The 41,838-nt window shown below is 31.2% G+C and carries 35 protein-coding genes; 20 read left to right on the forward strand and 15 right to left on the reverse strand.

Annotated elements, in window-relative coordinates; genetic code table 11:
- Window positions 1-99: 99 nt before the first annotated feature.
- A complete protein-coding gene (locus tag HXZ74_RS11580) occupies window positions 100-771 on the reverse strand; it encodes a hypothetical protein (RefSeq protein WP_286475532.1) in 672 nt (223 codons plus the stop codon).
- Window positions 772-835: 64 nt separating this feature from the next.
- Here HXZ74_RS11580 and HXZ74_RS11585 point away from each other — a divergent pair, with 64 nt between their 5' ends.
- From HXZ74_RS11585 to HXZ74_RS11595, 3 genes are all read left to right on the forward strand, one after another.
- Window positions 836-1,837 carry an energy transducer TonB gene (locus HXZ74_RS11585; RefSeq protein WP_114999849.1) on the forward strand — a complete coding sequence of 334 codons (1,002 nt, stop codon included), beginning with the start codon at window positions 836-838 and terminating at the stop codon, window positions 1,835-1,837.
- A gap of 178 nt (window positions 1,838-2,015) precedes the next feature.
- The gene (locus HXZ74_RS11590; protein ID WP_038333573.1) at window positions 2,016-2,210 is read left to right on the forward strand and encodes a hypothetical protein; all 195 of its coding nucleotides are present in this window, start codon (window positions 2,016-2,018) and stop codon (window positions 2,208-2,210) included.
- On the forward strand, window positions 2,194-3,135 hold the full coding sequence (locus tag HXZ74_RS11595; protein WP_114999847.1) for a PstS family phosphate ABC transporter substrate-binding protein: 942 nt from the start codon (window positions 2,194-2,196) through the stop codon (window positions 3,133-3,135). Before HXZ74_RS11590 ends, HXZ74_RS11595 begins: the two co-directional genes overlap by 17 nt.
- Window positions 3,136-3,357: 222 nt before the next feature.
- Here the strand turns inward: HXZ74_RS11595 and HXZ74_RS11600 are convergent, their stop codons facing one another.
- The 3 genes from HXZ74_RS11600 to HXZ74_RS11610 are packed head-to-tail and all read right to left on the reverse strand — an operon-like array spanning window position 3,358 to window position 7,848.
- Window positions 3,358-3,750 carry a hypothetical protein gene (locus tag HXZ74_RS11600; protein WP_280062486.1) on the reverse strand — a complete coding sequence of 131 codons (393 nt, stop codon included), beginning with the start codon at window positions 3,748-3,750 and terminating at the stop codon, window positions 3,358-3,360.
- A gap of 4 nt (window positions 3,751-3,754) precedes the next feature.
- Entirely contained in the window at window positions 3,755-4,714 is a 960-nt protein-coding gene (locus tag HXZ74_RS11605; RefSeq protein WP_286475533.1) for a PorP/SprF family type IX secretion system membrane protein, read from the reverse strand.
- Between the two features lie 17 nt (window positions 4,715-4,731).
- Window positions 4,732-7,848 (reverse strand): T9SS type B sorting domain-containing protein, encoded by a 3,117-nt coding sequence (locus HXZ74_RS11610; RefSeq protein ID WP_286475534.1) that lies wholly within the window; start codon window positions 7,846-7,848, stop codon window positions 4,732-4,734.
- A 116-nt stretch (window positions 7,849-7,964) separates the two neighbouring features.
- Here HXZ74_RS11610 and HXZ74_RS11615 point away from each other — a divergent pair, with 116 nt between their 5' ends.
- Window positions 7,965-9,551 carry a peptide chain release factor 3 gene (locus HXZ74_RS11615; protein WP_038333563.1) on the forward strand — a complete coding sequence of 529 codons (1,587 nt, stop codon included), beginning with the start codon at window positions 7,965-7,967 and terminating at the stop codon, window positions 9,549-9,551.
- Between the two features lie 54 nt (window positions 9,552-9,605).
- Window positions 9,606-10,433, forward strand: coding sequence for a DUF4197 domain-containing protein (locus HXZ74_RS11620; RefSeq protein ID WP_114999840.1), 828 nt, complete (start codon window positions 9,606-9,608; stop codon window positions 10,431-10,433).
- A 56-nt stretch (window positions 10,434-10,489) separates the two neighbouring features.
- On the opposite strand, the gene HXZ74_RS11625 is transcribed toward HXZ74_RS11620, so the two are convergent.
- From HXZ74_RS11625 to HXZ74_RS11655, 7 genes are all read right to left on the reverse strand, one after another.
- Entirely contained in the window at window positions 10,490-11,590 is a 1,101-nt protein-coding gene (locus tag HXZ74_RS11625) for a serine hydrolase domain-containing protein (protein WP_286475536.1), read from the reverse strand.
- A gap of 30 nt (window positions 11,591-11,620) precedes the next feature.
- Complete coding sequence (locus HXZ74_RS11630; protein ID WP_114999837.1) at window positions 11,621-12,253, reverse strand: hypothetical protein; 633 nt, start codon at window positions 12,251-12,253, stop codon at window positions 11,621-11,623.
- Between the two features lie 130 nt (window positions 12,254-12,383).
- Window positions 12,384-18,470 (reverse strand): alpha-2-macroglobulin family protein, encoded by a 6,087-nt coding sequence (locus HXZ74_RS11635; RefSeq protein ID WP_286475538.1) that lies wholly within the window; start codon window positions 18,468-18,470, stop codon window positions 12,384-12,386.
- A 151-nt stretch (window positions 18,471-18,621) separates the two neighbouring features.
- Entirely contained in the window at window positions 18,622-19,134 is a 513-nt protein-coding gene (locus HXZ74_RS11640; protein ID WP_038333549.1) for an IS1096 element passenger TnpR family protein, read from the reverse strand.
- A gap of 3 nt (window positions 19,135-19,137) precedes the next feature.
- Complete coding sequence (locus tag HXZ74_RS11645; RefSeq protein ID WP_114999833.1) at window positions 19,138-20,559, reverse strand: CCA tRNA nucleotidyltransferase; 1,422 nt, start codon at window positions 20,557-20,559, stop codon at window positions 19,138-19,140.
- Window positions 20,560-20,590: 31 nt separating this feature from the next.
- Window positions 20,591-21,148, reverse strand: coding sequence for an L-threonylcarbamoyladenylate synthase (locus HXZ74_RS11650; protein WP_407932365.1), 558 nt, complete (start codon window positions 21,146-21,148; stop codon window positions 20,591-20,593).
- A 56-nt stretch (window positions 21,149-21,204) separates the two neighbouring features.
- On the reverse strand, window positions 21,205-21,999 hold the full coding sequence (locus HXZ74_RS11655; protein WP_280062461.1) for a DUF5672 family protein: 795 nt from the start codon (window positions 21,997-21,999) through the stop codon (window positions 21,205-21,207).
- Window positions 22,000-22,094: 95 nt separating this feature from the next.
- Between HXZ74_RS11655 and HXZ74_RS11660 the strand changes: the two genes are divergently transcribed.
- Window positions 22,095-22,874 carry a lipopolysaccharide kinase InaA family protein gene (locus tag HXZ74_RS11660; protein ID WP_286475540.1) on the forward strand — a complete coding sequence of 260 codons (780 nt, stop codon included), beginning with the start codon at window positions 22,095-22,097 and terminating at the stop codon, window positions 22,872-22,874.
- A gap of 39 nt (window positions 22,875-22,913) precedes the next feature.
- Here the strand turns inward: HXZ74_RS11660 and HXZ74_RS11665 are convergent, their stop codons facing one another.
- The 4 genes from HXZ74_RS11665 to HXZ74_RS11680 all read right to left on the reverse strand — a co-directional run bounded on the left by HXZ74_RS11665 (window position 22,914) and on the right by HXZ74_RS11680 (window position 27,578).
- On the reverse strand, window positions 22,914-23,819 hold the full coding sequence (locus HXZ74_RS11665; protein WP_286475542.1) for a GYDIA family GHMP kinase: 906 nt from the start codon (window positions 23,817-23,819) through the stop codon (window positions 22,914-22,916).
- A 5-nt stretch (window positions 23,820-23,824) separates the two neighbouring features.
- On the reverse strand, window positions 23,825-24,703 hold the full coding sequence (gene fabD, locus HXZ74_RS11670) for an ACP S-malonyltransferase (protein WP_280062458.1): 879 nt from the start codon (window positions 24,701-24,703) through the stop codon (window positions 23,825-23,827).
- Between the two features lie 53 nt (window positions 24,704-24,756).
- A complete protein-coding gene (locus tag HXZ74_RS11675; protein WP_286475544.1) occupies window positions 24,757-26,658 on the reverse strand; it encodes a glycosyltransferase in 1,902 nt (633 codons plus the stop codon).
- A 104-nt stretch (window positions 26,659-26,762) separates the two neighbouring features.
- Complete coding sequence (locus HXZ74_RS11680) at window positions 26,763-27,578, reverse strand: 2,3,4,5-tetrahydropyridine-2,6-dicarboxylate N-succinyltransferase (RefSeq protein WP_286475546.1); 816 nt, start codon at window positions 27,576-27,578, stop codon at window positions 26,763-26,765.
- A 91-nt stretch (window positions 27,579-27,669) separates the two neighbouring features.
- Between HXZ74_RS11680 and ruvX the strand changes: the two genes are divergently transcribed.
- The 14 genes from ruvX to HXZ74_RS11750 all read left to right on the forward strand — a co-directional run bounded on the left by ruvX (window position 27,670) and on the right by HXZ74_RS11750 (window position 41,782).
- Complete coding sequence (gene ruvX / locus HXZ74_RS11685) at window positions 27,670-28,083, forward strand: Holliday junction resolvase RuvX (RefSeq protein WP_038333513.1); 414 nt, start codon at window positions 27,670-27,672, stop codon at window positions 28,081-28,083.
- Between the two features lie 44 nt (window positions 28,084-28,127).
- Window positions 28,128-28,703, forward strand: coding sequence for a peptide deformylase (gene def, locus HXZ74_RS11690; protein ID WP_286475547.1), 576 nt, complete (start codon window positions 28,128-28,130; stop codon window positions 28,701-28,703).
- 20 nt (window positions 28,704-28,723) lie between these two features.
- The gene (locus HXZ74_RS11695) at window positions 28,724-29,320 is read left to right on the forward strand and encodes a DUF5606 family protein (RefSeq protein WP_286475550.1); all 597 of its coding nucleotides are present in this window, start codon (window positions 28,724-28,726) and stop codon (window positions 29,318-29,320) included.
- 6 nt (window positions 29,321-29,326) lie between these two features.
- On the forward strand, window positions 29,327-30,091 hold the full coding sequence (gene mazG, locus HXZ74_RS11700; RefSeq protein WP_286475552.1) for a nucleoside triphosphate pyrophosphohydrolase: 765 nt from the start codon (window positions 29,327-29,329) through the stop codon (window positions 30,089-30,091).
- A 338-nt stretch (window positions 30,092-30,429) separates the two neighbouring features.
- Window positions 30,430-32,421, forward strand: a complete 1,992-nt coding sequence (gene uvrB / locus HXZ74_RS11705) for an excinuclease ABC subunit UvrB (RefSeq protein WP_280062455.1) — start codon at window positions 30,430-30,432, stop codon at window positions 32,419-32,421.
- 21 nt (window positions 32,422-32,442) lie between these two features.
- Complete coding sequence (locus HXZ74_RS11710) at window positions 32,443-33,261, forward strand: DUF4846 domain-containing protein (RefSeq protein WP_280062454.1); 819 nt, start codon at window positions 32,443-32,445, stop codon at window positions 33,259-33,261.
- Between the two features lie 85 nt (window positions 33,262-33,346).
- The gene (locus tag HXZ74_RS11715; protein ID WP_280062453.1) at window positions 33,347-34,507 is read left to right on the forward strand and encodes a cysteine desulfurase family protein; all 1,161 of its coding nucleotides are present in this window, start codon (window positions 33,347-33,349) and stop codon (window positions 34,505-34,507) included.
- Window positions 34,507-35,031, forward strand: a complete 525-nt coding sequence (locus HXZ74_RS11720; protein WP_286475553.1) for a CvpA family protein — start codon at window positions 34,507-34,509, stop codon at window positions 35,029-35,031. The genes HXZ74_RS11715 and HXZ74_RS11720 overlap by 1 nt, the downstream gene beginning before the upstream one ends.
- A gap of 112 nt (window positions 35,032-35,143) precedes the next feature.
- Window positions 35,144-35,629, forward strand: coding sequence for an ecotin family protein (locus HXZ74_RS11725; RefSeq protein WP_286475554.1), 486 nt, complete (start codon window positions 35,144-35,146; stop codon window positions 35,627-35,629).
- 112 nt (window positions 35,630-35,741) lie between these two features.
- Window positions 35,742-37,118 (forward strand): DNA recombination protein RmuC, encoded by a 1,377-nt coding sequence (locus tag HXZ74_RS11730; RefSeq protein ID WP_286475557.1) that lies wholly within the window; start codon window positions 35,742-35,744, stop codon window positions 37,116-37,118.
- Between the two features lie 31 nt (window positions 37,119-37,149).
- Window positions 37,150-38,088 (forward strand): hypothetical protein, encoded by a 939-nt coding sequence (locus HXZ74_RS11735; RefSeq protein WP_219034727.1) that lies wholly within the window; start codon window positions 37,150-37,152, stop codon window positions 38,086-38,088.
- 76 nt (window positions 38,089-38,164) lie between these two features.
- Window positions 38,165-39,145, forward strand: coding sequence for a hypothetical protein (locus HXZ74_RS11740; protein WP_286475559.1), 981 nt, complete (start codon window positions 38,165-38,167; stop codon window positions 39,143-39,145).
- Window positions 39,146-39,252: 107 nt separating this feature from the next.
- A complete protein-coding gene (lysS, locus tag HXZ74_RS11745; RefSeq protein ID WP_286475561.1) occupies window positions 39,253-40,953 on the forward strand; it encodes a lysine--tRNA ligase in 1,701 nt (566 codons plus the stop codon).
- A gap of 163 nt (window positions 40,954-41,116) precedes the next feature.
- On the forward strand, window positions 41,117-41,782 hold the full coding sequence (locus HXZ74_RS11750) for a hypothetical protein (RefSeq protein WP_286475562.1): 666 nt from the start codon (window positions 41,117-41,119) through the stop codon (window positions 41,780-41,782).
- Window positions 41,783-41,838 lie beyond the last annotated feature (56 nt).

Consider the following 41,838-nt stretch of genomic DNA (forward strand, 5'->3'; position numbering starts at 1 on the left):
TTAAGGAGCAAAGATAAACTTAATCAACGAAATGCACCAATTGTAACGAGAAGTTTATTTGAATTAATTGACAAGAATGACGAAAAACATATGGATGAACTAAAAAAGCTTCCCAATTTGTCGAAATGGCCAAGTGATTGTGCGACCTACTTTTCTTAAAATAGTTGGAGATTTATAATAACTTACAACAGTAGCTCCTAAAGTAACTTCACTTGCTTCGTTATTACTTATAATTTTTTGACAAACTTCGGGATTACTAAAAGTGAATGATTGAATTTTATCAACAGAATATTCTTTGTATTCAATTTCGTAATTTGACTGTCCTTTAGGAACTTTAAGTTCAAATTTCCCATCTTGATTTGTAACTGATATTTTGTTACTTTCTTTCAACTTAATTTCTGCATCCGAAATAGGGAATCCATTTGTATCATACAATAAACCTTGTACAACAATCGAGTCATTTTCGGTTTGTGCTTTTGTGATAGTTGAAAAACTTAAAAATCCAACTAAAGAAGAAAGCTGTAACCATCTTTTGGATTGATTAGAAATAGATTTTGAAGCTTCGTATGAATTAAACTGTTCTAAATTTCTGGTTTTAATTTTTACACAAGCGGTAGGATTATCATTCAGAAAAGTTTTTAATTCTTTGAATGAATAATGATCTAAATCGTGAACACATTTCGAACAAACATCACAAAACTTTTGTTGTGCATTTGCATCAGCCATTTCGTTCCAATTCTGATTGCATTTTTTATCAATTTGTAGCTGCATAAAAATCTACTTTTCAATAAAATTAAACTTTTTTCGAAAATTTTTCAAACCTCAACCAACCTTTTTGCAAAAAGATGAATCTATAAAGAAAAAAGATTCATTAACCTTAAATTATATTGATATGAGTAACAAAGCTTTTTTAGACATTCTTTTCGAAAATCGAAACAAAGAATATGGTGCTTATCAACTGAGACAAGTTGCAAGCCAAGATTTGATGAAATCTCTTTTTGTAGGGATTGGTATTGTTGCATTAATTACTGGTGGAACTATTTATGCAAATAATAGAACGATGAATGCTACAACAATTGATGAAAATAGTGTAATAGCTTGTCCGATTTATATTCCTGAAACTCCTCCAATAGAGAAAAAAGAAGAAGCAGTTCCTCCAAAAGAAGATCCACCAATGGAAGAAAAAACAATTCAATTGAAAACAGATCAGGCGAAACATATTATTCCGACTCCAACAGAGAGTCCAAAAGTTGAAGAAACTATAAAATCTGTTGATGAACTGAAAGGAAAAGATTTAGGCACTTTTGATAGAGATGGTGATAAATCGAATGGACAAGTTGGTGGAGGAAAAGAAAGTGACGAAGGAAATAAAGTAGGTAAACAAAATACCGACATTCCAGAAGGACCAAAAACACCAGATCCTGTAAAACCTGATGTTGCAATTACAGCGAAAAATGCTGCGGTAATGGCAATTTATCCTGGTTGTGAAAGCGAAAGCAAAAAAGGAAATGCTGCATTGACAAAATGTATGAGTGATAAAATCTCGAAAGAATTGGGTGGAGAATTAAGTGATTTTGCCGAAACTGCTTCTCGAAATAATATTGGTTCTGCGGTTGCGAAAATGCAATTTATTGTAAACAAAAATGGAGAAATTTCGCAAGTAAAACCATTAAGCGGAAGTAATCAAGATTTAGGAAAAGAGGCTAAATCTGCGTTGGAGCGTATCAATAAACAAATTCTAAGAAAAGGTAAAAAAATAACGCCTGCAAAATTAGAAGATGGTTCTGATGCAAATTTAATCTTTTCAATTCCTGTTAGATTTCAAACAAACGAATAATTAATAATACTTTTCTTTCTGAAACTATTGCATTCATTTTTTTTGAGTGTGATGGTTTCTATTGTTTAAGAAATTGAATATCTATTCCGAAAAAGTTCCTTTAAATGCATATTTGTCGTATAAAATTTAAGTTTTAAGTCAATCTTAACACAATAAAATTGTAACTTCGTCGCGAATTATGAATAAGAATATTGTTTACGGATTGATTGGTTTCGGTTATTTTTTGATCGGAATTTTTACTTGGAAATATCAGTTTTTCATCATCAAATTAGATGAAACAAAAGCGATGTTATTGGGTATTTTATTTATTGTTTATGGCGCTTTTCGTGTTTATCGCGGTATAAAATCTTATAAAAATGATCAAGAAAATTAGTTTACTTTCACTTTCGGCCTTTCTTATTTTTTTTACTTTTAGTTGTAAAGACAAGGAAAAACCAACAAAAGCAGAACAAAAAACTGCTGTAAAGCGAGCTTTGCACGAATACGGAGATTTGGCAATGACGGTTGATCCAAGTTTTAAGAATTTGGCGCAATCTTTGGCAGATATGTACATGGTTGATTATCCGGATGTGAAAATTACGATTAACGAAGAGATTGAAGAAAAAGCAATCAAAGATTTTTACGAAGGTAAAATTCCTGTTTTGATGGTAAGTAAGCCGCTTACAAAAGCACAACAACAACATTTATTCGACAAAACAACAACCAAATATATTTCGTCTGTAATTGCTTTGGATGCTACAGTTTTTATTACTTCTGTTGATAATCCAATCAATTCTATTACGGTAAATGATATTAAGGATAATTTGTACAAAAAAGATCCAAAAATAACGTTTGTTTACGATCATCCAAACTCAGCGAATTTCAATACAATAAATGATAAACTAAAATTATCTGTAGAAAATGGCGCAAAAGTAACAGCGATGGGTGATGCAGAAAAAGTGATTGATTTTGTGCAAAAAGATAAAACTGCAATCGGAATTATTGGATTGAATATTTTGAGTGACAAAGGAAATCCGAAAGTTGAAGAATATCTTAAAAAGGTAAAAGTATTACCTATTGCAGATGATAAAGGAAATTTGGTGTTACCAACTATTCCGAATTTGAAATATGGTGTTTATCCTTTTTATCGTCAAATTTATATTTTGAAAAATGAAGTTGGTTTCGGAATTGGAGCAGGTTTTACGAGGTTTGCAGGTTCGCAGCGTGGTCAAAAAATTGTAACGCGCGAAAGTCTTCAACCTTATTATATTTATAAACGTGAAGTTCAGATTAACAATTTAGAACAACCCTTACAATAAAACAAAAAACCTTCCGAATTGGAAGGTTTTTTTACTTTTTAACGGGGAAATCTTTATGATTTTCTTTTATCTTTTTAATCTTTTCGAAATTTGAATTAAAATTCCCATTAAACAACTTTTTTATTTCTTTTTGCTTAATCAACCAATCTTCTATCGGACTTCCTTTATTTATTTTAGTTGCATCAATTTCACTTAATAATTCTGTTGCTCTTTTATCTATTTCTATAATATTTTCAAAAGTATCAAAATTAATCGGCCCAAATCATTAGGCATTGTTACACAACCTAAAGTGTAAGAAACGACCATCGGATAATCTTTATAATGTTTATACAATTCCACAATTCGAATATCATCTCTGTAAACTAATTCTTCACTTGAATAAATTCTTAAAACATCATTAGAATTTTTTGCTAAATAGAACAAATCATCATTCGATAATTGATTTTTGATGTTCTCAAATTTTTGATAGACTTTGCTTTTACTTCCTCCTATCCCTACATGAGAAGATTCTGCATTCTCTTCAATTAATAAAGGTTTAATTAATCTTTGATTCTTCGAAGATAATTGCCCAAATGAAATAATAGGTAAGAAAAATAAAAGTAAAATACTATTCATAATATTAATCAAATCTTGCTCCCCAAGGATTTTGCAAATCGAACCCTAAACTAAATAACATTCCGTTCTTGCGACCATCAACTTGATAATCTGACAAACCAATATCGTATGAAATTCCAGCTTTTAAAGAACCAACTTTAAACTTTAGAATTGGAGAAACAAACAACGGATTGCTATTTTTAGAATCCATTCCTTGCTTGTACCCTACTCCAATATCCACACCTTGATTATTGTCTCCAAAACCAATATGCGACATCAAATTGATATCCAAATGACGCTCCGAATTCGAGTTCAAATTATACACCAAAGAAGGTTCTAACGCAATTCCCTCGGAAACGTTCCATTTATATCCAACATTGAAATAATACCAAGTTGGCAAAGGTTCTACATTGTTAATATAGTACACATTTTGGCTCAATGGAATATCCAAAACTGACACTCCTGCAGAGAAACCAGCATATTTGAAAGATAATCCCAAATTAGCAAAATAAGTAGAATATTTATCTTCTTGTAAAGCAGGATCGTTTGGATCTTCTGCAATAATTTTTGAGTAATCAAAACGTTGCGAAACATTAGAAGCTCCAACTCCAAACGAAAAAACATTGATTTCGTCTCCATCATAGCTTCTATCATCAATAGGAATGTGATAAGCCGCATTAATTCCGAAACCGGTCATTTTAACTGCCCCATTTCTATCGTTGAAAAATTGCATTCCCACTGCCAAACGATCTACAATAATTCCATGCGCGCTTACCGTTTGTGTACTTGGACTTTCGGGCAAATCGTCCCACTGATTGCGGTGCGTTCCTGTTATAGAAATCACATTCGGATCCTGCCCTGCGTACGAAGGATTAATCAACATTTTATCACTCACCAAATAGTGATTGTAAAAAGGTAACCCTTGTTGTGCTTCTACTTTCGAAAGTGAAAATAGTGTTAATATGAATAGTGTGATTTTTTTCATAAATATTTTTCAATCAATTAATTGATTTTTCTTTTAACTAATATACTACCAGAATATAAAACTTGCAAATCGTCTGATTGCTTCGAGAACTCTAACAAATACCAATACGTTCCATCTGCAACAGGTTTGCCATTCAGCGTTCCGTCCCATTTTATAATATCTGTTCCTTCTTGTGACAATATCTGTTTTCCGTAACGATCAAAAATAATCAATTTGTACGAATTTGATGTATCGTTAACTTTACCATCTTTTGTCATTGGTTGCCAAATATCATTAAAACCATCATTATTTGGCGTTACAACATTTGGTAAAGCAAGGTAAATAACATTTTTACGCTCCGAAACTCCGCAATTATTCAATCTTACTCTTACTCTAAAATTATTATTTTTGATATTATCTGGAATAATTAATTCATTCTTTGTTTGCCAATCTACGATTACTTTTCCATCAGAATCAAACAACGCATATTCTAACTTTCCATTTCCTTTTGCAGAAACAATAACACTCTTTTCATTGATGGTAATTTTGTTAATAGTTGCCGTTTCTGAGTTTGTCAATTTCAAAATAAATTCTTTCGGACAACCTGAATTAATATTTTTAATTGTAATCATATAATCACCAACTCCTAATTCATATTGATATGTTGAAACTTTGATAACATCATTTCCAACAACCGAAAAATCATATTGAGTAACGTCCAATCCTTTCTCTTTTGCTAATTGTTCAAAATCTAACTCATATTTTGTAGCAGAACAAATTTCTGCAGAAGTTGGAATAGCAAAGTCTGGTAATGCATTTTTTTGATAATAGAATTTTATTTTTTCTATTCCACAATAATTTGGATCTTCAAAAACAATCTCAACAAACCCATTATTAGAATTGAACATCGTATAAATTTCGTCAACTGTAGATTTCTCAACTAAAGTTGGATATTTTGATTTAATGTAATCTAAAATAGTTTGTATTTGATTTTTTGCATCCGCATCAGCTCCTTCACAATAAATAACAGAATGATCCTTTGTATACGTTTCTAAAGTAGCTACATTAACAACTAAATCTTGTTTTTTATTGATAATAATTTCTTTTTCTATAAAACACGAATTGTCTAATTTATTTTTGAAAAGAACTTTTACACTGGCTTTTCCACTTGCATCGAAAGTTAATGGTGTTGAATTAATATGCAAAATTTCATAATGATAATCAACAATAGAATTTGCCCCAAATAAATTGATCAAAACTTGTGCATCGATTGTAATTTTATCATCACAATCAGCTTTTAATTCATGCAAGGTGTTGTTTACATTAGGTTTTGTAATGACTTGTAATTTCAATGTCATTTCCTCTGACCAACAACGTTCTCCATTTATTTTCACTTGAAAAGTGATTGTCTTTGATTGATTATCTGTAAGAAATTCATCTGAAATTCCATTAAATGTAATATCTGTTCTGCCAAATTTCGATTTTAAATAAGCTTCGATTTCAGAAATTGTAAAAGTATGTCCTAAGCCAACTTCTGAACAAGAAGAATTTAAAGTCGGAATATTACTTACAGTTTGAAATGTCGATTCATCTAATTTAAATGTTAACTCAACATCTGTATCACAAATTGTATTTCCATTATCAACAGCCAATGCTTTTACAATGATTTTTCCTGTTTTATTTGTTTTGATGTAATTAAATAATTCTGATTCTAAAATTTCTGTTCCATCTTGTTTATAAAATCTCAGATTATATATTTTCCCTGGATTGATTATAAGAATGGCTTTATCCAAATCTGTTTGATTAAAATCTGCTAAACAAATTCCATTAATTGAATCATCCACAATCTTTGCTGGAGCAGTTTTAGTAACTACAAAATCAACCTCATCACTTTCGCAACCTCCTCCAGATTTAGATTTTATTTTAACTTTATACGTTAAAGTTGTCGTAATTGCAGTTGATTGTCCATCAGAAATCGGTAAACCGCCTAAGGTTACAATTAAATCAAAAGCATTTTTATCTTTTCCTAACTTAGAATAAATTCGATCAAAATTTATTTTATAAGAAGAATCACAAGTTGCATCAGAAATATCATCAGTCAAAATTGGTTTTCCCTGAACTAAAGGAATTGAAACTTCATTAGAATCGATTGGACAACCGCCTCCGTAATGAACTTTTATTTTCATCGAAGTGTTTAGACCAACTGCTAAATTTACATTTTGACCTGGTGTATAATTTGTTCCATTGATAACTATTGAAGAGATTGAATAATCTGTATTTACTACAGTAAAAAGCTTCTTCAATAAATCTGCTTCACTTGGAATAGTATAGCTTATTGTACACGCATATTCAGTTTCAATATTAGTTTTAAAATTAAATTGATGTTCTGGAATAAAAGCAATCGGAATTGTATAAATAAATTTTAAATTTCCAGCAGTATCCCTTACTTGTGCATATAGTGTAGTATCTGAACTTATATTTGCCCCAATCGGGACCTCTGTACTAAATGTATTATCTGTAAATAATTTAATATCATTAAAACCAGAATCACTTTGTATAGCATTATAAATTTGACTTGCTGAATAAGATTGACCAAAACATAAATTATTAAAGTTTGTAATCGTTCTCTCTTCAGCTACATTTACTTTTATATCAAAAGGTTCTGTATCACTTCCTCCATAAACAGCTATTACAACAATCTCACCTCTTTTCAAAAGTTCTGATCCTTCAAATGCTTTAGCATAACCATTAGCTCCCGAAAACGTTTCGCACAAATCAGGGTCACCTTCTTTCATTCCTTTTAATAACGACGCTCCTTGAACTGACCTATCTGCATTTATTGTTCCTCCATTATAAAAAATTGTTTCAGGTAATTTACCTTTTTGTATTTTCCAAACTAAAAATCTAAAATCTGGTTTTTTCGCTGTTAAATCAAATGCAAAAACCATATCAAAATTAGCTTCAAAAGAATAGAATTTATAAATTTTTCCAGAATTAAACCCACACTGTGAAGTAGTTGATGTAAATTCAGTTAAATGAGTTTCTAGTTTTTCTCCTTCAAAAGTAAAACCTCCAGTCAATGGATGAATTGTCGGATATTGCCCCCAAACAATCCCACTAATCATCAACAGTAAAAAGTAAAAAATCTTTTTCATACGTCTTTCGTCATCTATTTTAGAATAACGCAATTTACTTTAGAATATTCTATCAACCATAATGTTTCTAATTTTACTGAGATAAACTATCTTTGCAACCTGAAAATTTGATTAAGATGTCTTTAGAACAAGAAATAAATAAAAGAAAAACCTTTGGAATCATCGCCCATCCCGATGCTGGTAAAACAACTTTAACAGAGAAGTTATTACTTTTTGGAGGTGCAATTCAAGAAGCTGGAGCTGTAAAAAGTAACAAAATTAAAAAAGGAGCGACATCCGATTTCATGGAAATTGAACGTCAACGTGGGATTTCTGTTGCGACTTCGGTTTTGGCTTTCGAATACAAAGGAAAAAAAATCAATATCTTAGATACTCCTGGTCACAAGGATTTCGCCGAAGACACTTTCCGTACGCTAACTGCTGTAGATTCTGCGATTGTGGTAATCGACGTTGCAAAAGGGGTTGAGGAACAAACAATCAAATTGGTAGAAGTTTGTCGTATGCGCAAAATTCCGATGTTGGTTTTCATTAACAAAATGGACCGAGAAGGAAAGGATGCTTTCGATTTAATGGACGAAGTTGAACAAAAATTAGACTTACAGGTTACGCCTCTTTCTTGGCCAATTGGTATTGGTGCAACTTTCAAAGGAATTTATAATATTTGGGAGAAAAACATCAATATTTTTTCTGGAGATAATAAACAAAAAATTTCTGAAACAACGAAAGTTGAAGATTTATCAAGTCCAGATTTAGACACATTAATTGGAACAACTTATGCAGAAAATCTTCGTAATGAGATTGATTTGATTGATGGAGTTTATCCAGAATTTGATATGCAAGAATATATGGACGGAAATTTACAACCTGTATTTTTTGGTTCTGCTCTTAATAATTTTGGTGTTCGCGAGTTGTTAGACGCATTCGTTGATATCGCTCCAACGCCTCAATCTAAAGAAACAGATTTGAGAATTGTTGAACCTTATGAAAATAAATTTTCTGGCTTCGTGTTCAAAATTCACGCAAATATGGATCCAAAACACCGTGACCGTTTAGCGTTTATCAAAATCGTTTCTGGGAAATTTGAACGTAATACCAACTATTTCCATGTTCGTCAAGGTAAAAATATGAAATTCGCTGCGCCAAATGCTTTCTTTGCTGATAAAAAAGAAGTGGTTGACGAATCTTTTGCAGGTGATATTGTTGGTTTACACGATACAGGAAACTTTAGAATTGGTGATACATTGACGGAAGGTGAAAAATTCTCTTTCAAAGGAATTCCAGCTTTCTCGCCAGAACATTTCCGTTACATCAACAATGCTGATCCAATGAAAGCAAAACAATTGGAAAAAGGAATTGATCAATTAATGGACGAAGGTGTTGCGCAGTTATTTACATTAGAAATGAACAATCGTAAAGTTATCGGAACGGTTGGTGCACTACAATACGAAGTTATTCAATATCGTTTGGAGCACGAATATGGTGCAAAAGCGACTTACGAACCTTTCTCTGTTCACAAAGCGTGTTGGGTAGAAGTTGAAGATGAAAAATCAGAAGAATTCTTAGAATTCAAACGTGTTAAACAACGTTATTTAGCAAGAGATAAATTCAATCAATTGGTATTTTTAGCAGATTCTGCTTTTACAATTCAAATGACACAAGACAAATTTCCGTCAGTGAAATTGCATTTTGTAAGTGAGTTTTAAATTTTGGTCAGATAATTGAATTAAGGACTAAAATATTTTTTAGAAAAAATCTAAATGAAAAAGATCATATTAAGTTTAACATTGATTTCAGCATTTGCAGTAAATGCAAAAGCACAAGATTTACAATCAATTTTTGGAACATTAAAAAAAGAAGTCGAAAAAGTAAATACTCAACCGACAACACAAAATAATTCAACTGTAAAAGTTGTAAATAGTTCAACTGAATCTAAAACAATTTCTGCTGAATCCTTAACAAAGTTAAATGGTTTATCTAACGCAACTGTTGCCTCTGGATTAAAAGAAGCTTTGTCATTAGGATTAACGGACGGAATAAAATCATTGGGTCAAAAGAATGGTTTTTACAATAATTCAGTTGCGAAAATCTTGATGCCAGAAGAATTACAAAATGTAGAAAAAACTTTGCGTTCTTTGGGTATGGGAAGTTTGGCAGATAAAGGAATCAAACTATTGAATTCTGCTGCTGAAGATGCTGTTTCTGAAGCTGCTCCTATTTTTGTAAATGCAGTTACATCGATGACCATTACAGATGCGAAAGATATTCTAGTAGGAGGAAATAATTCGGCTACAAATTATTTAAAACTAAAAACAACATCTGATTTAACAAAGGCTTTTCAACCAAAAGTGGAAGCTTCTTTGGGAAAAGTTGGTGCGGATAAAGTTTGGAATAATTTGATTACAAAGTATAATACGTTAACTGGAAACCAAATTGATCCAAATCTGAATGCATATGTAACACAACAAACAATAAATGGTGTGTTTAACATGGTTGCAGAAAAAGAAGAAGGAATTCGTGGAAATAAAGCATTGCGTACAACATCATTGTTACAGCAGGTTTTTGGAGCACAAGACAGTAAAAAGTAAGATACTTCTATTTAATAAAAAAAAGACTCGCTACAAATTGTAGCGAGTCTTTTTGGTTAACTCTTCTTCAACAACAACTTCTGAAATTCTTTTCCAATAAAAGGATTGATGATATGCTGAAAGCCTTTTTGTAACGTAAAAACTGTAATTGTCGCATCTGATTCTGGCGAATAAATAACATCTGTTCCCCACCAACCACCGTGATAATAAGCGTTAAAACCTAAATCGATGTGATAAATTCCTAAACAATATTTAGATTGATCCGAAGGTAAAACATAGGTTGACATTGAATCCAAAATTTGTTTATTCTGAATAATTTTTCCTTCAAACAAATACTGAAAAAATAAAGCCGATTCTTTGGCTGTAGAAGCAATTCCTCCACCTCCGTACAAATCCCAAGATGGATTCAAATCATACGAATCCCACTTATATTTATCTGCGTATTGATGAGCAAGCGGAAGCGTTTGTTTCGGATATTTCTCCAAATCGATAAACCACGTTTGTGTCAAACCTAATTCTTTATACTTTAACAAATCTCGAATTGCTTTATAAAAAGGTTGATGTGTTTTTTGCTCAATAATTTCTGCTAAAAGCAAATAATTAATATCGCCATAACTAAACTTTTCTCCAACTTTTTGCGGACTTCCAATTTCCATTGCACGCTTGATTTGTTCCGCCTTCGTCCATTTATATTTCGGATGCTGATTGACTAATTCAAAATACGCATCATCTACATAATCTTGTATTCCAGAAGTATGTGACAACAAATTCTTGATTGTAATTGCATTCAAATCATAACCATCTTTTTCGAGCAATTGACGCGTCTTGTTAGACAATAAATTCTTGATTGACTGATTGATTGTAACTTGATCTTTTTCTACTAATCTCAAAATAGCAGCAGCCACATAAGGTTTGGTATTACTTGCGATTAAAACCGGTTGTTGATGATTTAAAACTTTATTCGTTTTAATATCCGAAACTCCTTTTGCATAACTCCACGAAATTTTTTGTTTTGGTGCTTCAACATGAACAATAATTCCGACAGCGTCTTTATTTTTCTCGTAAATCGAATCTATTTTAGATTGAAAAATGGTTTGCAGTTGCGAGACTCCAAAAAATGGAATGAATATAATACTGAGTAGAAGTGTTTTCTTCATATAATAAATTATTTATTTTGAAAATCGTTTTTATGAAATCCAAGTTCGCTTAATTTTTATAATTTTCCATTCATTATCAATTTTCTTAATCCAAATATCATAACCTTGACCACAAAGCTTTCCACATATAACACCGATTTGCAAAAAACCTTCTGTTTTAATATCATTAAAAAAGATTCTTCTGAAACTAATTTCTACATCAAGATTTTTAAGATCTTCATATTCATCCCAAGTCTTATAATCTTTAAAAGCCTTTTCTAAATTTGGTAATTCACTTGCTTTAATTAATGTATTATTTGCTTTGATATTAGAATTATTGATGTTAATCACAAAATTTGAACTATCAGATTTCACCCAATTTGTTCTAAAATTTTTAAATATATTTTCATCAAAATCATCTTTTCTATATCCACTTACAGTATCATAAATAGCAATCAATCTTTTTTGATTTCTAATTTTTAACATCTCATTATTGTAATCATCTTTCTCTTTTTCAGTAACATTTTCTTGAAATTCTATTGGCTCAATATTTACAACGCAACTATCTATAATTTCATGAAATATTTGTGAATAAACTTCATTCTGAAAATTATCTGTATTAGATTTTTGAGTACAATTTACTAAAGTGAATAGTAAAAATGTAATGAATAAAATTTTCTTCATTTCATGTTATTTGATTTTAAAGATAAATAAAAATTGATTAAATATTAGTGAGATCCTAAAACGGGCTCAGGAAGCAAAAAAAGAGCTAAGATTACTCTCAGCTCTTTTTAGATTTATTAATTTCAATTGATTATTTAATCTCAACACGAATTCCTTCGCTTTGCGCACTCAATTCTGGTGCATACATATTCTGCATTGATGTAATTCCGTTTGAGAAATTACCTGCATTATTCGCTTTCAAATCATATTCGAAAACGTAAGTTCCTTTTCTCATATAATCCGAAAAGAAGTTTGTAGCTGCATCGCGCGTACTTTCGTAATACCCAAATTCTCCTTTCCATTTGTAACCAGAAAGTACATTCACAGGCTCGAAACCACTTGCACGCATATCTTTAATATGTACAAATTGCATGTTACGATCAACCGAAATCTCTAATCGAACCGTTACAATATCACCAACTTTTATCGGTGTTGACGTTGTAATTTCTTTCAGAATTGGACCATTTGCAGAATTTGATTTTACAAATAATTTCTTATTAAATTTGATTCCCGTTTCGGCAGATTTTATTTTATCCAAATCTTCAAAATATTGCCAATACATTGCCCCCCAAGCAACACCTGGAGAAGTTTTTGAAACCTCAACTCTACCCATATCAGGTTTTATTTCTTCTTTGTTCCAAGAAGTTTTTACATAACCTGAACCAGCTTGAGCATTTTTATCTAAATCAAACTTTTGATTACCAATCTTCACTTCAATTCCTTTGTCTGCATCTATCCAAGATTTACCAAAATTCATTAAAGCATAAACCGCTTTTGTCGTTGCTTTTGTTGAATTCCACTGATTTGTTTGACGATTTTTCAATAACCAAACCTTCATTTCTTCTACTGATTTTTCATCTTTAGAAACTTCATCAAACGCTTCAATTAATAACGATTGTGTTTCTACAGGCGCTTGATACCAAAACCAACCCGGTTGATTTTCTTTCCAATACATACCCATTTCATCCGATTCTACTGCTTTTTCTTTGATTGAATTCACAACAATTTTAGCAGCAGATTGCATTTGAAAACGATTCATCACAATTGCAGCCATCGCTTTTTGTTGCAACGATAAATCCAATTTTGTATCATTCAAATTCTTTAACATCGCTGTTTTCATTTCTTCCAATTCTTTCGACATCGGATAATCTTCTAAGAAAAACGAACGCGCATATAAATAATGTAAACCGTCTGAATACACCACATCTTTGAATGATTTCTGATCTTTTTTGAACTCTTTGAAACGTTTTAAATTCTCATCATCAATAAACTGAATTGCTTTTTTGATTAATGGGTTCACATCTATTTCAAATGCTTTGAAATTCACATCCATTTTCTTCATATTTCCGAAACCAGAAACGATATGCGTTGTAATATATTCGTTTGGACGACCACCGTCAAACCAAGCAAAGCCACCGTTTGATTGTTGTTTATCCGACAATTTTTGGAAAGCCGATTTCATTTCCGTTTGCATTTGATTCAATTGGAATAAAACCGCAATTTGTTTCATTTGCTCTTCTTCGCTTTCCGCATTTTTCACCCAAGGCGTTTCTTCTAAAATGATATTTTTCAAATCTTGGTTCAATTGTAATTTCGATTTCAATTCACCTTTTTTGTTCCAATCATCAAAAACAGCTTTAATTTTTGGATTCGAATTAATCACTTTTTCCGAAATCATGTTTCCATATAAACGCGAGAACACTTGTTCAGCGCATTCGTAAGGATATTCGCGCAAATAAGGCAACGAGAAAATCGCATACCAAATCGGATTCGTTGTCATCTCGAACGTTAATTTGAAATTATCCAAAGAAGTCGATTTATTGTTGATCATATTCTCGAATTGGAACGATTTCTTTTGACCTTCTTTGACATAAATTGGTAAAGTTTCTGTCACCATCATGCGATTCGTCAAAATTGGTAAAGCAGATTCTTCTCCATCAGAAAAATCTCCAGCCGAAGCCACCACACGATAAACAACCGCTTGTACATTTTTCGGAACATCAATTATCCACGTCACTTGATCCGAACTTCCTTTTGCAACCGAGAAATTCTGAACTGCATTTTTCAAGTTAAATTGCGCATCAATTGGTTGATTGGTAAACGCATCAAACAACATCAACTTCGCAGAACCATTTAATACTTTATCTGATAAATTATTAATCTTAGATGAAACCGAAATTTGATCGCCTTCGCGTAAAAAACGTGGCATATTTGGCACAACCATCAAGTCTTTTTGAGTACGAACATTTTGCTCTAAATAACCTGTTTTAAGATCTGGCGTATGCGCAATCGCCATGAATTTCCATTCCGTTAAACTTTCTGGCGTTGTAAATTCAACAATTACATTTCCTTTTGCATCTGTTTTAAGATTTGGATAAAAGAACGCTGTTTCATTCAAGTTTGTACGTGCTTTTACATTATCTAAAGCTGCGTTTGCTCCTTTTTTAGTTGTAATTACCACTACTCCATTTGCTCCTCTTGCGCCGTATAAAGCTGTTGCTTCTCCTCCTTTCAATATATTCATAGACTGAATATCATCTGGATTAAGATTTGGTGACTTATCATACACAACTCCATCAATAACATAAAGAGCGTTTTCATTTCCTTGTAATGATGAAGCTCCACGAATTGTTATTTCTTGAGAAGCATATCCTATCGATTTCTTATCTCTTACAATTCCCATTCCTGTTACAACTCCTCCTTCTAAATCTGCAGTTACATATGCAGAATCAGGTAAAATTCCGTGAACATTTCCAGCCAATTCATTATTCATTTGAATTGGAGCAGCTACCGATTTCATCATTCTACGATTCATTCGATATTGATTAAATCCAAAATCAAATAAATTAAGGTCTAATCCTGCATATCCTCTTGCATAAAAATCATAATTTGTACGATAATAAATTGCTCGAGAAGGATTTGTTAAATAAAATTGATACAGATTAAATGGATTATTTCTTCTTGAATTCGTGAAATTATAGACATTAAAATCCAAAGAATTCGACGCAAATTGATCCAACGAAGCATCATACATACTTGCTAAAACCTCAGCCGAAACTTTGTCTTTATTTGGTCCTTCAATTTTTAGTTGCCATTTTTCTTTTGCACCTGGCGTCAATTTATCACGTAAAACTTCAGCCGTCACTTTCAGTTGTTTATTTGTAAATGGAATTGCCAAATTAAGACTTCCTGTTTGCACATCATTGAATTTCGTCATCGCATAATTCACATAAATTCCGCCACGATATTCTTCTTTGATTGGAATTTCAACAACCGATTTCTTACTCAAATCTAAGAAACCTTTCTCAATAATTGTTTGATTTGCCTCTACTTCATAATAGACAAAGGTATTTTTAGAACCCGATTTGAATTCAATTTTTGCAACATCTTTTGGCTGATAAGTTGATTGATTTGGCGAAACTGCTAAAAGCGTTTTGATTTCGTTGGCTTTTTTTTCATTCGAAACATAAACCAATTTATCCACCTCAACTTTTTGAGTTCCATCCATCACAAAACCTTTGAAGACATAATAACCTTCTTCTAAATTTGACGCTTGATTGAATTGAATTTCATCAGAAACTTTTGTATCAAAATCACTTTCGAAAACCTTTTGATTGGTTGTCCATGTTTTTGGATTCATTTCATCGCCATAAGGTTCATTCGGAAACAATTTCTTGAATTCTTCTTTCGAATAAACATTATAATCTGTTGTAAATTTTTGACGACGAACAACTTCTTTTGGCGCATTTAACGAATAAATTTCGATATGACCTTTTCCATCTAATTTTTCATCATTCAAGTTTTTCACTTCAACTTTGAAAGCTTTCAAATCGTCCGCTTTTGTTTTCTCCGAAACAGCTACATTCAACGACATTCTCGTATCACCAACTTTCACCGAAGAAGACTCAGACTGCGTTTCTCCATTGATATCTGTTGCATTTACTTCGATAAAATAATTGTACGTTCTTACCTCATCTTTCTTTTTCTCAGAAGCCGGTTTTGCGACAAATTCGAAATTGAATTTTCCTTCTGCATCAGTTGTTGTATCACCAAACGTAATTTCTTCTCGCTCGCCACGATCTGCTGGAATTGAGCGATACCAAGGCCAAAACGTAAAAATTTCTTGACGATAAACACGGTACGAAACTTTTGCATTATCGATATTAGCACCAGAAAAAGCGATTGCTTTCCCTTCTACTTTTACCTTGTCATTTAAACTATAAACACCTTTATTTTTCTCTATTTCAACTTTGAATTTTGGACGTTTATATTCTTCCACTTTGAATGAATAATAACCTTGAACATTTACAGGTCTAATCGTGAAATTCCCTGTTAATGCTGAACTTGGCAAAACAAAACTTCCATTTACAGAACCAAATTCATTTGTTGTTAAATCAACTTTAGAAAGTTCTTTACCATTGACATCAAACAAAGCAATCGTCAATTTAGAATTTGGAACGACATTTCTCGATTTATCATTTGATGAATAATAAATTCCTTTGAAATAAACCGTTTGCCCAGGACGATAAATTGCACGATCTGTGAAAATCTTAACAGAAGAATCATTGTCGTCATCATAACGATCGTAATCGTAATAATATGCTGAATAAATAGTATGTTCATCTTTTACACGATATTGAAGATTTCTCCAACCCGAAGGAATTGTAATCATTCCATCTTTATCCGAAGTTAAAATTTTAAATTCCTTTTTATTGTAATTTGTCAAGTTAGAAAACTCAACCGCAACATTACTTTCTGGTTTTCCAGTTTCACGATTCACAACCGAAACCTTTTCATTCAGCGAGTTTATCGCATATTTCGAAACCATTACATCCAAATAATCAATATCGTCTTTTGTGTTTATTTTGAATTCAGAATTATTCGAAAAAAGGACAATATAACGACCAGATTTAAGTGGATTTAACTTAACAATTGTTGAATGATTTTGATAATCTTCAAACGATTTGACATCAATTGTATATTGCTCAACAACTTTTAAACTATTCAGAAATTTTTGAGCTTCTGAAATTCGATTTTCGTTGTAAACATTTAACGCTTGTATTTTCTGTTTTCCATCAAAACCTTCATTATAAGCGAAAATTTTCACAAAAACTTGCGATAAATTTTTATGCGTTAATTGAATTGGCGTATTCTGATTTTCGTTCATATATCGCTCTGCTTGCACACTTAATTCTTGCGATTTGATCTTCGAAACTAAATTATTTATATTCTCTAATTCCTCCGAATTTGGATAAAGCTTCGCAACTTTTTGTTGTATCTCAAAAATCTTATTTACGTTCGCCAATTTATCCTCTTGCAAACCATAATAATCTGTCGTTAAAGTTGCGTACACATAAGACGAATACCACGCTTTTGGATATTTTGTTGCTAAAGATTCTTTTTGTTTAATAATTTCTTGAACCGAAGTCGAACCACGTTTTGAATCAATTAAAATCAATTCGTTATACAAAACAGCATTTTCGTTATTTTTTTGTGTATTCAATTGAACCAAATCATTAAGCAATTGATTTGCTTTATCTTTTTCATCATTCTGATTCAGATAATTGATATATTTTTTAGCTAAAACATCATACAAAGTTGGCGTTAAATCCAATTGTTGTTGCGCATTTTTCTTATCCTCAGCAAGATTCAAAATCATTTTATAATCTTGAGATTTTGCATTGATTAATTCATTTTTTGGTTGAATTGATTTAGAAAAATAATCGTTAATCGTTTTATTGAATGTATCTTCTGTCCAAAATCTCACATCATTTGTCGCTTGATTTTCGACATTTGTACGACTATTGATTTTCCAACGATTTTCGTTGTAATACAATTGATATAACTCGGCTAAATATGAATAAACAATCGCATTATTTACGTTTGATTTTTTGTCTAAATCCTTTTTAAACAAATCAAAAACGAAGTTTACATCATCTGTTTCATCAGAAGTTGCGACTTTTATTTTTGCTTCATAAAACAAAGCTTTCAGATAACTTTGTTGATTATTTTGCTTTCTTGATAAAGCTTTTAGTTCATCAATTTTTGGTTGGATTGATTTGAATTGACCATTTTGCATTTGTTGGTCAATTTCTTTCCACTTTTGATCAATCGTTGGGGATTGAGCCATAAGCATCGAATTGGTTAAAATTAATAATAAAAACAGTAGCTGTTTCATAGATTCTTTCTTTTATCAGTAGATGCAAGTTACGGAAAAAAGGTTGGTTGCGGAAATGAAATAATTATCAAATGATTGATATATAGCACAAAAAAAAATCTGAATGTTCCCATTCAGATTTTTTGATATATAAGTTGATTAGTTGTAGTTTTTATAAATCGTCTACGTCTAAATCTTCGTCGATTTGTAAATCATTTAATTCAGCATCTTCTGCAAAATCAATATCTTCTTCATCGTCTAAATCAACCATCATGTCTTTTTTAGGCGCTTTAAGAGGCATTGAACCGAAACGGTAAACCGTTAATGGGTAATTAAGAACAGCTGGTTTATCTTCTACAGAAATTAATTCAGCCACAAATGTCCACATTTCCATAAAATCATATACAAAAGCCATACGATCTCCTTGATTAGCAAAAGCTTCTTTGATATAAAAATCAGCCATTGTTTCATCAGTTCCATCATCAGACATATCCTCTAAAGGAATTTCTTTTGTTTGGTTTCCATCTTCATCTACTTCATAGAATGATGCCAACTCCTCACCTTGTAAACTAAAAGCACTAATAATACCTTTGTACAATGTGAATAATGTTTGCTTCTCTTTAATTTCTATGTCTCTAAAAACATCCTCTTTTGCATCAAGGAATACACGAATTTTATATATCACTTTCTAAATATTTTTCGGTTCCAAATTTAAATCTTTTCCCATATTAATTACAAATTCTAATGCAGAATTATAATTATTTTCTACTTCGCCTTCTAAAATTGCTTCTTTTATGGCATTTTTTAAGATTCCAATCTCTTTTCCTGGTTGAATATCAAATATTTTCATGATTTCTTCACCTGAAATTGGCGGTTGAAAATTACGAACTCTGTCGCGTTCTTCAACATCTTTTATTTTTTGTTCTACAACTTCAAAATTTTGTTTGAAACGTTTCTGTTTACGTTCATTTTTCGTTGTAATATCGGCTTTACAAAGCGTAATTAAATCGTCGAAATCTTCTCCAGCATCAAACAATAACCTGCGTAAAGCTGAATCTGTTGCATCGTCTGTTACAACTGCAATTGGACGAGAACTCATCATCACCAATTTCTGAACATATTTTACTTGCGGTCCTAATGGTAATTTTAATCGTCTGAACAATTTTAATACCATTTTAGATCCAACAAATTCATGCGAATGAAATGTCCAACCTACATTTTTATCGAAACGTTTGGTAACCGCTTTTCCAATATCGTGCAACAACGCCGCCCAGCGCAACCAAACATTATCTGTGTTGACAGAAATATTATCAACGACTTCTAATGTATGATAAAAATTATCTTTATGTTTTTGACCTTCAACCTCTTCGATTCCTTTTAACGCAACCAATTCTGGTAAAATATGTTGCATTAATCCTGATTGTTCCAATAACAATAATCCGACCGAAGGTTTATCCGTCATCATAATTTTTTGAAACTCATCCATTACACGTTCAAAAGATACGATATTAATACGTTCAGCATTATCAATTATTGCCTGAAAAGATTTTTTTTCTATTTCAAACTCCAATTGAGCTGCAAAACGAATCGCACGCATCATACGCAAAGGATCATCAGAATAAGTAACATTCGGTTCTAATGGCGTTTTGATGATTTTATTATTCAAATCTTCAACTCCATTAAAAGGATCAATTAATTCACCGAAATTCTCTTTATTCATCGAAATTGCCAATGTATTGATCGTAAAATCACGACGTTTTTGATCGTCTTCCAACGTTCCGTCTTCTACATGTGGTTTTCGACTATCTTCTGAATAACTTTCTTTTCGTGCACCTACAAACTCCAAATCTGTGTCTTTATATTTGAACATTGCTGTTCCAAAACGTTTAAAAACTGAAACTTGTGATGTATGTCCTAATTTATTAGCTAATTCTTTAGCCAACAAAATTCCATTTCCTACTGTTACAAAATCGATGTCTTTTTTCTGACCACGATTCAATAAATAATCGCGTACAAATCCACCAACTACATAAGTTTCTTGATTAATTTCATCAGCAACTTCTGCTACATTTTTAAAAATTGGATTTGATACGGCTTCTAAGATTTTCATTCTGCAAAAGTATATGTTTTGAAATAAAAAACTACTCTCTAATAACTTTTACTTCGTTATCTAGACCTAATTTAATTATCGTTGATGCAGTGAACTGAGGTACAAAGGTTTTTGTCTCGTCTGGATAAAAGTCAACACGCTCTAAAATAGTAGGATTAACTTCCGAAAACACTTTTGGAGAAGGTTCTCCTGATAAATTAGCCGATGTAGACACAATTGGTCCACCTAATTTTCCTATGATTTTCTTACAAAACAAATCGTCTGTTAATCGAATAGCGATTGTGTTATCTTCTGCGATTAACGATTGTGGTAAACCTTTTGGATTATCGTAAATAATTGTAAGAGGTTTCTCATTCAAATCAATCAAATCCCAAGCTAATTCTGGCACCTCAACAATATTTTGTAACATGCGTGGAGAATCAACCAAAATAATTAACGATTTTGATGAAGGGCGATTTTTTATCTGATAAATTTTTTCGATTGCAGCCTCATTTTTCGCGTCACAACCCAATCCAAGAATTGTATCTGTTGGATAAAGCATTGTTTCTCCTTGTTTTAGTTTGGCTACAATTTCGTTTATATCTGACATTTTATTTATTTTATAAATTTGAGTGCAAAGGTATTGTAGGAAAGTTGAAATGAGAATTATTTAATATATTTTCTCCAAAATTTATACGGTTTGGGTTGATTAAATCGATGACAAGCCATTGGCAAAACATTATTATTCAATTTTAATGCTTCTTCTGGCTTACGATCCATACAAAAATCTAATGCTTCCTGCCATTCAGGAATTTTATAATCCTTGTATATTTTTGGAACATATAATGACCAAAAAACATCTTCTACATGATAATCAGAGTTAGGTTTTTCTTTTAAAAATAAATTTATTTGATTCGATTCTTCTTCAGAAATTTGAATAAATTTCTCTACTTTTCTCAGCGAAAATCCTCCATTTCCAACTTTAAAAAGCCGCTCTATATTCTTTGGTTTTTTACCTTTTATTTTTCGAATAAATCCATTTATTTTTTCGAAAGTTAAATTAATAAAATTACGTTCACTTCCTATCCAAGGTGCTCCAACATAATCATAGCCTTTATCGCACCATTCATTTAGTTTATTTTTAAAAACATAAACATCTAATTGACAAATCAATATATATTTGAATTCTTCAAAAGTTTTATAAAAATATTTTTCTAATAACAATTGATTATAATCGTCAATGGAATCGAAACAATTTGAACTGAAATATTCTATACGAAAATCATTGATTTTACTAAAAAAAGATGAATAATTAGAAGTCGTCAAACCTTGTGGAGCCACAAAAATAATTTCAAAACCATTGAAATGTTGAATTATACTTTCCAAAGATTTTTTTTCAAATTCGTCTAAAAAATCTCTATAAATTGGAACAATAATCCCTACTTTCTTCAAATTATTCATAATATTGAGAGTACTTTTCAGCAAAAATAGACATATCTTTGACAGATTAAAATGAAATATAGATTTTTTCTATATTAATTATAATATTTTGAAAAATGACACAAAAAATTGTCGTAAATAATAATTATAAAACCACGCAAACCGAAATCAAATCTATTATTGATAATTTTGATCTGATTGATGATTATATTGCAAAAGGCACAAGAAATTCTATCAAAAAAAAGAAATTAGAGTCGGGTAAAATTGCAACGATTAAATCATTTAAGATTCCTAATATAATCAATAAATTTGTTTATCGATTCTTTAGAAAATCAAAAGCAGAACGATCTTATGAATATGCAAAACGATTGATTGATTTAGGTTTTTTGACACCATATCCTATTGCATTTGTAGAAAATAAAACTCCTATAAGTTTTAATAATAGTTACTATTTCTGTGAATTATTTGAAGCTGATTTAACTTATCGTGAATTAGTTGAAATTCCAACTTGGGAAAATCGAAACGAAATCTTGAAACAATTCACAAAATTCACATTTGATTTGCATGAAGCTGGAATTGAATTTTTAGATCATTCTCCTGGAAATACTTTAATTAAGCAAGTTGGTGAAAATCAATATGAATTTTATTTAGTTGATTTGAATCGTATGAATTTTCACAATTCAATGAGTTTTGATATTCGAATGAAAAACTTTTCTCGTCTAACTCCTCATAAGGAAATGATTGAAATTATGGGAAAAGAATATGCGAAACTTATTAATAAACCAGAACAGGAAGTTATTGAAGCTATGTGGAATAAAACGCAAGAATTCCAACAAAAATTTCAGACAAAACAAGCTCGAAAAAAGAAATTAAAATCCATGATTGGTAAAAAATAATAACAAAAAAGCAGATTTAAAATCAAATCTGCTTTTTTGTTATTTTATCATTTCAGAAAATGGAATAATTATCTCATATCCTTTTTCTTTAAAATAATCGTGCATTCCTTCTCTATAGGTCACCAAAACAAAATCTCCTCCCCAAGCTCCAAGACTTTTTACAGTTCCTAAATACTCTGGAAAATATAATTCTTTAACTTGCGGAATTTGCATAAAATCACTTAATCGCTCTTGATATTCATCCAAAATAGATTTTAAATCAGATAAATGTTCAACTTTAGTTGCTTTTACAACCAAATCAGAAAGATCCTGAATCATTTTCCAATCTTTTGGTTTGTTTTTGTAATGATTTCCCACAACGGCTTGCGTATCTTGCTTTTGATTAAGATAAACAAAATAAAGTTGATCTTTAAAATTCCAATTCAATTCTAAATCTTCTACTTCAATTGGATTATTCGAAAACAAAATCGGTTGATGACGATGTGCACAAGCAATATCATAACCACTTGTATTGAAGGTTAATTGATTCAATTCAAACGGATTTATTTCAATCCATTGGCTAATCAAATCAATCAAAGTCGAGCTACTTCCCAATCCCCATTCTTGCGGATATTCTAACTTCGTTAAACATTGATAACTATTATTAGAATTGAAAAAATCAGGATTTAACGATTTAGCTTGCTTTAAAATCATTTGTAATGATTGACTTAATTTATCATTTGTAGAAGAAATTATTTCTAAATCATTCAATCTAATTTCAGCTTCAAACCAAATAGAATTATCAAATTTTGTCGCTTTCCAAGTGATTAAATTTTCTGTTTCTGATGAATTTTCTACAAACAAACATTGCCCATATTTCGTGGGCAATGCAAATGCTTTCGCTCCATCAATTACAATATATTCCCCGATAAGGAATAATTTTCCATTGGAACGGTATGTTTTCATTTATTTTAGATTTGTGCCGAAGAAGTCGCAACCTCTCTGTTTATTTTCTTCACTAAACCTTGTAAAGTGTTTCCTGGTCCAACCTCAATAAATTCAGTCGCACCATCAGCAATCATATTTTGTACAGATTGCGTCCATTTTACAGGAGCAGTTAATTGTGCAATCAAGTTTTTCTTGATTTCTGCAGGATCTGTAACGGCAGTTGTACTTACATTTTGATATACTGGACAAATTGGCGTATTGAATGTTGTTTCTTCAATGGCTTTTGCTAATTCTTCTTCCGCAGGTTTCATTAAAGGCGAATGAAAAGCTCCACCAACAGGTAAAACTAAAGCACGTTTTGCGCCTAATTCTTTCAATTTTTCACATGCTACGTTAACCGCTTCAATCTCTCCAGAAATCACTAATTGACCTGGGCAATTGTAATTTGCAGCAACTACAACTCCATCAATTTCTGCACAAGCATCTTCAACAATTTTGTCTTCTAATCCTAAAATTGCAGCCATTGTTGATGGATTAGCTTCACAAGCAGCTTGCATTGCTAAAGCACGTTTGTACACTAATTTTAATCCAGATTCAAAATCTAACGTTTCATTTGCAACTAAAGCAGAAATTTCTCCTAAAGAATGTCCTGCAACCATTTCTGGTTTAAAATCTGGTAAAGTTTTCGCTAAAATAACAGAATGTAAAAAAACTGCAGGTTGCGTAACTTTTGTTTGTTTTAGGTCTTCTGCAGAACCTTCAAACATAATTGATTTTATATCAAATCCTAAGATTTCGTTTGCTTTATCAAATAATTCTTTTGCGATTTCAGAATTTTCGTACAAGTCTTTACCCATTCCAGAGAATTGAGCACCTTGTCCTGGAAAAACATATGCTTTCATTGTATTATTTTTAATGTATGACAAATGTATAATAAAATCTTAAACTTCTTTATTTAACCTAAGTTTTGATTTTCTTTTCTATAAATTTCGTCTAAATATTTATAACGATTTGCAACAGAAATTGCGTGTAATTTTGCAATTGTATAACCATCTTTTCCATCTAAAAAACCAAGTCTCATTACGAAATAATTTAAAAAACGATAAGCAGGTTTTATGGTATAATGATAAAATGATGGTTTCAAATTTTTAAGACGAAGTTCTTGTGCTCGCAAACGTGAATAACTATTCAGTTTATCTAAATATTCTTCTTCATTATCAAATGTAAAATGATCAAGTTTGTTTGTTAAATAACCTGTTCTACCATTACATTCTATAATCTCATGAACCATTCTATCTGATTTATATTGAGATTTAGATTTTTTAAAAATTCGAACAGCTTTATCATTTTGCATGCCCGAATATTTAATATGCTTCTTCTTAAAAAAGAATTTTCGATAAACAAAGTATGCATCAAAAGTAGGTTGCTGATTAAAAACCGAAACAATTTCTTTTTTTAATTCTAGTGGGATTCCTTCATCTGCGTCAAAAAAAGTAACCCAATCATTTTTTGCTAAAGAAAGTCCGTAATTACGTTGATTCGTAAAATTATCAAACTTACGTTTTACAAATTTAGTTTTAGGATTTTGACGAGCAATTTCTTCTGTTTTATCGGTACTAAAAGAATCAATAATAATAATTTCATCAGCAAAATCTACATCATTTAAATAACGATGTAAATTTTTTTCTTCATTATAAGTAATCAGTAAAGCTGAAATTTTAGTAGACATTGATTCTATAGAATATTCTTTTTTAGTTTCTATTTCAACGTTATTATTACTTATTAATTGCCTATCCAATGAGTTATTGTTTAGAAAATTTTCTAACTTTTCTTTAAACAACTCGAAATCAAATATTGAATAAAATTCATTTACTTGTTTTTTTATTTGACGATTGTTTAAATCTCCAAGTTTTTCAGGAAAATAATCTTTCAAATGAACACTTGTGTGATTAATTCCATCTTCGAAAGTTGCCCAAACTTTTTTATCAATCCAAGGAGAAAAAATAATAAATGATTTTTTCCCTAAAGCTTTGGACATATTAATTGCACCTCCATCATTTCCAACAATCACATCACATTCATTTGCAATTGCAATAAACTCGCGCAAATCATTACCCAACAATTCAAAATAAACTTTCGATTTGGTTTCATCAGATAATTGATTATATACTTCTTTTGCTTGCGGTAACTGTTTCGGAAAATAATTGAATAAAATATTGACATTATAATGTTGACCAATAAAATCAACCATTTTTGCCATTTCATTCAACGGATAAGTTTTTGAAAGATCAGAACCAAGCAAACTAATCATAACTGTTTTTCGCGTTGTATCAACTTGATGTTTTGTGAATAAATCTTTCGCAAAATTTATTTCTTCTTCTGTTAAATATAATTTTGGTTCTGTAGCCAAAGGCGTTTCAATTCCTAAAGGCTTCAATAAAGACAAACGATGTTCGATTGCTAAACCTAAATATGAATTTGGTTCGTCATGTTTTTCTACATTATCTGTATACAAAAACGTTCTTCCAATCTTTTTGTACGATATTTTTTTCGGTGCATTATTGATAAAAACATCTACCCAACTCTGTAATTTTGAGTAAGCATCAATGACAACATCATATTTATTTTGATTAACTTTTTTAGAAAATTTAATCAAATTCATCAAGCCTTTGTTTTCTTTTTCGTCAAAAACAATTTTATGATTGATGTACGGATTATTCTCTAAAACAGGCAAAGTATTACTATTGATTAAATAATCAACAATAGCATTTGGATAAGCTTTTTTGATATTTTCGCACAACAATGATGTGATTAAAACATCGCCTATCATCTTGTGTTGGATAATCAAAATTTTCATAAAACATAGTTATAAAGCAAAACTACTAAAATATGTTTGATTCGAAAATAAAAAAATCCTCAACAAAACTGCTGAGGATTATATTTTATAAAATTTTATTCTAATTAAACCGCTACATTATGCTCACGCAATGCATCGTTTAATGAAGTTTTTTTATCTGTAGACTCTTTACGAGTTCCGATGATCAAAGCACAAGGAACTTGGTATTCACCTGCAGCAAATTTTTTCGTGTAAGAACCTGGAATTACAACTGAACGAGCAGGAACATAACCTTTAATTTCAATTGGTTCGTCACCTGTTACATCAATAATTTTAGTCGATGCTGTTAAAACAACATTTGCTCCTAAAACCGCTTCTTTTCCTACGCGAACTCCTTCTACAACGATACAACGAGATCCAATGAATGCATTATCTTCGATAATTACTGGAGCAGTTTGCAATGGTTCTAAAACTCCGCCAATTCCTACACCACCAGATAAGTGAACATTTTTCCCAATTTGAGCACAAGAACCTACAGTAGCCCATGTATCAACCATTGTTCCTTCATCCACATACGCACCAATATTTACATAAGAAGGCATTAAAATAACTCCAGAAGAAATATACGCACCATAACGAGCAACAGCATTTGGAACAACACGAATTCCTTTTTCAGCATAGTTACGTTTCAATTCCATTTTGTCATGGTATTCAAAAATTCCAGCTTCTAACGTTTCCATTTTCTGAATTGGGAAATACATTACAACTGCTTTCTTTACCCATTCGTTTACTTGCCAATCTTCTCCAACTGGTTCCGCACAACGTAATTGTCCGTTATCGATTAACTCAATTACTTCACGAATTGCAGCTTGTGTTGCATTATCTTGTAACAATTCTCTATTGTCCCAAGCTTTTTCTATGATTTGTTTTAAATTCTCCATCTTTATTAATAATAGCCACAAATATAAAAATTATAATCAAGGGATTTCATAGAGATTATTTATTATTGAATCGTTTTTTTAAATTTGCCAAATGTCACGAATATTAGCGTTAGATTACGGAGGAAAAAGAACAGGCGTTGCCGTAACCGATGAATTGCAAATTATAGCTTCGCCAGTTGATACAATTGATACATCAAAATTGATGGATTTCTTGAAACAATATATCGAGAAAGAAAACGTTTCTGACCTTGTAGTTGGATTATCTGTTCGTTTTTCAGGAGAATTAAATGAGATTGAAAATCAAATTCAACCTTTTTTGAAAAAATTTTCTGAACAATTTCCGTTGATTAAAATTCATCGTGAAAATGAGATGTTTACCTCAAAAATGGCTTCGCAAGCAATGTTTGCTGGAGGAATGAAAAAGAAAAAACGTCAAGAAAAAGGAATGGTCGATAAAGTGAGTGCCGTAATAATTTTACAATCATTTTTATCACATAAACTATAACAAATTGTATCTTTGCCGTTAAATTAATAAAAAAAGATCAGAAAATGGTATTACCAGTTGTAGCTTACGGAGATCCTGTCTTACGTAAAGTTTCACAAGAAATCGATCAAGATTATAAAAATTTACAAGAACTGATCCAAAATATGTTCGATACAATGTACGACTCTAACGGAGTTGGTATCGCGGCGCCACAGATCGGAAAAGATATACGTTTATTTATTGTAGATTGCTCTCCTTTTGAGGAAGATGAAGATTATGAAGATATACAGAATGAGTTGAAAGATTTCAAACGTGTTTTCATCAATCCAAAAAAAATCGGTAGTTCTGAAGGTGATGAATGGGCTTTTACAGAAGGATGTTTGAGTATTCCTCACATTCACGAAGATGTAACACGTCCAGAATCGGTAACTTTAGAATATTTTGATGAAAATTGGGTAAAACATACCGAAACTTTTTCGGATATTCGCGCTCGAGTTATTCAACACGAATACGATCATTTGGAAGGAAAGCTTTTTATTGACTATATTTCGAGCTTTAAAAAGAAATTAATAAGTAATAAATTAAAAAATATAACAAAAGGGAAAGTAAACACGAGTTACAAAATGAAATTCCCTTCATAGACCCTTAAACATAATAGAATATGGATTTATCAAGAGTTATCGCAATTTCAGGAAAACCAGGATTATACCGTTTAGTTTCTCAAACAAGAGGTGGTTTTGTTGTTGAAGATTTAGAAAAAGGTAAAAAAATCTCAATCGCTTCTAACTACAATGTTAGTTTATTAGACAACGTTGCAATCTACGGAGTATCACAAGAATTTCCTTTGGCTGAAGTTTTCTTCAGAATTTACAAAAAAGAAAACGGAGGAGAAACGATCGATTACAAAACTTCTGGTGCAGAATTGCGTAAATATATGGAAGAAGTTTTACCAGAATATGACGATTCAAGAGTTTATGATTCTGATTTGAAAAAATTATTCCAATGGTATAATATCTTACACAAAAACGGATTATTAAACATCGACTTAGCTGCTGTAGAAGCTGCAATGGCTGCTCAACAAGCACAAGAAGCTCCTGTTGCTGAAGTAGAAGCTATAGAAGAAGTTGCTGTGGAAGAAAAACCAAAAAAGAAAGCTCCTGCTAAAAAGGCTGCTGACAAAAAAGACGCTGAAGAAAAACCAGCTAAAAAAACTGCTGCTAAAAAAACAACAGCAAAAAAAGATAAAGACGCTGAATAATTAGAGATGAATACACGTAAAGATCAATTACAGGCTTTCAAAAGATTGTTGGATATAATGGATGAATTACGTGAAAAATGTCCGTGGGATCGTAAACAAACAATGGAAACGTTGCGTACGTTGTCTATCGAAGAGATTTATGAACTTTCGGATGCTATCATCGAAAAAGATTCGGATGAAATAAAAAAAGAACTAGGTGATGTTTTTCTTCACCTAGTTTTTTATTCTAAAATCGCATCAGAACAAAACAACTTCGATGTTGCTGATGTTTTAAATGGTATTTGTGACAAATTAATTCATCGTCATCCTCACATTTATGGCGATGTAGAAGCAAATACAGAAGAAAAAGTGCTTCAAAATTGGGAACAAATCAAGCTAAAAGAAGGGAACAAATCTGTACTTTCTGGCGTTCCAACTTCTCTCCCAGCGATGGTAAAAGCATATCGAATTCAAGACAAAGTAAAAGGTGTTGGATTTGAATTTGAAAATTCTGATCAAGTTTTTGATAAAATTATCGAAGAAATTAATGAATTCAAAGAAGAACAAAATCCAACAGATAAAGAGATGGAATTTGGTGATATTTTGTTTTCTTTGATTAATTATGGACGATTTAATGGCATCAATTCTGAAGATGCTTTAGAAAGATCAAACAAAAAATTTATCACGCGTTTTCAGAAATTAGAAGAAATCGCGAAAGAAAATGGTCAAAACATAGCTGATTTAACCATTTCCGAATTAGATAAATTATGGAATTTAGCGAAAATTCGCTAGTGTAAACTTGACACTATAAAATTTATTCAAATTCACGAAAACGTTGTAATCAGACGTTTTAACACTATTATAAATAACTTTTATCGACACCAATAAAACAAAGTATTACAAATTATTGTGCACGCACAGAAAACCGACATATATTTGCAATGGTTATAGCGGGCAATAGCTTGTAATAATGGAAGGAAGTTTGTTTACTAAGTAAACAGTTTTCTCATTTTTTTGTGGTTTTGATGAAAAGGTGACTTAAAGTCGCCTTTTTATTTTTTATCAACTTCTATTTAAAATCACAATTCATAACAATCCTTTTTTATCTGAATAATTTGTAAATTTGTGAAATGCAGTTTCAATTAAATTCTGAATTCAAACCAACTGGTGATCAGCCAAAAGCTATTGAAGAATTATCAAATGGTATTCTAAATAATGATCGTTATCAAACACTTTTGGGTGTTACAGGCTCTGGTAAAACATTTACAATCGCGAATGTTGTGCAAGATGTGCAACGTCCAACTTTGGTTTTGGCGCATAACAAAACATTGGCGGCGCAGCTGTATATGGAATTTAAAGAATTTTTCCCGAATAATGCAGTCGAATATTTTGTTTCGTACTACGATTATTATCAACCAGAAGCCTATATTCCCTCATCAGGAACATATATCGAGAAAGATTTATCAATAAATGAAGAGATAGAAAAACTTCGTTTAAGTACAACTTCTTCCCTACTTTCTGGTCGTCGTGATATTTTGGTTGTGGCTTCGGTTTCGTGTTTATACGGTATTGGAAATCCAACAGAATTTCATAAAAATGTGATTCAGATAGAAACGGGGCAAATTATTTCGAGAACAGCTTTTTTGCATAAATTAGTTCAAGCTTTATATTCGAGAACAGAAGGTGTTTTTCAACGCGGAAATTTTAGAATCAAAGGTGATACATTAGATATTTTTCCTGCTTATGCGGATGATGGAATCAGAATTAATTTCTTTGGTGATGAAATCGAAGAAATCTCTGTTTTCAATGTTGAAACAGGTAAAACTTCAACTAAATTAGATAAAATTAATATTTACCCAGCCAATCTTTTTGTGACTTCTAAAGACACTTTGAATGGCGCAATTGCTGATATTCAGATCGATTTGGGTAAGCAAGTTGAATATTATCATGAAATCGGAAAACATCTCGAAGCAAAACGTCTGCAAGAACGTACTGAATTCGATTTGGAAATGATCAAAGAATTGGGATATTGTTCTGGAATCGAGAATTATTCGAGATATTTAGACGGTCGCGAACCAGGAACTCGTCCATTCTGTTTGTTAGATTATTTCCCAGAAGATTATTTGATGGTGATTGATGAGTCGCATGTTACAGTTTCTCAAGTTCATGCAATGTATGGTGGAGACCGCTCTCGTAAAGAGAATTTAGTAGAATATGGTTTCCGACTTCCTGCTGCAATGGACAATCGTCCGTTAAAATTCGAAGAATTTGAAGCTTTACAAAATCAAGTGATTTATGTTTCGGCAACGCCTGCAAATTACGAATTAGAAAAATCGGAAGGAATTGTTGTAGAGCAAGTCATCCGTCCAACTGGATTATTAGATCCAATTATTGAAATTCGTCCAACACAAAATCAAGTCGATGATTTGATGGAAGAAATCAATAAACGCGTGGAATTAGACGAACGTGTTTTGGTCACAACTTTAACGAAACGAATGGCGGAAGAATTAACGAAATATTTGACAAAATATGGTGTTCGTTGTCGTTACATTCACTCCGATGTGGATACGTTAGAACGTGTTCAGATTATGGCCGATTTACGTGCGGGATTATTTGATGTTTTAGTTGGTGTTAATCTTTTGAGAGAAGGTTTAGATTTACCCGAAGTTTCTCTGGTTGCAATTTTGGATGCTGATAAAGAAGGTTTCTTAAGAAGTCATCGTTCCTTAACGCAAACGGTTGGTCGTGCAGCGCGTAATGTGAATGGTTTGGCAATTATGTATGCAGATAGAATTACGGATAGTATGCAATTAACAATTGATGAAACGAATCGTCGTCGTGAAATTCAGATGCAATACAACAAAGATCACAATAAAGTTCCGCAAGCTTTAAATAAAAAAATCACGAAACTAAGTTTAGCTGCAGCAGATTTTGAAGAAAATCCTTACGAACAAAAACATTTGATACAACAAGCAGCGGAGATTAACGAAAATTATTCGACAGAAGATAAAGAGAAATTGGTACAGAAATTGCAGAAAGAAATGGAAAAAGCTGCAAAAAATTTAGATTTTATAAAAGCAGCCGAATTAAGAGATCAAATTCAACTTTTAACTCAAGATTAATACGTTTTTTTCAACATTTCAATGAAAATTTTTAAGAATACATTTTTTTTAACTCTATCGTTTTTTACCATTTTATCATCTTGTAATACACAGATTTTAAAATCATCTTCAAATAATGAATTACTTGAAAATGAAGAAAGCAGTTTAATTCATACACGTGAATTAAAGATTTTCAAGAGATTTGATACTCCTGAAAAATTTAGTAGAAATCAAAATTATATGGGTTTTGAAAAATGGTTAAATAATTTATCCTTAAAAAATAACAATACGCCTGTTTATACATTTGATGGACAAAAAAAATCTAATCCCAATATTTATGTTGGAGTTTTAGATTTGGAACAACCCAAAAAAAATGTTCAGTTTAATTCAAATGCAATCATGAGCTTGCGTTTAGAATATTTTTACCGTGAAAAAAAATACAATGAAATAGATAAATTAGCGAAAGTTTTAACGAATCCAATTTCGTATACAACATTTGTAAAAGGAGATTATTCCTATCCAAAATTCATGGATTATTTGACGCATTATTTAGAAAATAGCAATTCTCAAACAATTGCTCAACTTCTAAAACCTATTTCAATCAAAGAAATTCAAATTGGTGATGTCTTTTTTCAGAAAGAAACAATAAAAAATCATGCGGCAATTGTGATGGATCTTGCTCAAGATAAAAATGGAAATAAAATATTCATTTTAGCTCAAAGTTATTATCCAAGTCAAGACATTCATATTCTTTCTAATCCAAGCAACGATTTAATCTCACCATGGTATATTGCAAAAGAAGGCACACTTCTTACACCCGAATGGAGATTTTTATCTTCGGACTTGATGCGTTTTAAATAGCATTTTACTTTTTCAATCCTTACATTTTACTTAAATTTGTTGTTCAAAACCTCAAAGTAAACAACAATACAGTAAATAATCGATAATGCAAAGAGTATATTTAGACAATGCAGCAACCACAGCAATTCGTCCAGAAGTAGTTGACGAAATGGCAAATGTGATGAGAAATGTTTTCGGAAATCCATCTTCTACCCACGTTTTTGGTAGAGAAGCCAAGGCGCTTATAGAAATGGCTCGAAAGAACATTGCGCAGCGTTTGAATGTTTCTCCTGCCGAAATTTATTTTACTTCTTGCGGAACAGAATCTAACAATACGATTATACGTTCTTGTGTAAACGATTTAGATGTTACGCGTATCATTACTTCGGATATGGAGCACAAATGTGTACAAGAAAGTATCAAAGATTTAGAATATCGTGGAAAAGTTGAAGTAATCCGTATCAATATTCAGAAAAATGGAGACATTGATTATGCTCAATTAGAGGAATTGGTTAAAGATCAATCTAAAAAAACATTGGTTTCTTTGATGCATGCCAACAACGAAATTGGAAATTTAACAGATGTTAAACGTATTTCGCAATTGTGTCAAGAAAATAATACATTGTTCCACACAGATACGGTGCAAACAGTTGGTCATTACGATTTAGATTTCCAAGATTTGGGAATGGATTTCGCTTCTTGCTCAGCGCACAAAATTCATGGACCAAAAGGTGCTGGATTTTTATATGCAAAAAAAGCTTCTCATCTTAAAGCTTTGATTGCTGGTGGAGGACAAGAAAGAGGAATGCGTTCTGGTACTGAAAATGTATACGGAATTGTTGGACTTTCGAAAGCTTTTGATTTAGCGATTGATGAGTTAGAAGCTCATGTAAATCACATCAAAGAAATCAAACAATATACAATCGATCAATTAAAATCAGCTATCCCAGGCGTTTCTTTCAATGGATTATCAGATGATTTAGACAAAAGTTTGTATGCATTATTAAGCATCAAATTACCATTTCATGATGCATTAATCGGATTCGAATTAGAACTAGCTGGTATCGCTGTTTCTCAAGGAAGCGCGTGCAGTTCTGGTGCAGCAAAAGTTTCATTAGTTATGCAAACATTGTACACAGAAGAAGAAATTGATCAAATGACGCCTTTACGCGTATCTTTTTCATACGAAACAACAAAAGAAGATATTGATATCTTAATTGGAACATTGAAAAAAATCGCTGAAAAACATCAATTACAAAACGCTTAATGACTGATTTCAATCAACTTGATATTCTAATTTTAATTGCGTTAGCTTTTGGATTTATCAACGGATTTTTCAAAGGTTTTATTTCACAATTAATTGGTTTAGTCGGCTTTTTTGTTGCAATTTGGTTAAGTTTCAAATTTTATCAAATCATCGAAGTTTACGTCGATTCGTACAATATTGTTGCAGATAGCTTAACTTCTTTGGTTGCGTTAGTGATTACATTTGGAATTGCTTTTTTTACAATAAAGTTAGCGTCAAGTTTAACACAAAAAACAGTAGAAGCAGTTGGTTTAGGAATCATCAATCGATTTGGTGGAGCAGCTTTAGGATTAATAATCTCTTTACTTTTAACATCAAGTATTTTGTATTATATCGATCCAATTTTAGAATTAGGATTTAAAGAAACAAAAGATGAAAGCCAGATTTTACCAATTTTGAACGAAAGTTCTCAAGTAATCAAAAATTCTATCTTCGAAACAAAAGATAATTTAAGGACAGAATCTCAAGATTCTATTCATTTATAATCATACAAAGACAGCCCGAAAAAGCTGTCTTTTTTCTTAACATTAATTTATCTATTCCATCTTATAAAAAGGCACAAAAATTGTCTAATGAGATAAAAACAATTAATTTAAGATGAAAAAAATTATTACTTTATCTGCAGTTTTTGCATTAGGAACTATTGCTTTTGCTCAGAATTCTGCCTACCAAGATATCAACCAATATCCTAAAGCAACAAAAACAAACGAGCAACATATTATCAATTTACCAGCTATTGTTGGAAATGATTCGCAAAATAAAAAAGTCGAAATATATGTCGGAAAATATATGGAAACTGATGGTTGTAATCAATATAATTTGAATGGAAAATTAGATAAAAAAACTGTAAAAAGTTATTTAGATTATTATAATTTCACGACAAATGGAAATGTTGCTTCAACAAATATGGGTTGTTTAAATGCTAAACCTGAAAATAAATTTGTTAGCTCTCAACCGTTATTGTTAGATTATAATAGCAATTTACCAATTGTTATTTACACACCAAAAGGTTATTCGGTTCAGTACAAAATTTTCACTGCTGACAATACAACCTATCAAGCACAAACAGTTAATAATTTTTAATTAAAACAATATTTCAAAAAACGATTCCTAGTAGTCGTTTTTTTATGATTTTATTTTTAATAACGACGTATTGTGTCGTATAAAATCGTTCCTTTGTTTAAATTTTAAGATTATGAACAGCGCAATCATACTTTCATCCATCCTTTTTTTTATCATTGGATCCGTTATCAGTTTTTTATATTCAAAATCGAAAGCAAATTCTGCAATCATTGGAAATGAAATTAAATACCAAGAACTTCAAAAACAATATGATTCGTTAAAAAATGAATTTATCGAAATAAAAGATGATGCTAATTTCAATTTGGATCAATGGCAAAAAGAGCGCGAAAAAAATACAGAATTAACGGTTCGTCATCAAGAAGCAATGAAAGCTGTAGAAGAGCAAAAATCGTTTATGCTCGAAACTAATGAACGATTAAAAGAGCAATTTGAAGCACTTTCAGCTCAAGTTTTGAAAAGTAATAACGAACAATTTCTTGATTTAGCGAAAACAACATTGGATAAACATTTTTCTAATTCTCAAAATGATTTAGAAAAACGTCAACAAGCAATTGATTCGTTAATCAAACCATTGAATGAAAGCTTGAATAAATTTGACGGAAAAATATCCGAAATCGAAAAAGCTCGAGAAGGCGCATATTCCGAAATTAAAGTTTTCTTAGATTCGATGCGTGGCACAACCGATAAATTGCAAAAAGAAACCAATACATTAGTTTCTGCACTTAAAACTTCGCACACAAGAGGAAAATATGGAGAAATTGGTTTGCGTCGTGTCGTTGAATTTGCTGGAATGTCATCTTTTTGTGATTTTGAAGAACAGACTTCTGTTCAGTCAGAAAATGGTTTGCTTCGCCCAGATTTAATCGTTAATCTTCCTGGAAATAGAAAAGTTATTGTCGATTCTAAAGTTCCGTTAAACCAATATATGCTTGCATTTGAGACGGAAGATGAGAATTTGAGAAAACATCATTTGCAAATGCACGCGAAAGCTGTCCGCGAACATTTAAAAAATTTGAGTTCTAAGGCTTATTGGAATCAATACACAGAAGCGCCCGATTATGTGGTGATGTATTTACAAATTGAAAGTTCTTTTGGTGCTGCGTTAGAATTGGAGCGAACTTTGATAGAAGATGCATTAAACAATAGAATAATTATTGCAACACCAACTACTTTGATTACAATGCTTCGCACAATTGCGTTTAGCTGGCAACAATTAAATGTTGCGGAAAATATATATCAAATGCGAGATGCAGGGATAGAATTATACAATCGTGTGAATGTTTTGATACAACATTTGGCAACTGTTGGTCATAATCTAAACCAAGCAACCCAAAGTTACAATAAAGCTATAGGTTCGCTAGAAAATCGTTTTATTCCGCAGGTTAAAAAGCTGAAAGAAATCGGTGGAACTTTGATGGAAAAAGAAATTTCAGAAACTAAGCCAATTGATACAATGATTCGTTCAATAAATAACTTGGATATTCAATAATCATTCTATATTTGTACAACTTTTAGAGAGAATGAAAACAAGCCTATTTACCTTGATTTTACTATACTCTCCTGCCATTTTTGCGCAGGTGAATTTTGAAGAAAAATCTGTACAGGTAAAACCAAATTTAGAATTAAATAAAGTATATAACTACTCATTTACAGATCGTAACTTTTCGATTTCTGTAAATGACACGGTTTCTAAAGTCATCAACCAATCAAATAAATCGATGGAATTGGTTGACAAGAATGATTTTGCCAATAAGTATACATTTGTAAATGGTAAAAATCAATCCAATGATCCTGATGAATTTTACCGCGATTTTATCAATAATTCTGAAGGAATAGAATACGAATTCACAACAAATCCTTCTGGAGAATTTTTAGAATTATTAAATGTTCCTCAGATTGAAGAAAAATTGCTTAAAATAACAGATAAACTTGGCAAACAGCGCAAAAAATCTGATGATTATAAGTCAAATATTGCGTACATCGAGGAAATGGTCAAGTCAAAAACGTATGTTCCGTATGTTTTTGAGCAAGAAATTCATGTTTTCAATTATTTTAATGGACAATATTTTCGTTTAGGTGAAACGTATGAAGGAAAATCGGTACAGGAAAATATTTTTGGTTTTCCAATTTCTTCTACAACAAATACTTATCTAAAAGACATCAACAAAGAAAAAGGTACGTATACAATTGCTTCTGACCAAAATTTGAGCAAAGATGATTTTGAAAAATTATGGGAAGAAATGGCGTATTATATGCTGAATGATGCTAAACTGAATTTGTCGCAAGAACAGGTAAAAAAAGAAATCAAAAAATATTCTGAAACAGTTGAATTAAAAGTGAAATATGAAAATACATACGATTTGAATTCAATTTTAATCAAATCTGAATATTTATTTAGCTTAAACATCGGTTCTAAGAAAACAGTTAATCAATTAAGTATAAAACTTTTAAATGACTAAGTTTTATTTTTTAACGAATTTCAAACTTCATTTTAGATAATTTGCTCTATTTTTGAATTAGTTTGATTGCTTATAAATGAAAATTAACTTTACATATTATCTGTTTTTTCTATTTTTTTCGATAAAAATATTCGCTCAAGATCCTATTCAAGATACAATTTCACCGGTTGTTAAAAATGATACTATTTTTAATGCACCTCAGGAAACGATTATTTTCCCGAAAACATATTGGAATATTGGAAACGAGAAACGATATAATGTAACAACAAGTGAGGTGAAATTGGAAGATGATACGATTTCGCATCAAGAACAATATACTTATAACGTTATTATTCAGGTTGAAAATGTCTATCAAAATGAAACCATTGTTAAGTGGAATTTTAGAAATGTACAATTCAATTCAAAATCATTTTTAAATAATCCTTTTTCGTTAGTTAATAATGTTTCGATTTCCTTTAAAATAGACCAAGACGGACGATTTTTGGGTTATACAGATTTAGATAAAACGATTAAACAATTGGTTTTATCTTCAGAAGATTTAGAGAATAAATATTTGGATAATCCTACTGCGATTGCGTTAATCAAAAAGAATCTTCAACAATATTCTACAGAAGAAAATATTGTTAAATTATTTGACAAAGACATTCGTCAATTCCATCATTTTTATGGAAAAAGTAATTTTACTTTAAAAAGTGAGCCTTTTGTTTATAAGTCGTACATGGACAATTTGTTCAGCACTTCTCCTACTCCAGCGACAACAGAATTGAAATTGAATGAGATTGGAGTTTCGCAAACCAATTACATTATGTCAAGTTTTCAGGAAGCCGATAAAGATTGGTTGGCCAATTCTTGGTACAGCTATTTGAAAGATTTGGCAACGAAATTAGGTTCTGAACAACCATCTGAAAAAAGATTAAAAGACGACATAAAATATTACGTTAAAACGACTTCGCGTATCAAAGATAACGGTTGGATTTCATATAGTATCGAAACCAAAAAAGTGAAATTTCAAGATACTGATTACACGTTAGAGCGTCGTTTTGAGTTAGTAGACTAAAACTCGCATCAATACTGATAATTCTTACATTATTAAATCATAAAAACTTCGTGAATCAAGATTATTTTTCATAATTTTGCATTCATTTTATATAAATTATATTCACTATGCAATTGTCTGAACAAGAAATTATTCGTAGAGAAAAACTACAACAATTAAGAGACTTAGGCGTTGAGCCTTACCCTGCCGAAGAATTCGTGGTAACTTCTAATTCTAAAGAAATTAAGGAAAAGTACGAAGAAGGAAAGGTTGTCAAGCTTGCCGGACGATTGATGAGTGTTCGTGTAATGGGAAAAGCTTCTTTCGCTGAGTTACAAGATAGCGAAGGTCGTGTACAGGTTTATATCTCGAGAGATGATATTTCTTCTTCTGAAGAAGGAATTGAGTACAATACAATTTTCAAGAAATTGATGGATATCGGAGATTTTATTGGAATTGAAGGATATGAATTCAAAACTAAAGTGGGTGAAATTTCTGTTCACGTAACAAAATTAACGCTGTTATCAAAAACTTTACGTCCATTACCTATTGTAAAAACTGACGACGAAGGTCATGTATTTGACGCTTTTACAGATCCAGAATTGCGTTACCGTATGCGTTACGTAGACATGGTTGTAAACCCACACGTGAAAGAAATTTTCTTAAAACGTACACGTTTATTCAACGCAATGCGTAATTTCTTCAACGATCGTGGATACATGGAAGTAGAAACTCCTGTTTTACAATCTATTCCTGGAGGTGCAGCAGCTCGTCCGTTTATTACGCATCACAATGCATTAGACATTCCATTATATTTAAGAATCGCAAACGAATTATACTTAAAAAGATTAATCGTTGGTGGTTTTGATGGTGTATACGAATTTTCTAAAAACTTCCGTAACGAAGGAATGGATCGTACGCACAATCCAGAATTTACAGCAATGGAAATTTACGTTGCTTACAAAGATTACAACTGGATGATGGATTTCACAGAGCGATTATTAGAACATTGTGCAATCACTGTTAATGGAACTTCTGAAGCAACTTTTGGAGATCATAAAATTGATTTCAAAGCGCCTTACAAACGTGTAACAATGCGTCAATCAATTATTGATTTCACAGGATTTGATATCGATGGAAAATCTGAAGCAGAATTATTTGAGGCTGCTAAAGGAATGGGAATCGAGGTTGATGAGACGATGGGTAAAGGAAAATTAATCGATGAAATTTTTGGTGAAAAATGTGAAGGAAACTACATTCAACCAACTTTCATTACAGATTATCCAAAAGAAATGTCTCCATTGACTAAAAAACACCGTGATAATCCAGAATTAACTGAGCGTTTCGAATTAATGGTTTGTGGAAAAGAAATTGCTAACGCATATTCTGAGTTAAATGACCCGATCGATCAACGTGAGCGTTTTGAAGCACAAATGGCTTTAGCTGATAGAGGTGACGACGAAGCAATGTTTATCGATCAAGATTTCTTACGTGCTTTAGAGTATGGAATGCCTCCAACATCAGGTTTAGGAATCGGAATGGACCGTTTGATTATGTTCTTAACAAATAATCCATCTATCCAAGAAGTTTTATTCTTCCCTCAAATGCGTCCAGAAAAAGCTGCACCAGCTTACGAATTGACAGAAGAAGAAACTCAAATTATTGAAATTTTAAAAGCTAACGAAAACATTGATTTGAACGAATTAAAATCCAAAGCTGCTTTAAGCGGTAAAAAATGGGACAAATCAATGAAAAATTTAGCAAAATATAACTTGACTAAAGTAACTGTAAATGGTGATACCAAAACGGTTGCATATTTAGGAGAGTAAATTATTACCCTTTCATCTATATTTTAAAAGCTCAACTTCGGTTGGGCTTTTTTTGTATGTTTAATTCTTTTTAATTCATATATTTATGATAATGAATCTGGATTGGATACAACTAAAGTATCTATGAAAGCTACTACAATTGATATTTTAATAAAAATTAATAATGAAAAAGATATTTATATTTCTATCCTTTCTATTATTGGTACTTTCAGCAGTTTATATATTATATTTAGTTCGTAAGACTTTTAATAATTATGAATTTGAATCTTATAATGAACTTTATTATAAAGTTCCACCTGTAAAGAATGCACAATTTAAATCGCTAAAATCTTTTAATTCTGACTTGTTTTCAATTGTTGACGATAAAAACTTAAAGAATATTACAGTAAATTTCGATTCCAAATCAAATAAAGTAAGGCAAGTAAATTTAAATTACACATATAATCCTAAAACAATTGATGATAAAGTAAAATCAATAATAAGGATATATAATTTAGGAGAAATTATCGAAATTAATAAAAGAATGATGAAAAAAACTTCTTTTTTTTGGAGTCCTGAAGTATATAATTTAAAAAATACTAAACATGAAGAAATGTACTTTCCAGAGGACTTCTTTGTACATAAAACGGTTGTTAATTATAATATAAAAGGAAAGTTCATAGATTCAATAGTAAATCATAAAACCAAACTTTATGCTTTAAAAGGTATTGTTGAGTTAGATATTAACAATGATTATAAACCTGATTTATTAATTGAATCAAAAAACGAAAATTCATACATGGTTACTGGTTTTATTGAGATAGACAATTGGATATGCAAACAAAAATAGGAGTATTAGTTAAGCTACATTTTTATAACTAATTTTTTGTTGATTAAATTCTTCAA

It is taken from the genome of Empedobacter sp. R750 (genome assembly GCF_030324345.1).
GTDB lineage: Bacteria > Bacteroidota > Bacteroidia > Flavobacteriales > Weeksellaceae > Empedobacter > Empedobacter falsenii_C.

Bases quoted from the DNA above. Each gene is read 5' to 3' on its own strand.
- HXZ74_RS11720 (WP_286475553.1), top strand. From the start codon at position 34,507: ATGACTGATTTCAATCAACTTGATATTCTAATTTTAATTGCGTTAGCT.
- HXZ74_RS11710 (WP_280062454.1), top strand. From the start codon at position 32,443: ATGAAAATTTTTAAGAATACATTTTTTTTAACTCTATCGTTTTTTACC.
- mazG (WP_286475552.1), top strand. From the start codon at position 29,327: ATGAATACACGTAAAGATCAATTACAGGCTTTCAAAAGATTGTTGGAT.
- HXZ74_RS11645 (WP_114999833.1), bottom strand. From the start codon at position 20,559: ATGAAAATCTTAGAAGCCGTATCAAATCCAATTTTTAAAAATGTAGCA.
- HXZ74_RS11625 (WP_286475536.1), bottom strand. From the start codon at position 11,590: ATGAAGAAAACACTTCTACTCAGTATTATATTCATTCCATTTTTTGGA.
- HXZ74_RS11680 (WP_286475546.1), bottom strand. From the start codon at position 27,578: ATGGAGAATTTAAAACAAATCATAGAAAAAGCTTGGGACAATAGAGAA.
- HXZ74_RS11660 (WP_286475540.1), top strand. From the start codon at position 22,095: ATGACACAAAAAATTGTCGTAAATAATAATTATAAAACCACGCAAACC.
- HXZ74_RS11600 (WP_280062486.1), bottom strand. From the start codon at position 3,750: ATGAATAGTATTTTACTTTTATTTTTCTTACCTATTATTTCATTTGGG.
- HXZ74_RS11630 (WP_114999837.1), bottom strand. From the start codon at position 12,253: ATGAAGAAAATTTTATTCATTACATTTTTACTATTCACTTTAGTAAAT.
- HXZ74_RS11740 (WP_286475559.1), top strand. From the start codon at position 38,165: ATGAAAATTAACTTTACATATTATCTGTTTTTTCTATTTTTTTCGATA.
- HXZ74_RS11635 (WP_286475538.1), bottom strand. From the start codon at position 18,470: ATGAAACAGCTACTGTTTTTATTATTAATTTTAACCAATTCGATGCTT.
- HXZ74_RS11715 (WP_280062453.1), top strand. From the start codon at position 33,347: ATGCAAAGAGTATATTTAGACAATGCAGCAACCACAGCAATTCGTCCA.
- HXZ74_RS11735 (WP_219034727.1), top strand. From the start codon at position 37,150: ATGAAAACAAGCCTATTTACCTTGATTTTACTATACTCTCCTGCCATT.
- HXZ74_RS11595 (WP_114999847.1), top strand. From the start codon at position 2,194: ATGATCAAGAAAATTAGTTTACTTTCACTTTCGGCCTTTCTTATTTTT.
- HXZ74_RS11695 (WP_286475550.1), top strand. From the start codon at position 28,724: ATGGATTTATCAAGAGTTATCGCAATTTCAGGAAAACCAGGATTATAC.
- HXZ74_RS11655 (WP_280062461.1), bottom strand. From the start codon at position 21,999: ATGAATAATTTGAAGAAAGTAGGGATTATTGTTCCAATTTATAGAGAT.
- HXZ74_RS11610 (WP_286475534.1), bottom strand. From the start codon at position 7,848: ATGAAAAAGATTTTTTACTTTTTACTGTTGATGATTAGTGGGATTGTT.
- ruvX (WP_038333513.1), top strand. From the start codon at position 27,670: ATGTCACGAATATTAGCGTTAGATTACGGAGGAAAAAGAACAGGCGTT.
- HXZ74_RS11725 (WP_286475554.1), top strand. From the start codon at position 35,144: ATGAAAAAAATTATTACTTTATCTGCAGTTTTTGCATTAGGAACTATT.
- uvrB (WP_280062455.1), top strand. From the start codon at position 30,430: ATGCAGTTTCAATTAAATTCTGAATTCAAACCAACTGGTGATCAGCCA.
- fabD (WP_280062458.1), bottom strand. From the start codon at position 24,703: ATGAAAGCATATGTTTTTCCAGGACAAGGTGCTCAATTCTCTGGAATG.
- HXZ74_RS11675 (WP_286475544.1), bottom strand. From the start codon at position 26,658: ATGAAAATTTTGATTATCCAACACAAGATGATAGGCGATGTTTTAATC.
- HXZ74_RS11580 (WP_286475532.1), bottom strand. From the start codon at position 771: ATGCAGCTACAAATTGATAAAAAATGCAATCAGAATTGGAACGAAATG.
- HXZ74_RS11750 (WP_286475562.1), top strand. From the start codon at position 41,117: ATGAAAAAGATATTTATATTTCTATCCTTTCTATTATTGGTACTTTCA.
- HXZ74_RS11615 (WP_038333563.1), top strand. From the start codon at position 7,965: ATGTCTTTAGAACAAGAAATAAATAAAAGAAAAACCTTTGGAATCATC.
- def (WP_286475547.1), top strand. From the start codon at position 28,128: ATGGTATTACCAGTTGTAGCTTACGGAGATCCTGTCTTACGTAAAGTT.
- HXZ74_RS11590 (WP_038333573.1), top strand. From the start codon at position 2,016: ATGAATAAGAATATTGTTTACGGATTGATTGGTTTCGGTTATTTTTTG.
- HXZ74_RS11605 (WP_286475533.1), bottom strand. From the start codon at position 4,714: ATGAAAAAAATCACACTATTCATATTAACACTATTTTCACTTTCGAAA.
- HXZ74_RS11730 (WP_286475557.1), top strand. From the start codon at position 35,742: ATGAACAGCGCAATCATACTTTCATCCATCCTTTTTTTTATCATTGGA.
- HXZ74_RS11650 (WP_407932365.1), bottom strand. From the start codon at position 21,148: ATGTCAGATATAAACGAAATTGTAGCCAAACTAAAACAAGGAGAAACA.
- HXZ74_RS11620 (WP_114999840.1), top strand. From the start codon at position 9,606: ATGAAAAAGATCATATTAAGTTTAACATTGATTTCAGCATTTGCAGTA.
- lysS (WP_286475561.1), top strand. From the start codon at position 39,253: ATGCAATTGTCTGAACAAGAAATTATTCGTAGAGAAAAACTACAACAA.
- HXZ74_RS11665 (WP_286475542.1), bottom strand. From the start codon at position 23,819: ATGAAAACATACCGTTCCAATGGAAAATTATTCCTTATCGGGGAATAT.